Source organism: Massilia psychrophila, from assembly GCF_002760665.1.
Lineage (GTDB): Bacteria > Pseudomonadota > Gammaproteobacteria > Burkholderiales > Burkholderiaceae_D > JAFCUW01.
Genome location: NZ_PDOB01000021.1, coordinates 1 through 57,671, shown reverse-complemented (window position 1 = coordinate 57,671; position 57,671 = coordinate 1). Strand labels below are relative to the sequence as shown.

Here is a 57,671-nt window from a genome sequence, read left to right as displayed (position 1 = left end):
CTCGCGCACGTAATAACGGTCGGCGCGCGCCAGCAGCTTCCAGTCGACCCGGCGCCACTCGTCGCCGGGCGCGTAGGCCCGGTATTCGGAAAACTCGACCCCGGCGCCGCGCTCGCGGCCGGCATGGATGCCGTGGCCGAGACCGGCCAGCACGTAACGGATGACCAAGCTCAGGTCGGTGGTGCGCGCCAGCAGCGCGGGGGTCTCCAGCATCGCCTGCATCGTCAGTCGGGGCGGATCTCGGCGCGCAGCGCCAGCAGGATGTCGGCCACCGCGACGCCATCGGCTTCGGCTTCGAAATTGCGCAGCACGCGGTGCGCCAGCACCGGCAGCAGCATCGCACCGATGTCGTCGCGCGTGACCGCCAGGCGACCGTGCATCAGCGCGCGCGCCTTCGACGCCAGCACCAGCGCCTGGCCGGCGCGCGGACCGGCGCCCCAGCCGACATGCTTGACGACGCTGGCCACGCGGCTCGCTTGCGGCCGGGTGGCGCGCACCAGCCGAGTGGCGTAGCGCAGCAGGTGTTCGCCGATCTCGATGTCGCGCACCAGCAGTTGCAGGCGCAGCAGGCTGACCGCATCCATCGCCGGCGTCGCGCTTTGCAGGCCGGCGTGGGTGGTGCGCGCGACCATCGCCATTTCCTCGTCCTCGCTCGGGTAGCCGACGTCGATGCGCAGCAGGAAACGGTCGAGCTGCGCTTCGGGCAGCGGGTAGGTGCCGGCTTGCTCGATGGGGTTTTGCGTCGCCAGCACGAAAAACGGCTGCGGCAGCGCGTGGGTCTGGCCGGCGAAGGTGACGGCGCGCTCCTGCATCGCCTCCAGCAGCGCCGACTGGGTTTTGGGGGGCGCGCGGTTGATCTCGTCGGCCAGCAGCACCTGGGTGAACACCGGCCCGGGCTGGAAGCGGAACTCGCGCTGGCGGGTGGCGGTGTTTTCTTCGAGGATCTCGGTGCCGACGATATCGGACGGCATCAGGTCGGGCGTGAACTGGACGCGGCGAAACTGCATGTCGGTGGCCTGCGCCAGCGACTTGACGAGCAGCGTCTTGCCCAGGCCCGGCACGCCTTCGACCAGCGCGTGGCCGCCGGCCAACAGGCAAATGATGAGCGACTCGATCACCTGATCCTGGCCGATGATGACATTTGCCATACTGGCCTTGAGGGCCGCCACTTTCGCCGTCAGGACGGATATTTCCGCCTCGCTCCACGCTATTGCATCACGTTCCGACACGATTAAGCTCCCAGTGCATATTGAATGATATTGACCGCGAAGCGGGTGTTGTCGACCGCCAGGAAGCGCTTGTTGCGAAAGTCGTAGTCCCACTCGCAGCCGTAGTCCTTGTTCGAATACAGTACCCGCACCCGGCCGTTCATCTCGATCGCCTTCAGGTAGTCGTGCACCAGGTCGTCGCCCCAGCCATTGAGTTCGGCGCCGGTGTTCGGCGGGCCGTCGAAGGTGAAAAAGCTCGAGTACAGCGGATGGCTGTTGGGGATTTTTTTCAACGCCTTGGGGCCGAACATTTTCGCCAGCTCGGCCTCGAACGACTTGGCGAACAGGCCGTCGATGTCGTGGTTGCAGTCGTCGACGAAGACGAAACCGCCACCGCGCACGTAGCGCTCGAAGTTCCTGCGCTCGGCCACGGTGAACTGCACCAGCTTGTGGCCGGCCAGGTAGCAAAATGGCGCTTCCAGCATCTTCGGGTCGGACAGGGCGATCACCCGCTCGGCCGGATCGACCCGCAAGGTGGTGTACTCGACCAGCGAATTGAGCACGTTGCTCGGCATGCGGATGTCGACCTCCCAGTCGCCCGATTCATGCATCAGGCGCGTGAAATAAAAGTCGACCGGCCGCATGCGACGCTCCGTTAAAAAAGCTAAACCGCGTCGGACAGCGACGTGAAGTTGAAGTCGCGAATTTTCATCGGCGGGATCATCATCTGGTACTGCACCTCGTCGCCGCCGATGATCTGCGGTTTGCCCAGTTCATCGACGTTGTTGAGCATCGACACCGGGCTCTCGTTGAAGCGGAAGTTCTTAATCGGATGCTTGATCTTGCCGTTCTCGACGTAGAAGGTGCCGTCGCGCGTCAGCCCGGTCAGCAGCAGCGATTGCGGATCGACCTCGCGAATGTACCAGGTGCGGGTGACGACCACGCCCTTCTTCGTCGAGGCGATCAGTTCTTCCAGCGACTTGGTGCCACCCGACATGATCATGTTGCCGTGACGCGCGGTGGCGATCGCCTTCTGCTTCTGCGCCCAATAGCGTGAGTAGTCGAGCGAGACGATCTTGCCGTTCTTGACGACGTCGGTGCGCGCGCGCGGCAGCATCGACGTGGTGTCCCACGGCCGCACCGGCACGTCCTTGTCCCACGGGTCGGCCCATATGTTGACCTGCTCGTCGAACAGCTTCTCGCCAAGGCGGTTGCCGCCGCCCTTCTTCGACAGGAAGCTGCGCCCTTCGTCGGCGCGGCGGGCGTCGAAAGCGTTGAACATGCGCCCGATCAGCTCGGACGTGGCGGCCGGCTCCAGGATCACCGTGTAGCGGCCCGGTTCAAGCGCGCGGGCATCGACCGAACGCAGCGCTTTTTCAATGGCGATCGCCGACGCCTCGCGCGCATCGAACTTGCGCGCGTCGCTGGCCGAACGCGTCACCCAGCCCGAGCCGCGGCCGTCTTCGGTGCGCGCGGTGCAGGTGAAATCAAGGCTTGTCAATTGCTGGTGGCCGAACAGCCCGTTCGAATTGGCGATGGTCTGAAAGCCCGTGGTGTCGACGAAATAGCCGGCGGTGACGAGCTTGTTCTTGCGCCCGGCATTGATGCTATGCGACGCCACCTCGGCGCGGTAGTCGGGATCGATGGCGGCGGTGGGGCCGCTGAAGGTGTTCGATGGCTTGAACACGTGCTTGCCGACGGCAGGCATGAATTCGGGGTTTTCCGGCGCCAGGCGGGCTGCGTCCTCGGCCCGGCGCACCGCTTTTTCAAGCGACTTGTCGTCGAACTGGTTGATCGAGGCGGTGCCCTGGCGCTTGCCGAAGGCGACGCTGATGGTCATCTCGGTATTTTCCTGCAGGCCGGCGGTGGTGACGCTGTTTTGCGCGTAGCGGATGTTGCCCTTGCGGCTGCCGTTGATCACAATGCGGCATTCGTCGGCCTTGGAAAACCCTAGCACGCGCTCGCACATGCGCTTTGCTTCTTCCTGGTTCAGCTGTTTCATCCTGAAGTCTCCTTAACCGACCTTGCGAGCGGTGTTGATCACGTTGATGCCGTTGAAGCGGGTGGTGGCCGAGCCGTGCGACACCGCGCTGACCTGGCTCGGCTGCCCTTTGCCGTCGAAGAACGAGCCGCCCATGCGCCAGTCGCGATCGTCGCAGATGGCGCTGCAGGCGTTCCAGAATTCCTGCGTGTTGGACTGGTAGGCGACGTCTTCGAGCGGGCCGCCGATCTTGCCGTTCTTGATCTCGAAGTAGAGCTGGCCGCCAAACTGGAAGTTGTAGCGCTGCTGGTCGATCGAGTACGAGCCGCGGCCGAGGATGTAGATGCCCTTCTTGACGTCTTTTATCATCTCGTCGGGCGTGAGCTGCTCCTTGCCGGCGGCCAGCGACACGTTGGGCATGCGCTGGAACTGCACGCTGTTCCAGCTATCCGCGTACGAGCAGCCGTGCGACTCCTTTTCGCCGATGATGTGGGCCTGGTCGCGCGTGGCCTGGTAGTTCACCAGCATGCCGTCCTTGATGATGTCCCAGCGCCTGGCGGGCACGCCCTCGTCGTCGTAGCCGACGGCGCCGAGCGAACCGGGCGTGGTCTTGTCGGCGATGAAGTTGACGCGCTCGGCGCCGAATTTGAATTTTTTGGTCTGCCACTTGTCGAGCGTGGCGAAGCTGGTGCCGGCGTAATTGGCCTCATAGCCCATCACCCGGTCCAGTTCAGTCGGGTGGCCGACCGACTCGTGGATGGTCAAAAACAGGTGTTCGGGCGAGAGCACCAGATCGTACTTGCCCGGCTCGACCGATTTAGCCGACAGCTTTTCCCTGGCCTGGCGGCCGGCCGCGCGCGCATCCTCGACCAGGTCGACCGACTTCGTGTACAGCGTCGCCACGCCGCCGGCGGCCTGCACCTTATCCAGCGCGCGGGCGTCGAAATATTCGAACCCCATGCCGACCGGCGCGGCCAGGCTGTCGCGGGTGCGGAAGCGGTTTGTGGCCTTGTCGACCGCGGTCGCCGTCATCGGCGCCCACAGGCGGTGGATGTCCTGGTCGATGTAGGAGCCGTCGGTCGAGGCAAAATACTTTTGCTGGTTGACCTGGAACAGGCTGGCGGTCATGAAGCTGGCGCCGGCGTCGAGGCCGGCCTTGCTGGCGGCGATCAGCATCTCGGCCTTGTCCTTGACCGGCACGGCGCGCCAGTCGCGCTCCATCGGCGTGGCCCAGGCCACCTCGCCGACGCCCTTGAGGGGCGCCATCCGCAGCGGTTCAAGCTGCAGCTTCGCGTTGGCGCGGGCGATGGCGACGGCCTGGCGCGCGGCTTTGGCCACGCCGTCGGACGACATGTCGCTGGTGGCGGCAAAACCGTAGGCGCCGCCGGCCACCACCCGCACGCCGACGCCCGACGACTCGGTGTTGGCGATGTTCTCGACCCGCAGGTCGCGCGTGGTGATGAACTGGTTGAGGTAGCGGCCAATGCGCACGTCGCAGTAGCTGGCGCCGGCACGGGTGGCGGCGTTCAGGGCGGTGTCGGCCAGCGCCTTCTTGAACGACAGCGCCATCGGGTTGAGCAGTTCTTCGGCGGCGATGGCGTTGCCGAAGACCGGCACCAGCATGGCGCCAGAAGCAGCAGCAGCAGCAGCGCCGCTGCCGATTTTCAGGAAAGTACGTCGTTCCACTCGGTCTCCCGTTACACGTCGTCTTGATTACACCGCGTCCGACAGCGACGTAAAATTAAAGTCGCGCACCTTCATCGGCGGGATCAGCATCGCGTACTGCGACTCGCTGCCGGCGATAATCTGCGGCTTGCCGATTTCGTCGATGTTGTTAAGCAGCGTGACCGGGCTTTCGTTGAAACGGAAGTTCTTGATCGGGTGCTTGATCTTGCCGTTTTCGATATAAAAAGTGCCGTCGCGGGTGAGGCCCGTCAGCAGCACCGACTGCGGGTCGACCATGCGGATGTACCAGGTGCGCGTGACCAGCACGCCTTTCTTAGTATTGGCGATCAGTTCGGCGGTCGACTTGCCGGTGCCGGCCATGATGATGTTGCCGGGCGAGCCGATCGGGCGCGCCTTCATTTTTTGCGCCCAGAAGCGCGAATAATCGAGACTGGCGACGCGGCCGTCCTTGATGATTGCATTGCGCTCGCGCGGCAGCATGGTGCCGCTGTCCCACGGCAGCACGGCGACGTCCTTGTCCCACGGGTCGGACCAGATGTTGACCTGCTGGTCGAACAGCTTTTCGCCGAGCCGGTTGCCGCCGCCCTTTTTGGACAGGAAGCTGCGGCCCTCGTCGGCGTTGCGGGCGTCGAAGCCGGACAGCATGTAGCCGAGCAGGTCGGACGTTGCGGCCGGCTCGAGAATGACGGTGTAGCGGCCCGGCTCGAGCGCGCGGGCGTCGACCGAGCGCAAGGCTTTTTCGATCGCCACGTCGGATGCCTCAACCGGATCGAACAAGGCCGAATCGCCGGCCGAGCGCTTGACCCAGCCCGAACCGCGGCCGTCCGCGGTGCGCACGGTGCAGGTGTAGTCGAGCGAGGTGCGCTGCTGATGGCCGAACAGGCCGTTCGAATTGGCGATGGCCTCGAACGCGGTGGTGTCGGTAAAGAAGCCGGCGCACACCAGCTGGCGCTTGCGGCTCGCCTCGATGGCATAGGCGGCCGCGTCGGCGCGGTATTCGGGGTCGATGGCGGCGGTCTTGGCGCTGAAGGTGGCGCTCGGCTTGTAGGCCTGCTTGCCGAGCGCCGCCATGAACTCCGGGTTTTCCGGCGCCAGGCGGGCCAGGTCTTCAGCGCGCCGCACCACTTTTTCAAGTGACTTGTCGTCGAATTCGTTGATGGTCGCGGTACCCTGGCGCTTGCCGAAGGCCACCGTCACCGACAACTGCGCGTCCTCGACCAGGCCGGCGGTCGAGACGTTGTTGCGGGCGAAGCGGATGTTACCGGTACGGCTGCCGGTCAGCGTGACGGTGCACTCGTCGGCGCCGCTGATGGCCAGCACACGGTCGGTGACGCGGCGGCTTTCTTCCTGGGTCAGTATCTTCATGCGCTTAGCCGATCTTGCGGGCGGTGTTGATGACGTTGACGCCGTTGAAACGCGTCGTACTGGCGCCGTGCGAGACGGTGCTTGACTGCGACGGCTGTCCTTTGCCGTCGAAGAAGGAGCCGCCCATGCGCCAGTCGCTCTCGTCGCAGATGGCGCTGCAGGCGCTCCAGAATTCCTGCGTGTTCGACTGGTAGGCGACGTCTTCGAGCTGGGCGCCGATCTTGCCGTTGACGATTTCGTAGTACAGCTGGCCGCCGAACTGGAAGTTGTAGCGCTGCTGGTCGATCGAGAACGAGCCGTCGCCGACGATGTAGATGCCCTTCTTGACGTCCTTGATCATGTCGTCCGGCGTGAGCTTTTTGGTTCCCGCGGCAAGCGAGATGTTCGGCATGCGCTGGAACTGCACGCTGCTCCACGAATCGGCGTACGAGCAGCCGTGCGACTCCTTTTCGCCGATGATGTGGGCCTGGTCGCGCGTGGCCTGGTAGTTCACCAGCACGCCGTCTTTGATGATGTCCCAGCGCTTGCACTTGACGCCTTCGTCGTCGTAACCGACGGCGCCGAGCGAACCGGGCACAGTTTTGTCGGCGACGATGTTGACCATGCTTGATCCATACTTGAATTTTTTCGACTGCCATTTGTCGAGCGTGGCGAAGCTGGTGCCGGCAAAATTGGCCTCGAAGCCCATCACCCGGTCCAGTTCAGTCGGATGGCCGACCGACTCGTGGATCGTCAGCCACAAGTGCTCGGGCGAGAGCACCAGGTCGTATTTGCCCGGCGCGACCGACTTGGCGGTGAGCTTTTCTTTCGCTTGCCGCCCACACGCGCGCGCATCTTCGATCAGGTCGTAGGAACCCTTGTACAGCGTGCAGACGCCGCCGGCCGCCTGCACCTTGTCCTGCGCCCGGGCGTCGAGGTATTCGTAGCCCATGCCGACGGGCGAGGACAGGCCCTGGCGCGAACGGAACTTGTTGGTGGCCTTGTCGACGGCGGTGGCAAACACCGGCATCCACATGCGGTGCACGTCCTGGTCGATGTACGAACCGTCGGTCGAGGCGAAGTATTTTTGCTGGTTTACCTGGAACATCAGCGACTGCATGAAACTGGCGCCGCCATCCATGCCGGCCTTGTTAGCAGCGATCAAGAGCTCGGCTTTCTCCTTGATCGGCACGCCGCGCCAGTCCTTTTTGATCGGCGTCGCCCATGCCACTTCGCCGACGCCCTTGACCGGCGCCAGCTGCACCGGCTCGGCCTGCAGGCGCGAATTGGCGCGGGCGATGGCGACGGCCTGGCGCGCGGCGCCTGCAACAGCGTCCGGCGACATGTCCGAGGTGGCGGCAAAACCGTAGGCGCCGTTGCACACCACGCGCACGCCGACGCCGGCCGATTCGGTATTGGTGACGCTCTCGACGTTCAGGTCGCGCGTGGTGATGAACTGGTTCAGGTAGCGGCCGATGCGCACGTCGCAGTAGCTGGCGCCGGCCTGGGTGGCGGCGTTCAAAGCGACGTCGGCGAGTGTCTTCTTGAATTTCGCTTCGAGCGGGCTCAACAATTCTTCGGCGTTCACCGCGTGTCCCAGCACCGGCACCAGCATGGTGCCTAGGGCGAGGCCGCTAATATTGAGAAAGGCGCGTCGTTCCATGGTATCTCCTGACAAATTACTGACGGGGCAGCGTGGCCGTGCGATGGCGGCTACGCTGTTGCGGCGCAAGCTGAATCGGGTCAATTTAAGATGCCCGGCAGACGACATTGCTCAGTTATCTGCTGCACATTAACTTTCCGAACACTAACATTTATGAAACAGTCTGAAAAGAAAATTTTATGCGTTGCCGACATCGTCGATGCCGAAAGTGCCGGTGCGTGGCGGTCAGCGCGCAAACGACTGCTTGACCGGCGCGCAAGCTTGATCGATGATCGCCTCTGCGGCAACTGTTCAATATTTTATTTGCAGCACTTTTTGATTAGCCGATAAAAATTCCACCAATGGAGACTCAACCATGAAACGATTGATCCTGGCCTCCCTGCTGGCCGCTGGACTCGCCGGCGTGACCTGCGCCGCGCAGGCAGACGACGCCCTGAAGGCAGCAATGTCCGCCAGCCACCGTTCGACCGCCAACGTCGCCCGCGACGTCGCCCGTCATCCGTACGAGACGCTGACGTTCTTCGGCATCGCGCCGACCATGACCGTGGTCGAGCTGTCACCCGGCGCCGGCTGGTACACCGAGATTTTGGCGCCGTATCTGCGCGACAAGGGCTTGCTGATCGCCGCCGGCGCGACGATCAAGCCGGAGAACCGCTCTGCCACGATGTTCATGCAGAAGCTCAACGCGAACGCGGCGGCGTTCGACAAGGTGCGCATCGGCGTGTTCGAACCGCCTTTGACGTACGCGATCGCACCGGCCAACAGCGCCGACATGGTGCTGACGTTCCGCTATGTTCATAACTGGGTCGGCATGGGCGACGACAAGTTGCAGGCCTTGTTAAAAAATGTCTACACGGTGCTGAAACCGGGTGGCGTGTTCGGCGTCGTCGACCATCGGCTGCCGGCGTCGATGAAGCAGGATGCCAAGGCGTCGAGCGGCTACGTGCACGAGGCCTACGTCATCAAGATGGTCGAATCGGCCGGCTTCAAGCTGGCCGCCAAATCCGAGATCAACGCCAACCCGAAAGACAAGGCGAACCACAAGAGCGGCGTCTGGTCGCTGCCGCCGGTGCTGGCCGACAAGGAAGGCGACCGCAACGCCTACCTGGCAATTGGTGAAAGCGACCGCATGACGCTCAAGTTCGTCAAGCCGTAACCGCGGACTATCCGCAATCGACCGCGGGGTCAACCGCGAGGAAATCTTGACGGGTGTGCAACAGTGCTGCACACCCGCATTAACCCGTGTTTTTTTCTCAATTTATTTATTAAAAGAATAAACATTTGGTGGTATCTTGTCGATTCAAAATTTTGCAATCAAGCAACAAGGACTTTTTGTGGGTAAGTTTCGATTCGTCCGCGGCGCCCACTGGTTGTTGATGGCCGCGTTTTTGCTGGTGCTGGCGGCCTGCCAGCGCGACAACAGCAGCGCCGCCCCTGCAGCAGCGGCGCCGGCCATGCCGCTGACCACCATCACCGCGCTGATCTGGGCGCCCGACTGGCCCGACGAAATGGACAAGGTGGCGGCCGCCTTCACCCGCCTGAACCCGGACATCAAGGTCGACGTGCAGTTCATGATCGGCAATTCGGTCGAGGAAAACATCCGGCCGAAGCTTGCCTCGCGCAAGCTGCCCGACCTGATGTCGGTCAACCCGAATCCGTACGCGGCGGCGCTGGCCGAGCGCGGCGTGCTGGCCGACGTCGGCCACAGCGCCGCCTGGGCCAAACTGCTGCCGAGCCTCAAAGCCGATTGGATCACGCAGGACGGCAAGCGCTTCGGCATCGCCGGCGGGGTTGCCGCCACGGTCATGTACTACAACAAAACCATGTTTGCCAAAGCCGGCATCGAGCGCCTGCCGACCAATTTCAGCCAGTTCCTCGACGTTTGCGAACGCCTGAAAAAAGCCGGCTTCACGCCGATCGTGTGGAACGGCGGCTTTCCCAACGTCCTCGGCAACGGCCCGTTCAGCTTCGGCTTCGCCAACAACGTGGTGCCGCGCACGCCCGACTGGAAGGCGCGCATCGCCGCCGGCACCTTGAACCTGTCGAACGCCGCCGGCGCCGACATCTTCGCCAAGATAAAGCTGGTGGCGCAGCGCGGCTACGCGCAGCCGGGCTTCATGAGTACCGGCTACGACGAGGGCATCAACTTGTTCACCGAAGGCAAAGCGGCAATGGCCTTCCAGGGCACGTGGGCGGCTGGCCGGATGATGCACGGCCAGGGCTTCGAGACCGGCCTGTTCGTCCCTCCGTGGAACGACACCAACGCGGCGGCAGTGCCGGTGATCGGCAGCGAAACCGGCTTCGCGGTGTGCGAAACGCCGAACAAGGAGGCGGCGATCCGCTTCCTCGAATTCATCATGGGCCAGGGCTTTTTGATCCAGCAGGAGCGGCGCCAGAACATCGCGCCGTTCGTGCAGGCGAGCGGCGCGCCGGCGGGCGACCCGCAGATCGTCGCCTACCTCGACGCCGCCAACCGCGCGCCGGTCACCGGCAGCCCGTATTACTCGATGCTGCCGGCAAACACCATCGACATGCTGCACCCGTTGATGCAGGATGTCCTGTTCGGCAAAGTCACCCCGCAGCAGGCCGCGCACCGATTAGAGAGCTCGATCCGCGACGAAGCGAAGAAGAACCATCGATAGAACGCCAGATAGCACTCCCGATACAACCCTACAACGGCCACAAGCGCGCATGAACCGACTCGCCGACTACCTGTCACTGCACCTGCTGCGCAACACTGCGTTACGAAACGTCGCGCTGCGCCACCGGCTGGCCGGCGCGCTGCTGCTGCTGGCGCTGCTGCCGCTGGCCACGTCAAGCCTCATCGGCTACGCCGAATCGACCGCCGCGGTTCGCCAGCGCAGCGGCGCGCTGGCGACCGAAGTGGTCAAACTGGTGGCGAAAAACATCGGACTCGAGATGGCCAGGCTGGAGTCGGACAGCGAAGTTCTGGTGCTGTCGGACCGGATCCAGGACTTTCTAGGCGATTACGCCGGCACCGACGAGGCGAAGCGCGCGGCCTCGCGCCTGGCACTGCCGCGCGCGCTGCTCGAGCGCTACGGCTCGTTCGACTTCCTCAACCAGAAATACCTGCTCGACCGCGACAGCCGGATCATCGACGCCCAGGTCTTCGCCACCCTCGGCGATGGCGTGGCGCAGTTCGCCCGGCGCGCGCCGAACCATTTCGGGCGGCCGTACTGGGGCACCTACGACAACGCCGCCGGCCAGAAAAGCATGGTGCTGCTGCGGGCAATTTACAACAAGCCCGCCAACCAGCTGGTCGGCAGCCTGTTCCTCGGCGTACGCCCGAGCCATTTCGCCGCGACTTTCGACGACGTCAACCTCGGCGGCGGCAGCGCCGTGTTCGTGCTCGACGCCGACGCTGGCAAGGTCGTCATCGACCCGGCTGAACGCAGCGGCGGCGCCGCGCCGGCCGCCGCGCTGACGGCTGAACTGCGGCGCAGCCGTCAGCGCAGCGGCCTGGCCGGCTACAGCGACGCCCGGCAAGGCCAGCATCTGCTGGCCTATGCGCAGGTGCTTGACACCAGCTGGTTCGTGGTCGGCGTCATCCCGGCCAGCCAGCTGGCCACCGAGGCGCAGTCGGTGCGCGACAAGAACGTACTGATCGGCATGGCCGCCCTGCTGGTTTCGATCGCGCTCGCCCTGATCCTGGCGCGCTCGATCACAACGCCGCTGGCGTCGCTGGCGCAGGCGATGCGCGGAATTGGCAGCGGCAGTGGGGGCGGCAACGATGCCAGCGGCGTGACGCTTGACGGCAACGACGAACTGACCGCGCTGGCGCGCCAGTTCAACGACATGGCCGGCAGAATCGAACAGCACCAGCTGCGGCTCGAGCGGCGCGTCGGCGAGGGCAGCGGCGAGCTGGCGGCAGTCAAGGCCAGGCTGGCTGCGCGCAGCGTGACCGACGACCTGACCGGCATCGCCAACCGGCGCCGCTTCGACGAGGTGCTGGCGGGCGAACTTGCGCACGCCGCGCGCGCCGGCGTGCCGGTAGCGCTGTTGATGCTCGACGTCGACTTTTTCAGGCACTACAACGAAGCCTACGGTCACCGCCAAGGCGACGACTGCTTGCGCCGCATCGGCGCCCTGCTGCAGTCGCACGCGCGGCGCGCCAGCGACCTGGCGGCCCGCTCTGGCGGCGCACAGTTCGTGCTGATCGCGTTCGACACCGACAGCGCCGGCGCGCTGGCGCTGGGCGAGGCGATCCGCGCCGCGCTCGAAGCGCTGCGCCTGGTGCACGCGCGTTCGCCGCTCGGGCGCGTCACCGCCAGCATCGGCGTGGTGTCGGTGGTGCCGGACGATACATGGAGCTTTGCTGCGATGCTGCGCATGGCCGACCAGGCGATGGTGCGCGCCAAGGAGCGGGGCCGAAACCAGGTGGTCGGAGCGCGCGCCAAGGATACTGCCTGAGCCGTTGTGATTCTCCGTGCACTTCGCCGCTGCTGCCTGCGTGTATATTGCATCACCGCTTGCCGTTCGTGCGGCCTTAACTTGAAAAAAATCATGCCCATGTTGCGCTTCACCGCCGTCATTGTCCTTGCCACCGCCGCTGTTGCCGCCCAAGCCCGGGACGTCGTCCCTGCCGCCGCCGCGGCAATCGCGCCGAACATTGAAGCGGCCGTCGTCAAGATCTTCAGCACTTTACGCGGACCCGACCCGACCAAGCCGTGGAGCAAGGCCGCGCCGCAGGATGTCACCGGGTCGGGCGTGGTCATCGAAGGCAGGCGGATACTGACCAACGCCCACGTGGTCGGCTACGCCAGCCAGGTGCAGATTCAGGGCAGCCAGTCCGGCGACAAGCTGTCGGCGACGGTGGTGGCGGTGGGACGCGGGATCGACCTCGCCATCCTCAAGCTCGACGACGAGTCGTTCTTCGACACCCATCCGCCGGTGGCGCGCGCCAGCCTGCTGCCGGACGTGCGCGAGGCGGTGATGGCCTACGGCTACCCGACCGGCGGCAATTCGCTGTCGATCACCAAGGGCATCGTCTCGCGCATCGAGTTCGTTCCGTACGCCTTCGCCAGCTCCGGCCTGCGGATCCAGGTCGACGCGGCGATCAACCCCGGCAACAGCGGCGGGCCGGTGATCGCCGGCGACAAGATGGTGGGCCTGGCATTCGCCGGCGCGGCCAATGCGCAGAACATCGGCTACATCATCCCCAACGAGGAAGTCGATTTATTTCTCAAGGACGTCGCCGACGGCCGCTACGACGGCAAGCCGGCGATGTACGACGATGTCCAGACGCTCGAAAACCCGGCCCTGCGCGAATTCCTCAAGCTCGACAAGTCGGTCGAAGGCGTGGTGGTGCAGCACCCGTACCGTAGCGAGGCGGCCTATCCGCTCAAGGAATTCGACGTCATCACCCGCATCGGCGACTACCCGATCGACAACCAGGGCATGGTCAAACTGGGCAGCCTGCGGGTGCGCTTCCAGTACCGCGTGCAGCAACTGGCGCAAGGCGGCAAACTGGCGCTGACGATCGTGCGCGGGGGCAAGCCAATGGCGATCCAGCTGCCGGTCGGCAGCGGGCGCAAGATGCTGATCCCCGACCTGGCCGGCGGCTACCCGCCCTACTTCATCTACGGCCCGATCGTGTTTTCGCGCGCCAGCCCCGAGTTCATGTCCGGGATGGCCACCAACCCGGCCATCATGCAGGCACTGGCCTACAATGCCAGTCCCCTGATGACGCGCCGCGGCGAGCAGCCCGACGCACAGCGTGAAGAACTGGTGGTGGTGACGTCACCCTTCTTTCCGAACAAGCTGGTGACCGGCTACGGCAACCGCGTTGCCGCGGTGGTGTATTCGATCAACGAGGTGCCGGTGCGCAGCCTGCGCCACCTGGTGACGCTGCTGCGCGACCTGAAGGACGACCTGGTGGTGATCCACTTCGACCAGCGCGCCGGCGAAACGATGGTGTTGCCGCGCAAGGCCATGCTCGAGTCGACCGAAGCGGTGCTGGCCGATAACGGCATCCGCCAGCAAGGCTCGCAGGAAATGATGGATGTGTGGAACGGCAAGTCGGCAAAGTGATCGACTGAGCGGCCTGCGCGATATCTCTTTCTACCTGAGCGATAAAGGAAACTGGCGATGCCTTACTGGCGCTGGAATAAAACGGACCTGCCCTTGGTTCACTACTTTTCCTCAAAGCCATGAAGACGATGGCCTGCATGCCGTACCAATGGCCGGCCTTCGCCGCTGTCCTGTTGGCAAGCATGGCGGCACGGGCGGAATGCACTTTGCAAACGCTGACGCCCCATGGCAGCGAGGTGCGTGTGGAGGCCGCCGTGGTGCAACTGGGGGATGCCGACAATGCGGCCAGTCCGGCAGCGTGGCAGGGGCCGCTGGTGGCCGGCGCTTGCACGTTCGACCTGGGTATCATCGAGCCGCCGCTGTTGCTGGCGCAGGGCAAGCTGCTGTACGTGCCGAGCTACTCCGGCAGCCGGCGCACGCTGACCCTGGTGGACCTGAATACCTGTTCGGTGCGCTGGAAAAGCATGGCATTTTCAGGCCGTCTGACGATCGGCCCGCGCGCGTTGCAGCTCGGCGGGAAACGCATCGCGCTCGACGCGCGCTGCGTGCCCATCGGCGAAAAATAGCCGCCGCTGCAATAGACCTCACTGCGGCTTGGCCGCCTTCACCGGCGTAAACGTCAGGTCGGCAAAATCGTAGCTGAAGTCGGTCTCGGTGGAGACCGGTGCCATCTTCATCCGTTCGATGCTGCCGTCCGGGTTCAGCGAGAACGTCACGTAAGCGTCGGCATTAAAATTGCGCTCTTTCCAGCGCACGATAAAGGTGTCGTGCTGGAAGTGTTCGAGTTCGCCCGTCAGGTCGGGCGTCCTGGTAAAGCGCATCACCTGCTTGGCGCCGACCGTCTCGATGGTGGCCAATCCGTACCAGGCGTCCTGGTACTGGCCATTGTAGGCGGCCAGCGCCAGCGATGGCTGCGACCTGATTGCGCGCGTGGTAGCCGCGTTCTTGATGCGCGCCAGTTCCTTGGCGTGCGCTTCGTGCTCGGCGTCGCCGATCAAGCTGACCCAGTCGCTCGGCGCGGCGCCGAGGTACTGGTCGAGCAGGCGGTACTGCAGCGCCGTCAACGCGCCGCCGCTTTCGGCGTTGGTAAAAATGGCAATACCGAGCTTCGCTTCCGGCACCATCACCACGCGCGAATAAAACCCCTGCAACGCGCCGCCGTGCATTGCCAGCTTCATGCCCTTGTAGTCGCGCAGTTGAAAGCCGAGGCCGTAGGCGAAGAAATTCGGCCGGGTGGCGGCCAGCGCCGGCTTCGGCTCACTGATCTTGATCGGCGTTTGGGCGGTCCACATTTCGCGGCCTTGGGCGGCGCTGAACAGGCGGGTCTCGTTGCCGGCGCCGGCGAGCTTGCTCCCTTCGAGCTCGCCACCATTCAGCAGCACCGTCATCCAGCGCGCGATGTCTTCGGCATTGGTGTTGATGCCGACCGCACCGACGGCGTTCGCCGCCGGCACCGCCTTGACGACGGCGATCTTGTGGTCGATCTTGCTGTGCGAATGGGCGACGTTCGGGTTGCCTTCGTTTTCCAGCAGGCTGGTCGTCGTGGTCGTCATGCCAACCGGTTTCAAGATGCGCTCGCGCACCGTCTCACCCCACGACTTGCCGGACTTGCGGGCGATGATCTTGCCGGCCACGATGTACAGCAGGTTGTCGTAGGCGTAGCTGCCGCGAAAGCTGGTGGCGGGACGGATGTAGCGCAGCTTCTCGATGATTTCGTCGGTGCTGAAACTGGTGGTTGGCCACCACAGCAGGTCGCCCGCGCCCAGCCCCAGGCCACTGCGGTGGGTCAGCAGGTCGCGCACCGTCATTGCGTGGGTGACGTAGGCGTCGTACATCTGAAAGTCCGGCAGGTGCTTGGTGACCGGGTCGTCCCATGCCAGCTTGCCCTCGTCGACCAGCATCGCCAGCGCGGCGGCGGTAAAACCCTTCGAGTTGGAGGCGATTTCAAACAGGGTCTTGCCGTCGACCGGCGCCGGGTCGCCGAGCTTACGCACGCCGAAGCCGCGTGCGGCGATCACCTTGCCGTCCTTGACGACGGCAATCGCGATGCCGGGCACCTCGAACGTTTTCATCACGCGCGCGACGTCGGCTTCCAGGTTGAAAGCGGGCGCCGGCGCGCTGGCGGCGACGCCACTACTGACGCAAAAAGCGAGCAGGATCGATGCTGCAAAGCAGTTCATTGAATGCACTGGAAATCCTATTATTTATCGGTATTGATCATTTTTTTGTCGACGCTGGCCTGGGTCGCCGGGTGGTAGCGCTCGCGCGCTTGCTTGTAGACGCCCGCCGCCCAGGCCTTGTCGGCCGGATTTTTCATCAGCGCGGCGTACAACGGCACGACGAACTTTTGTCGTCCCACGTTCATCAAGAAAGCTTGCAGCGGCGCGCGGATTTCTTCATTGCCGGCATTGATGCTGGCGCGGTAGAAGCGGAACGCGACCTCGTTGTTGCCCGATTTTGCCAGCGCGAACCTGGCGTCGAGTTGCTTCAGTTGCGCGGCGCTGGCCTTGCCGTCGATATCGTTCAACAACTTCATCCATTCGGTGGCGGTCCACTGCCCAGGCTCCAGCTGTGCTGTGGCCAGCTCGCCTTTGAGCCAGGCGGCGCGCGTTTTGTCGAGCGCGGCGAGGCGCTTTGACACGGCATGGGTGGCGCTGGCCGGGATGCCCGGCCCGTACAGCCACTCGTCGAGCTCGGGCTCGCTCATCACCGCCGGGTGTTTCGCCAGCAGCTCGCGCCGCAGGTAGTCGACGAACTGGCCGGTGGTGACGCTCTGGAAGGCGTGCTGGTCGAACCAGCCGCGCAGGAACGGGTCGAACACGGCGCGCCCCGCGCGCTGCTCGAGGGTGCGCAGCAACCAGGCCCCTTTCGGATAAGCCAGCGCGTCGTCGGTATAGCTTGTGGCAGAGGTGTCGGCATCTTTGGTCAGCAAAGCCTGCTTGGCCGGTGCCACGGTGCCCAGCAGTTCGAGCGCTTCTTCCTGCTCGAGCTGCAGGTTCATGGTTGCCACTTCTTGGCCGTACAGCACTTCGAGGATGCGGGTGGTAACGTAGGTCGTAAAACCCTCGTTGAGCCACCAGTGCTTCCACGACGCGTTGGTGACCAGGTTGCCCGACCAGCTATGCGCCAGTTCGTGGGCGATCAAATCGACCAGGCTGCGGTCGCCGGCGATCATGGTCGGCGTCAAGAAAGTCAGGCGCGGGTTTTCCATGCCGCCGATCGGGAACGACGGCGGCAGCACCAGCATGTCGTAACGCCCCCAGCGATACGGGCCATACAGCGATTCGGCGGCGGCCACCATTTTCCCGGTATCGGCCAGTTCGTATTCGGCGGTCTTGATCCGTTTCGGCTCGGCGTAGACACCGGTGCGCGGCCCGAGCTTGCGGTAATCGAGTTCGCCGATGCCGATCGCCATCAGGTAGGACGGAATCGGCTGCGGCATGGTGAAGCGCCAACCGCCCTTGCCGCTGGCCTTCGGATCGTTATCGGCGCTCATCACCACGCGCAGGCCGGATGGCGCCTCGATGCGGGCGGTGTAGGTGAAGCGCACGGCCGGTGTATCCTGCAGCGGCACCCACGAGCGCGCGTTGATGGTCTGGGACTGGCTGAACATGAAAGGCCGCTTGCCCGACATGGTCTGGCGCGGCGTCAGCCACTGCAGCGCGGCGGCGGTCGGCGCGGTGCGATAATAAATCCGCACCTTGCCTGGCTGGCCGGCCAGCGCAGCGAGTGCGATATGCAGGGCCTGGCCTTTCTCGGCATCGAACTTGCCGAGCGTGTACGGCACCGTCTGCCAGTGGCCGCCGGCACCCTTTGCCTGCACCTTGGCGATGGTGAGTTCGCGCGTGTCGAGGTCGAGCGTGCGGGCCGCCTTGTCGATCCACTCGAGCGACAGTTCGGCGAAGCCCGACAGCGTCTTGCTGGTGAAATCGGCCTTCAGGTCGATGTGCAGCGCGCGCGTTTTGACCTGGTCGTAGTCCGCGTAGCTGAGCGGATCGAGTGCAAAGGCGGCCGCGCTCCAGGCGGTAAGGATGGCGGCGGCCGCCGCGCGCAGGATGGTCGAATTGTTCATCGTTCTTTCGGGTAGGATGACGAAGCCGGCGCACTGCCGGGCGCGTGCAGAATAGCACTTTCGCCGCGCCGGCGAAAGTATCCCGGCGGCGTCGCAGCAGTGCCGCAGCCGGCGTATCGACGCCAGTGGGCCAGAACTCGGGAGCGCGATGGTGGTGGCCGGGGCCGGGCCTGACTTTGCCGTATTTCAAACGGCAAATAACCGGATATCAGGCTCGGCCTGGTGCTATTGCTATTGCGACGTCAGGCTGACATCGTCGAGGATGAACGACGTCTTCACGGTCGAATCCTCGATACCTTCGAAATGGATGCGAACCGTCTGTCCTTTGTAGGCGGTCAGGTCGAAGCTCTTCTGGATGAAGGTAGTGCCCTTGTTCAGGTTCGAATAAGTTGCCAGCGTCGCTAGCACGGCGCCGGCGCTGCTGCGCACCTGCGCCGTGAGCGTATCGTCGGCGGTGGTGGTGCTTGTTTCGCTCGAATTGACCCGCAGCCAGAAACTGAGCGACACGCTGGTGGCCGTTGCGGGGATGGCAAGCTGCTGGTAGATGGTGTCGGTGTGCGCCGCGCCGTAGCCATCGAGCCAGGCCTTCCAGGTGCCGGCGCGCGCCGCCTCGGTGGCGTCCGACGTGATCACGCCGCTCGATGCGGTCCACGAGCCGGTTCCCGATTCGAAACCGCCGTTGACGATCAATTGCGTCGTGTTGTTGGCGACGCTGAAGCTGGCCGCGCTCGAGGTGCCGACATTACCGGCCGCATCGTAGGCTTTGGCGATTAAAGCGTGGCTGCCGTTGGCAAGCAGGGTCGAATTGAGCGTCATCGAATACGGCGCCGTCGTGTCGCTGCCGTTGAGGACGCCATCGACAACAAACTCGACCTTGGTAACGCCGACGTTGTCGCTGGCGGTAGCCGAGAGCGTGATGGTGCCGCTGGTGCCGCTCTCGCTGGCGCTGACGGCCGGCGCGGTGGCGTCGGTGCTGGCGTTGCTGGCGTTGCTGGCGTTGCTGATGCTGAAAGAAACTGCGCTCGACGAGGCGACGTTGCCGGCCGCGTCATACGCCTTGGCGACCAGACTGTGGCTGCCGTTGGCCAGTGTGCTTGAAGTGTGCGATAACGATTCGGAGCAACAACATGTTGCGGGACGATCATGACGATGCGATGACGACCATGCCAGCCGGCAATGCACGGAACGCCGGAGCAAGACAAATCAGTGTGGTGGAAAAGATGAAAATGTCAATATCTGAACAATTCGTGTCCGGATGTTAAAAAAAGTGCCGCACGGTTTATTTGGCCGGGCTCGACTGCGTCACCCATACCGGCGCCGACCACAGCATGTTGCCGTCTTCCTGAGTCAGGCGAACATAGTAGAAATGTTCGCCCGGCGCCGGCGTAATGGTGGTTTGTGCGCTGGTCGACAACACGCTCACGCTGCCATTGCGTCCTGGCACGCCTTCGAACATCGTCACCTGTGATACCGCCTTGCCGGCAACGTTGGCGAAATGCGCCACCAGCGCCAGCGGACCGCGGTTGACGAAGCGCTCGCCCATGATGTGGCCGTTGGCGGTGAGCACCAGTTGTGAGCCTTTGTCCATCGTCGCAAACACCCGGCGCGCCTTGAGCGCATCGATAAAGCCGGCGTTGCCGAGCGGCCGGCCGGCCGGCAACAGCACGCCGGTGCGGTTGGCCGACGACGCGCCCCAGTTGGCGCAGTGGTTGTCCTGATTGGTGCTGAACGCCACGTGGTAGCCGGCCTCGAGCGCCTTGTTGCAGGCAAGTTCGAAGTTGCTGCGGCGCGCTTCGGTTTCGCTGATGTTGGTCGAAAACGCATGCGTGTTGACCACTTCGCACAGCGCCATGGCCTGGTCGCCATCGGCGCTGTAGCCGAGCGGCACGCCGCCAACCACGAACTGGCCGCTGCGGGCCGGATGGTTAAACTGGCCGACCCAGCCGCGTTGGCGCATCAGCGCGTACAGCGCGGCGTAGTCGCTTTTCGGCGTAAAAGTGTCGGCCAGCAGCTGGCCGCTGGCATTGCGCTCCCAGCCCAGCAGCTCGGTGCTGTTAAAAATGTTCATGTGGCCGCCGTTGGCGATCACGCCCCATTCGAGGGCGTACACCGCCAGGAAGCCGGGATGGGCGGCGTTGTAATCGGACGCCGCGTTCAGGCCCCAGCGGAACAAAGCACTGGCGGCGGCCGGTTCGGCGTCCGCCCTGGTGCCGTCCGAGCCGTCATACATGTGGTTATGCTCGGACGTGACGAGGATGTCGAGGCCGCGTTTTTGCGCGAAGGTATAAGCGTCGGTCGGGCCATAGGCGCCGCTTTGCGGATTCTGGCTGCCGCTGCAGCTGGCCAGCTCGCCGCCGCCGTCGCTGTGCGAAGACTGACTATGGAGGTTGCCCAGATAGACGCTGTACGGCAGCGAGCCGGGTGCAGGAGCCACGCTGGCATCGCCTGACCTCGGCAAGGCGCGAAACGCCGGCACGACAGGCGCGGCGATGCGCCCGACCGCGATGTCCCACTGCTGTTCGATGACGTCGTCAGGTGCGGCCGGCCCACTCGCTGCGGCGCCAGGGGCCGCAGCGTCGCGCGACCAGGCCTGCATCCGCACGCGGTAGATGCCGGCCGGCGCCAGCGCGGCGGCGATGCGGCCATCCCAGCGCACGCCGACGCTGACCGGGTCGCGTACCAGTGCCTGCGTGCCGCCCCACTGGCGCACCACGCGCTCGTCCGGCGCGATCAGCTCGAGGCGCCAGGTCACCGATTGGGGCGCCGCCACCAGCGGATAGTCGAACACCAGGGTAAAGCTGCGGGCACCGTTGGCGTCGCCCTGGTACGGCGCGGCCAGCGTCGCGTCGAACTCGCTGTGGTCAGGAACCGACGCCGACGCCAGACCAGCGGTAACCGCCAGCAATAGGGTCAACAGCGTGGCCAACAGTGGCCGGCCGGTGTTGCGATGCATCTTTCCCATCTGGTCCTCACTTGCCAACGACGATCGATAGATCAATGATCGCAACTTGGCAATTGGACAATTTGATGCAAGGAATACAACAGGGTGGCTCTGACAATATTTAATTGATATTTGTTAACGTCGGGCTAGGAGGGATTTCCTGCTGCCAATTTGATAGCGCGACACCGCCTAAAAACGCACGTCGGCCCGGATCATTGGCGTCGACGCGCGCTGGCCGCGCCCGCCGGTGGTCACTGCGGTGTTGCCGAACTTGTTGTTCCAGAATTGGTATTCGAGGCCGATGCGAAACACGTTTTTCGGGCTGCCCATCGCCGCGCCTACGTCGTACATCAATTGCATGTCGATATTGGTTTCCGGTCCCGTCTGGTTGCCGACCTCGTCCCTGCCCTTGGCGGCGATCAGGTTGGCGTAACCCTCGAACTTGAAACCGTTGCCTATCGGTATACCCCAGTTGGCCGTCAGCATGGGATGCAGCTTGTAGGTAGTGCGTCCGCGCACATCGAGGATGGGCGGAAAGGCGCCGCTCGGCGCATTACTCTCGTGCAGCAGCAACAGGCTGGTCTGCAGCAAGCCGGGGGCTTTCCACGTCAGGGTCGGGCCAGCCACCAGCATCCGTTTGCGCGAGTTGTAGCCGACGTCGTTCTTGGTGTTCCAGTCGAAGCCGACTGTGGCGCCGACGGCGGACACCGGGCCGAACGACAGGCCGGCGCCGCGCAGCTTGCCGATGTCGAAGGTGTGGCGGTACAGCACGTAAGCTTCCTGGGCGCCACTGCGCTGGGTCAGCGAGCCCGGGTCGTTGCGGTCCGACTGCAACAGGTCGATATTGAAAAAATTGGTACCGTACTGGTAGCCGCTGGCATGGGTCAGTGCAACGATGTTCTTGCGGATGGGCAGTGGATTGAACGGCTCGCCGAAACGGTTGCCGATGCGCCAGCTAAGCGACGTGTCACTCCACTCGGCCGCCGTGGTAGAAGCGGACGAGCAGATCAGCACGACGGCAACGGCCAAAGATGACTTTGTTAGCATGGTCATTCTTTGACGCGAAAACCGCCGCCGCGTTCATGTCTTTTTTAGCTTGGTACCGCATTCCCCCGCAGTACCGTCAGTTCCACCGCGTGATGGAAGCCGTCGTCGGCCAGGGTGATGGCGTTGCCGCCGACCGCCTGGCCGTCGAGCACCAACGTGCCCGCCGTTACCGTTACCTTTACCGTGATCGCGTAGCTGGCCGAGCGATACCGGTAATGCAGCCTGAAACCGTCCCATTCGGCCGGCAGGTGGGGCGCGATGGTCAGCTGGTCGCCGGCCAGGTTCAAGCCGAGCAACGATTCGACGATCAGCCGGTACATCCAGCCGGACGAGCCGGTGTACCAGCTCCAGCCGCCGCGCCCGATGTGCGGCGACACCGCGTAGACGTCGGCCGCCACCACATAGGGCTCGACCTTGTAGAGCGCGCTGCCGGCCGGGGTGGCGCTGTGATTGACCGGATTGATCATGCGCAGCAATTCCCAGGCCTTGTCGCCGTCGCCCATCTTGGCGAAAGCCATTGCGGTCCAGATCGCGGCGTGGGTGTACTGGCCGCCGTTCTCGCGCACGCCCGGCACGTAGCCGCGGATATAGCCGGGATTGAGCACGCCCTTGTCGAACGGCGGATCGAGCAGCTGCACCAGGCCAAAGTCGCGCCGCACCAGGCGAGCGTCGACCGCCGCCATCGCGCTGGCGGTGCGGGCCGGGTCGGCCGCGCCGGAGAGCACGCCCCAGCTTTGCGAAATCGAATCGATCTGGCATTCATCGTTGGTCATTGAACCGAGCGGGGTGCCGTCGTCGAAGTAGGCGCGGCGGTACCACTTGCCGTCCCACCCGTTCGCTTCGACGTTGGCAGCCAGCCGCTTTGCCTCGCTGCGGCAGGTCGCGGCGAACGCCGGGTCGTGGTGCAGCTCGGCCACCTCGGCAAATTTCATCAGCACGTCGTACAGGAACCAGGCCAGCCACACGCTTTCGCCACGGCCTTCGTTGCCGACCCGGTCCATGCCGTCGTTCCAGTCGCAGGTGCCGATCAAGGGCAGGCCGTGCTGGCCGAAGCGCAGGCCGCGCTTGATCGCCCGCACGCAATGCTCATACAGGTCGGCGCTCTGTTGCGAGTGGCCCGGCATGTCGTAATAAGACTCCTCTTCCTGCGTCAGCAGGCGCCCTTCGAGGAACGGCGCCTGTTCAAGCAGCACGCTGGCGTCGCCCGTGCTCGAGACGTAGCGGTGGGTCGCCAGCGGCAGCCACAGGTAGTCGTCCGAGCAGTGGGTGCGCACCCCGCGGTCCGACGGCGGATGCCACCAGTGCTGGACGTCGCCTTCGACGAACTGGTGGGCCGCGCACAGCAGCAGGTGCTCGCGCAGGATCTGCGGCTGGGTGTGGATCATCGCCATCGCGTCCTGCAGCTGGTCGCGAAAGCCGAACGCGCCGCCCGACTGGTAGTAACCGCTGCGCGCCCACATGCGGCAGGCAATGGTCTGGTACATCAGCCAGCCGTTGGCCAGCACGTCGAGCGCCGGGTCGGGCGTCTCGATGCGCACCGCGCCGAGCGTGGCGTCCCAGTGCTGGCGCACCAGGTCGAACGCCGCCTGCGCCGCTTCGCTGCCCTTGTAGCGCTGCACCATGCCGCTGGCGTCGGCATCGCGCCGCCCGCCGACGCCGAGCATGAACACCAGCTGGCGTTCCTGGCCCGGTTGCAGTTCGATGGCGACCTGGATCGCCGCGCACGGATCGAGGCCGGCGCCGATTTTGCCCGACAGGCGGGCGCGATTCATCGCCGCCGGACTGGCGAGGTTGCGGTTGCGGCCGACGAATTCGTTGCGGTCGGACGTGAACGTCCGGTTCTGCGCCTCGACCTGGAAGAAGCCGACGCGCCCGGCGAACTCGGTGTTGTAGGCGTTACGGGCAAACAGGGCGCCGGACTGCTGGTCGAGTTCGGTAACGACATGCATCGACGATTTCGGGCGCAAATCGCCCAGCACCCATTCGACGTAGCCGGTGACCGACAGCTTGCGCGGCACCGTGCTGTCGTTGCGCAGCTTGATCACCGAATACTTGATCGACGCGTCGAGCGCGACGAAGGTGGTCAGCTCGCTGTGGACGGCTTCCTCGGCATGCTCGAACACGCTGTAGCCGAAGCCATGGCGGGTGGTGTACAGGCCGTTGGCGCGCACCGGCAGCGCAGTCGGCGACCAGAAGCGGCCGGTCGCCTCGTCGCGGATATAAAAAGCTTCGCCGCCGCGGTCCGACACCGGGTCGTTGTCCCACGGCGTGAGGCGAAATTCGTGCGCGTTCTCGCTCCAGGTGTACGCCTGGCCGGACTCCGACACCACCGAGCCGAAGCTCGGGTTGGCCAGCACGTTGGCCCACGGCGCCGGCGTGCGGTTGCTGCCATCGGTGCGGATTACGTATTCGCGGCCGTCGGCGGAAAAGCCGCCGGTGCCGTTGTCGAGGATCAGCGCCGGGACCTTTGTGGCAGCGGCGCCAGAGGTGGAAGCCGAACCCTCAAGCCGCGCATACGGCTCGCTGCGCGGTTCGAACACGCCGGCCGGCAGCTTTGGCGTGAGCGGCATGGCGCGCTTGATCTGGTCGGCCAGGCTGCCGCGCGCATCCGAGAGGACGGCGCGCGCCACCGATTGCATCAGCACCCGGTCTTCCGGCGCAATCTGGTCGAGCAGGCGCACGAAGATGCCGCCCGGGCGGTCGATCGCCTGGGCGTCGATGCTCGATGCGATAAGCCCCATGATCTGGTCGTGCAGCGTCTGGCGGTAGCCCGAGGTGTCCTCGTACCAGATGACCAGGTCGACCACCAGTCCCTTCAGGCGCCAATAGGCGTGCGCCTGCACCATCTGGCGCGCCAGGTCGATGTTCTGCGGGTCCTTGATCTGCATCAGCACGATCGGCAGGTCGCCCGATATCGCGTACGCCCACAGGCCCGACTGGCCGCGGTGGTTGCGGATCAGCACCGCGGCGTCGGCGCGCAGCGCGGCGTTCGGGTAGATGACGGAACTGGCCAGCTGGCTGTAGAGCTGGGCGTCGGACTCGGTCGCATTGAGCTGGCGCAGCACCACCTGGCTGTGGGTCCACGCCAGTTCGAACACGCGGTCGGCCAAATGGCGGTCCTGGTACTTGTCGATCAGGTGCAGCGCCGCTTCGCGCGTCTCGGTCATGCCGGTGACGGCGTCGAGTACCACCACCTGGTCCGGTGCGAGCGTGAGCTTGTAGCGGATCGCCACGATCGGGTCGAGCACCGAGCCTTCGCCACCGGCCAAAGGCGCCGCCTCTAACAGCGCGCGCGGCGCCACCGTGCTGTTGGCGCGGCCGATGAAGTCGGGGCGGCTGGTCTCGAAACTGACGCCCACGAGCACGCCGTCGTGCACCGTCATCAGGTTCAGCAGCCACGGCATCTGCTCGTCCTTCGTGCGAGGGCGGCGGGTGCACAGGATCGCGTTCTCGGCGCGCAAAATTTCGGTCTGCACGAACAGTTTCGAAAACGCCGGGTGGGCCGCGTCGGCGGCGGCCGGCGCCATCACGACTTCAGCGTAGCTGGTGAACTCGATGGTGCGCGTCACCTGCGACTTGTTGGTGATGCGGGTGCGGCGCATTTCGATATCGTCTTCGGGCGAGACGACGATCTCGGTGTACAGGTCGATACCGCGGTCGTGGCGGCGGAATTCGGCCCGCCCTTCGGAAAAGATGACTTCGTATTTCTTCGACTCGACCAGGGTCGGCTGGAACGTGGTCGACCAGAAGGCGCCGCTGTCGACGTCGCGCACGTAACAGAAATTGCCCCAGTTGTCGGCGGTGGCGTCTTCGCGCCAGCGCGTCACGGCCAGGTCTTTCCAGCGGCTGTAGCTGCCGCCGGCGGCGGTGACCATCACGTGGTAGCGCCCGTTCGACAACAGCTGCACTTCCGGCTGCACGGTGGCGGCGGTGGTGATTGCGCGCATCGGCATCGATGCTGGCGTCATTGACGCGCCCATGTCGGCGGCCAGGTCGGCGGTGTGCGAATGGAAGGCGCCGGCTTTTGGCACGCGTTCCTGCAGCACCAGCATGGTGGCCTGAAACAGCGGATCGGACTCGAAGCGGCGCTGCATCGGCCGGTCGTGCAGCAGGTACGACAGGGCCAATAAACCCATGCCCTGGTGGTGGGCCATGAACGAGCGGATCACGGCAAAATCCTGGCCGCGCGGCAGGCGCGAGGCGGTGTAGTCGATCGCTTCGTAGAAGCCGTACATGCCCATGAAGCCCAGGGCGGCCATGCGCTGCAGGTTCTCGCTCGCCGCTTCGGCGTCGACCATCAGGCCGAGCATGGTGGCGTACGGCGCGACCACCAGGTCGTCGGCCAGGCCGCGCTTCATGCCGGTGCCGGGTACGCCGAAGGCGCGGTACTGGTAGTTCAGGTTGGCGTCGACGGTGTTGTAGCCGGATTCGGAAATCCCCCACGGCACCCCGCGCTGGCGCGAATAATCGATTTGCGCCTTGATGATGGCGCGGTAGGTCTGGTCGAGCAGGGTGTCGCGGTAGGTCGGCATGACAAGCAGCGGCATCAGGTACTCGAACATCGAGCCGGACCACGACAGCAGCAACTGCTGGCCGCCCACCACGCACAGCTGGCGGCCGAGCGCAAACCAGTGCTCCTGCGGAAACTGGCCCTGAGCGATGCCGACAAAGGAAGCGAGCCGGATTTCCGAGGCCAGCAAGTCGTAGCAGCTGGCGTCGAGGCGGCAGTCGGACGCGTTGTAGCCGATCGCCATCAGGTTGGTGGTGGTGTTGTAGAGGAAGCTGAAGTCCATGTCGGCGAACTGGCGCGCGCGCGATGCCAGGCCGGCGATGTTGTCGAGCCGGCGCTGCGCCTCGGCGCTGCCCTGGCCGACCATGTGCGTCAAAGCGTGCTGGCGCGCGCGCTCGCTCGGCGCCAGGTCGCTGCCCGCACTGGCGATCGAACTGAAGCCGGCCAGCTCGCGCAAGGTCGGAATGCGGGTCAGGCTCGAGTCGACCAGGTGCTCCTGCCCCGCCTTCATCCACGGCGCCAGTGCGAACAGCTCGTCGCGGGCGTGGCCGCTGTGGGCGGCCAGCTTTTCGGCCCAGCCGTGCAGATCCGGCCCGGCGGCCGCGAGGATGGCGTCGGCATCAACGCATAGCGTGTCGAGAACGTGGGCTAGGCCAGGCAAGGTGTGCGCCGCGCGCCGCGCTTCGGCCAGGTGGTGCTGCATCGCGGCGATGGCGGCGGTGGCACCATTGTCCGGCGCGGCATCAAGCGCCTGTTCGGCCACCACCTGCAGCGTGACGCCAATGCCGTCCAGGGTGCGGGGACCTGCGATCGGCTGGTCGGCCAGCGCCGACAGGCCGGGCGCCAAGGTCAGCAGGTGGCCGGCCAGGTTGCCGCTGTCGACCGACGACACGTACATCGGCAGCAGCGGCGCCAGCGAAACCGTATCGTACCAATTATAAAAATGGCCCTGGTGGCGCTCCATCCGGTCCATCGTCTCGAAGGTGGCGGCGGTGCGCGCGAGCACCTGGCCAAGCGAGGCGAAGCCGAAGTCCCAGGCGGTCAGGTTGGCCAGCAGCGACATGCCCATGTTGGTGGGCGAAGTGCGGTGGGCCACGACCATGACCGGATGCTCCTGCATGTTGTCGGGCGGCAGCCAGTTGTCGCCGGGGCCGACAAAGTCCTCGAAAAAGCCCCAGGTCTTGCGCGCCAGCGAATGCAGGAACAGCACGTCGGTGTCGCTCAGTTCGGCGCTCCTGGTTTCCATCGGCAGGCTGATCCACCAGGCGATGACGGGCGCCATGAACCACAGCAGCAGCACCGGGGCGGCGGCGAACAGCGCGCCCGGGTTGGCAAACGCCAGCGTCAAAGCGGCGCCGACGGCCAGCGCCGGCGAGAACCACATGCGCCGCCAGTTGGTCCCCATGTCGGTCGACGAGCGCGCCAGGCTCGATGGCCGCCATTCGAGCAGGTTGCGGCGCGTGACGAGCATGCGCCAGCCAGTGCGCGCGATAGCGTCGACGCTGAACCAGGCTTCGTACGGCAGGAAGGCGACCTGCAGCGCGACATGGCCGAACATGATCTTCAGGCTCGACAGGCCGCCGGCCATATGCTGGCGCCAGCGCACGTCGTGCGGCTTTTCGATCAGGCCGACCAGCGCGCTGATAAACGTCGGCACGAAGAACACCGATAAAATCGCGGCGCTCCAGAACCACGGCGACGGCAGCCGTGCCCAGCACAGCAGCAGCAGCGCCGTCAGCACCGGCGCCACCACGCTGCGGCGCAGGTTGTCGAACAGCTTCCAGCGCGACAGCGCCGACAGCGGATTCGGTTCGCGCGTGCCGCCAAAGGCCGGCACGCGCAGGCGCAGCCAGCCGGCCAGCTGCCAGTCGCCGCGGATCCAGCGGTGGCGCCGGCTGACGTCGTCGCTGTAGCACGACGGGTAGGTTTCGTAGAGCTGGGCATCGGACAGCAGGCCGGCGCGCAGGTAGCAGCCTTCCAGCAGGTCGTGACTGAGGACCTGGTTGTCCGGCAGCCGATTGCCGAGCAGGCGCTCGAAGGTGTCGACGTCGTAGATGCCTTTGCCGACGAACGAACCCTCGTAGAACACGTCCTGGTAGACGTCGGAGACGGTGCGGGTGTACGGGTCGATGCCCGGCTCGCCGCCGCACAATCGCTCGTAGCGCGACGCCGTTTCGCTCGGCAGCGCGGCGCTCACGCGCGGCTGCAGGATGCCGTAGCCTTCGATCACGCGACGCCCGCCGGCATCGAGCTGCGGGTGGTTCAGCGGGTGGGCCATGGTGGCGACGAACTGGCGCGCCGCATCGCGCGGCAGCAGCGTGTCGGTGTCGAGCGTGATGACGTAACGGATGTTCAGCAGGCCGCCGGTATCGCCCTCCACCACCGAAAACCTGTCGCGCGCGCCGCCGCGCAGGAAGGCGTTGAGGTCGGCCAGCTTGCCGCGCTTGCGCTCGACGCCGATCCAGGCGCGCTCGCCTTCGCTCCAGACGCGCGGGCGGTGCAGCAGCAGGAACGGACCTGCCAGGTATTTGGCGTTGAGCTGCGCAATCGTCGCGCGCGCCAGTGCCAGCAATTCGGCGTCTTCCGGCATGCTTTCGTTGGGGGCGTCGGCAAAGTCGGTCAGCAGGCAAAAGCGCAATGCCGGGTCGCGGTTGGCGAGATAGCGCACTTCGAGCGCTTCGCACAGCGGGGCGACGTTATCAATGGTAAACAGCATCGAGGGCACCACCACCATGGTGCGGGCGTCGTCCGGGATGCCTTCCCTGAAATCCATACGCGGCAGCGGGTGCGGCACGGTCAGCTGGGTGGCCATGAAATTGACCAGCGCCAGCGCCAGCTGGCTCGAGCCGATCGCCGCCATCACGCCAAGCAGCACCAGCAGCGCGCCATCGAGGCCGTTGTGCCAGGAGTGCAGCATGACGCTGACAGTAAACAGCGCCGTAAACACGGCGATCGCGCCGAGGTAGGTGGCGAGCGGCGCGGCGCGGCCGATCTTGCTCAGCGCCGAGCCGAGCGGATTGCGCACCGCCAGTTTCGTCTCGAGCGCCGGGAGGCCCGAGCCGACCAGGTAATAGCCGATGTGGCGGGTACGCAAATCGAGCCCGCCCCGGGCCGGCTCGCGGTTGGCCTGCGCCAGTTCCAACGCCTGTTCGGCGACCTGCACTTCGGTGTAATCGCAGCGCTTGGCAAGCTGCTCGACGACATGGCGGTAGTTGTCGCGCGTGGCGAAATCCATCTTGCCGTAGATGTCGTCGGGGTCGCGGCGCAAAGTCTGCTCGACAGCACTCAGGGTTTCGACGAACTCGCGCCAGTCCATGGTGCCGAGAAAGCGCAGGCTGCCGATGCAGTTGCTGATGGTGACCTGGTCGGCCGCCTGCTGGCCGATCTCGGCCTGGATCTGTTGTTCGATGGTCAGGCCGTCGTCGGCCAGCCGGGTGGTGACCCATTGCAGCGCAAGTGTCAGCGCCGAGCTTTGACCCTGCAGCCGGCGCGCCAGTTCGGCGACGAAGCCGCTGCTCATCGGCTGGGGCGAACGCGCCATGTCGGCCACCAGCAAGATCAGGTCGCTCGGATTCTTCTCAGCCGTCTCGCTCATCTGGTCGGCCCAGGTGTTGGCGTTGTCGCGCTGCTTGCGGTTGTCGTAGACGCGCGCGGCAACCCGGCGCAGGTTCTCGATCAGCGCGATGCGCAGCATGATCGGGATCGCCCACAGCTCACCGATCTTGAGCGGCGCTTCGTCCTGGTAGGCCACGACGAAGCGCGCCAGGCTTTCCGGGTCGACCCGGCCATCGCCGTGCGAAATGATTTCGAGGGCGATCTGATAGACCCGCGGATTGCCTTCGGCGTCTTCGTTGGCCAGGCGCGGCAACTCGTTGCTGTAGTTTTTCGGCAAGTGCCGGCGTGCCGTGCGGATCTGCTCTTCGATCAAATAAAAATTATCCAGCAGCCAGTCCGAGGCCGGCGTGATCTGGCGCCCGGCCTTGATGGCGGCGGTCAGTTCGGCGCAGGTGGCGGCGATGACGTCATCATTTTCGGTAAGGCGATCGAGCAGCCGGTCAGGGCCGCCGCGGCGGCTCAGCTGGTGGCGCGCGGCCAGGTGCTTGCCATGAGCCGCCATCTGGGCGGCACTGAACAGTTCAGAGCGCAGCGGTAATTCTTCATCGGCACTGGGGCTGCCATCGCGGTCGGTGCGCACGGCGTCCTGCCATGCGTTCAGCTTTTCCAACGGAGTGGTTTTTTCTTGATTCAACGGTGACCTCGCAGTAGGCGTGGACTGCCAAACCGCTCAAGGCGGGCGGATTGCGACCGGGTCGGTTCAAAGCGTGAAAGCATGATCGAACGGCTGTTTCAATGTTAATGCCGCCACCTTGGGCTGACTGTGCGCAAACGTACATAAAGCGGTGCCGCGAAGGCGGGCTCCAGGGTTGCGACCAAGGGTCTGCTATCGCGCCTGCGTAAAACGATTGACACGTTTCTTATTGATTTATAACCAATTTGTCCTAACATAAATGCGATGAACCGAGCCGCGTTCCAAGGAGCTGTCCAGCAGCAAACCCTGGCGCGTACATCACAAGCGAGGAGAAAGCCATGCATATCGCAAAAGAAAATGTCCCGGCAAAAATTGCCATACCGGGCGCGACTGCCCGGCAACAGGTCGATTTCGGGGACGCAACAGGATATGGCAAGATAAGCGGCGAGTATTTTTCGCTTCCCGCAGGAATGGATATCTCTCCGCTGTTGCTAGGATTGGAAGGAAACTTGTGCCAGTCGCCGCATTGGGGCTTCGTGCTCAAAGGGATGCTCACCATTACCTACGGCGACGGTACGCAAGAAGTGACGCAGACGAACGACCTGTTTTATTGGCCGCCGGGACACACGGTCAAGGTTGAAGAAGAAGCAGAAGTAATTTTGTTCAGCCCCCAGCATGAACATACTCGTGTTCTGGACCACATGATTGACAAGATGAACAGCTAAATCGGTACCGCAAATCGCTGTGCCGAATCCTGCCCGCTTCGATTGCTTAATTGCCAGCGAAGCCATCTTCAATGCGGATGCCGAACCGGCGCCGACGCGTCACGCCTGCCGTACCGAAGACGACGCCAGGGCAAGCCTGGCGCCAGGCGCTCGCGCGAGTCGGTTACCTGCGCGTGGGCGCGGAACACGCGCCATGGTCCAGCGCGGCCATCAACGCGGTGCAAGTTTTCGGCGGCGGCAATTGCCGCCGGCTTATTTTGTTATGCATAAAGAAACCCGAGGGGAAAACAAAAAGATGTGGCGGATGACATATTGTTGGTTAATATGTTGCTGTTTTGCGAAATAAAATACGTGCTGAGTTTTCTCATTTTTTGATATATGAAGTATATTTATACGATGAATAGCACAAAAGTAGTATGAATTTACTTGATAAATTTGACTATGCCATCCTGGCCATCCTGGCCACCTCGCAGGCCGACGCCACGCTGTCGATCGCCAGCTTGAGCGACGTTGTCGGGCTCTCCAGCACGCCTTGCTGGAAGCGGGTCAAGCGGCTGGAGGAAGAATAAGAAACTGATCGCCACCGCGTTGCACCTGACGGGCGTGTCGTCGGCGTTTTCGATGGAGCAGATCAAATACTCGACGGCGCTGCCGCTCGAACTGATCGCGCGCAAACTGCCAACCTGATCGAACAATCATCAACCAGGAGATTTTCCACATGCCGAGCAATCAAAACCTCATGCCGCTGGCGCTGTCGGCGCTGCTGCTGTGCGCGCCCGCGGTCGCCGACGAGCAGGTCGTCAAAATCGGGCTTTCCGGTCCGCTGTCCGGCGCCAATGCCTTCGCCGGCAAGGACAACGAGAACGGCGCCCGGCTGGCGATCGAAGAACTGAACAGTAAAAAACGCCCGGCCGTCGGCGGCAAGACGATCCGCTTCGAGCTGATGTCCGAAGACGACCAGGGCGACCCGAAAGCGGGCGTCAGCGTAGCGCAGAAATTCGTCGACGCCGGCGTCGGCTTCGTGCTCGGACCGTACAACTCGGGCGTGGCGATTCCCGCCTCGCGCATCTACAACGACGCCGGCGTCGTCATGTCGACGGTCGGCACCAATCCGCAGATCACCAAAAACGGTTACCGCAGCGTGTTTCGCATCGTCGCCAGCGACACCCAGGTCGGTTCCTCGGTGGCCAACTACGCGGCAAAACAGCTGAAGGTCAAAACCGTCGGCGTGATCGACGACCGCACCGCCTTCGGCCAGGGCATTGCCACCGAATTCATCCGCCAGGCCAAGGCCTCGGGCCTGACCATCGCCGGGCATGAATTCACGACCGACAAATCGACCGATTTCAGCGCCATCCTGACGGCCCTGAAGGCGAAGAAGGTCGACGCCATTTTCTTCGGTGGCTATGCGCCGCAGGCGGCGCCCATGGCACGCCAGATGAAGTCGCTCGGCCTGAACGCCAGGCTGCTCGGCGGCGATACCTTGTGCAGCCCGGAGATGGGTAAGCTCGGTGGTGACGCGGTAGGCGAGAACGTGCTGTGCGCGCAGGCCGGCGCAATGCTCGACAAGCAGGCCCTGGGGCCCGCCTTCCAGGCCCGCTACAAGGCCCGTTTCAAGCGCAATCCCGACGTCTACGCGGCGCCGTTCTACGACCAGGCGATGTTCATCGCGCAAGCCATCGGCGCGGCCAATTCGGTCGATCCCTCGGTGGTGGCAGTGGCCATGCACAGCATGAGCCACAAGGGCGTGGTCGGCACTTACGCCTACGACCAGGCCGGCAACCTGAAGACCTCGTCGGTGACGATCTACACGTTTAAAAACGGCCAACCGGCGCCGCTGGCCAGCTACTAAAACCTGTTTTAAAACAAGGCAATACAACGATGAGACAGATTTTCCCGATTGATACCGTCAGCGCAATCAGCGCAATCAGCGCCGCCATCCTGATCGCCTTCGCGCCCGCCGCCGCCGCCGCTCCGGCTACAGCGGCCGTCGCGGCCGTTGCTAACGCCGCCGACGCCAGCAAGGCCGGCAAGCAGCTCGACGTGCTGGCCAACCAGTACTACGACGCGCTCGCCAGATTCGAGCCGGTCAGCGCGACCGAGAGCGGCGACGGCCGCTTCGACGACCAGATCGGCATGTCGATCGCTCCGCAAGTGCGCGCGCGCCAGTTCGCGCTGTACCACGGTTACCAGCAGCGGCTGCGCGCGATCGCGCGCGCGTCGTTGACCGCGAAAGGGCAAATCAACTACGACATCCTCGCCTATGAGCTGGCGTCCCAGCTCAGTGTCGAGAAATTCCCCGAGCACCTGCTGCCGATCAACCAGATGGACAGCATGCCGGTGACGCTGGCCAACTACGCCGGCGGCCAGGCCGCCCAGTCGCTCACCACCGTCAAAGGCTACAAGGCCTACCTGAACCGGTTGAACCAGCTACCGGCGTGGATCGACCAGGCGATTGCCAACATGCGCGAAGGGATGAAGCAAGGGATCACCGGGCCGAAGGCGGCGATGGTGTCAAGCCTGCCGCAATTCCAGAAACTGGTCAGCGCGACGCCGGAAGCGAGCATTTTCTATACGCCGATCACCAACCTGCCCGCTGCGTTTTCCGCCGCCGACAAGAAAAAACTCACCGCGGCCTACCGCGCCAGCATCGCTACCGGGCTGTCGCCGGCGCTGGCGCGGCTGGCGGCGTTTCTCGACAAGGAATACATCCCGGCGGCGCGCACCAGCACCGGCTGGAGTGCGCTGCCGGGCGGAATGGACTGGTACCTGGCGCGCGTCGCCAGCCAGACCACGACCACCATGACGCCGGAAGAAATCCACGCGACCGGACTGACCGAAGTGGCGCGCATCCAGCGCGAGTTCGGCATCGTCGGGCCGAAAATGGGTTACACGGGACCTGCCAGTGGCTTGCCGAACTGGGTCGCGGCGCAGGACAAGTTCCGCCCGTTCACCACCGAAAAGCAGGTGATCGACGTCTACCGCGACCTCGACGCGACGCTGCGCACCAAGCTGCCGGCATTGTTCGCGCTCACCCCGAAAGCCCCGCTCGACCTGCGGCTGGAACCGGAACTGAGCCGCGCCACCGCATCCGACCATTACACGGCGCCGGCGGCGGACGGCTCGCGGCCGGGCGTCTTCTGGTCAGTGGTGAACGATCCGAAACAGTACGGCAGCACCGGCATGGTGACGCTGTTTTTGCATGAAGGGCAACCGGGACACCACTTCCACATCGCGCTGCTGCAGGAATTGAATTTGCCGAACTTCCGCAAGTTCGGCGGCAACAACGCCTTCACCGAAGGCTGGGCGCTGTACGCCGAGACGCTCGGCAAGGAGATGGGCCTGTTCGACAAGCCGGAGGATTATTTCGGCCACCTGAACGACGAAATGCTGCGCGCGGTGCGGCTGGTGGTCGACACCGGCATGCACGCGAAGGGATGGACGCGCGAGCAGTCGATCCAGTACATGAAAGATACGCTCGGCTACACCGATGTCGCCAAGAGCGAGACCGAGCGCTACATGGTGTGGCCGGGACAGGCGCTGGGCTACAAAATCGGCGCGCTGAAAATCGCCCAACTGCGCGCGCGGGCAACCGCGGCGCTCGGCAGCAAGTTCAATTTGCCGGCGTTTCACCAGGTGGTGCTGGGCGACGGCACGCTGCCGTTGTCGCTGCTGGAGGCGAAGGTGGATCGCTGGATTGGGGAGCGTAAATAGCCGCGTCGTCCCCGCGTGCGCGAGGATGACGGCTATCAGGGTAGCGTACTAACTTACCGCGCCAGCATGAACACCGGATACCGGCGCCACTCCGGTTCCCGATAGCGCTGGCAGTTCGCAAAAATAAAATCGAGCACCGCGGCCTGGTCCGATACCAGCGCCGGGTTGGCGATCTTCCAGGCGTCGAAGCCGGCCTTCAGTTCCGGTTCACCTTGCAGCAGCTCGAGCGCGTGGTCTTCGAACACGTAATCCGAATACGCTTCTTTTTTCTCCAGCACGCTGTTGAAAAACCCCCAGCGGAAAAAACTGTCGTGACCTTGCGGCTCGAGCATCTCGACGGCGTAGCGGGCGTTGTCCTGCTCGAGAGCGACGACGTAGTCGCCGGCGCGCACGCCAATCCGGCCGTGGCGCCGCTCCAGTTGCACCTCGTCGTGGAACATGTGGCCCTCGTAGGCGTTGGCGCGCGAACCCACCGATTGAATGTGGTAATAGTCGACGTCCATCACTTCGTCGGCCGCCAGGCGCGTCATCCGCACGCCGTTCCATTCAAGCCGCTCGACGACTTCGCGCCACGCCTGCGGCACCACGTAGGCGCCTGGTGCTGCGACCGTCACATCGGCCGGGAAGCTGTTGAAGTAAGCGATGTCGCGCTCCCACGGCGCGCTGCGGTCGTACGACAGGCGCGTGTAGTCGCCGAGCAGGCTTGCGCTGTACTTGGCGGCGTAGCCCTTGAAGCGAAAGCGCGCACTCTTCGATGCGTCCATCGACCAGTGCACCGGCCATTCGCGGCGCGTTTTTCCCGCGTCCCTGGCGGCGCGGCGCAGTGCCTGGATTTGGCCGGCGTGCGCCACCGTAAACGCCAGCGCGGTGTCGACCAGCGCGCGCATCGACTCGTAGCGGTCGGCGTAGGGTTTCAACATGTGGGTCTCGGGCATGAAGCCGATGGTGTGATGCAGCGCGGCGTAGCCGGTCGAAAAGCGTGGTGTTTCGAGAAATTCGGCGATGCCGTGATCCGGGCTGTCCTTGACCGGATTGACGTACGGACAGGTCGGCCAGCCGCGCGCGGCCATGCTGCTAAACAGCGCCGGCAGCATGGTGCCGCGTAAAAATTCGCCGAGTTCGCCGCCAAGCTTGTCGGCCTGGGTGTGGATTAAGGTCATGGTGTACGGATAGTCGGCGCCGTTCGACGTGTGGGTGTCGACCATGACGTCCGGGTCCCAGGCGGTGAACAGCTGGTTGAAGACGCGCGCGGTGAGCGTGTCGCACTTGACGAAGTCGCGGTTCAGGTCGAGATGGCGGCTGTTGCCGCGAAAGCCGAACTGCTCGGGGCCGTCCTGGTTCACCCGCGAGGTATTCGCGCGATTGAGGCTGCCGTCGACGTTGTACAGCGGGACGAACAGGAAGACGGTGTCGCCCAGCGCGGCCAGGCGCTGCGGATCGACGCAGAAGTCGCGCACCAGCGCCATGCAGGCGTCGATGCCTTCCGGCTCGCCCGGATGGATGCCGTTGTTGTTGAAGAAGACCGGGCGCCCCGCGCCCTTCAGTTGGGCGCGCTCGAACACGCCGTCGCTCGTCACCACGCCGGCATGGATCGGCACGCCGGCGTCGGAGGTGCCGACCTGGCTAAAGCCAAGCACGTGCGGGAAGCGCCGCGCCAGCGCCTGGTACCAGGCGATGCATTCGGCCCAGGTGGTGGTCTGGTTCCTGTTGCCCATTTCGTAAGGAGTGCGAAGGTCGCTGAAGTCGTTCTGCATGGCGTATGAATGAGGTAGTGGGAGTCGCTACGATACAGCAGTTGGCGCATGCAGCCACCGCTGACGCCGATGACGATGACGATGACGATGACGACGACGACGATCATGTCCGACACGCTGGTGTTTCGCTAGAGAATGCGGTAAGGCAACACAGCGGACAGGTACAATGGCCGCTCGTCTCGCTTCCCGCATGACGGGCAGCCCTCCCTTCACATTTTCGTACCAGGAACCCATGCAAAAGATGCTTTCCTCTGCCATTGGCAGCGCCTTCGCCACCAGCGTCGCGTTCGCCATGCCGGCACATGCCGCACCCATTCCAGCGACCGCGCCGACCGCACTTACCGTCAAGGAAGCGCCGTTGCGCGCTCACCTGCAGTTTCTTTCCAGCGACATGCTGGAAGGGCGCGGCACCGGCCAGCGCGGCGGCGACCTGGCGGTGGCCTACCTCGAATCGCAGGCGATGGCGGCGGGATTAAAACCGGGCAACGGCAACAGTTACCGCCAGAGCGTCAAGATCGCCGGCATCAAGGCCTCTCCCCAGGCCAGCAGCGTTGTGCTGGAAGCGGGCGGCAAGGCGCAGGCGCTGACGTTCGGCAAGGACTGGGTATGGGCGCCGGGCGACGCCACCGCGATACACGCGATGGACGCCGAACTGGTGTTCGTCGGCTACGGCATTACGGCACCCGAGCAGGGCTGGGACGACTACAAGGGCATTGACTGCAAGGGCAAAGTGCTGGTAATGATGGTCAACGACCCGATGCCCACAAGCCTTGAACCGGACCGTTTCGGCGGCAAGGGCCTGACCTATTACGGCCGCTGGACCTATAAATTCGAAGAAGCCGCCCGCCACGGCGCCGCCGGCGTGTTGCTGATCCACACCGACGCCTCGGCGTCCTACGGCTGGAGCGTGGTGCAGAACAGCTGGCTGGCCGAACGCTTTCAACTGGCCAGTGGCAAGGGCGGTAGCGCGATGCAAGGCTGGATGACGGAGTCGAGCGCGCGCGGCCTGTTCAAGGCGGCCGGGCACGACCTCGACGCCTTGCGCACGGCAGCCGAAAATAAAAATTTCAAGCCGGTGGCGATCAACGCCAAGGTCAAGGGCGAGACGCGCGCCGAGGTGCGCCTGATCGACCAGTTCAACGTGGCCGGCATCGTGCCGGGCACCGATCCGAAGCTCAAGGACGAGGTCGTTATTTACAGCGCGCATTGGGATCACCTGGGCAAGCAAGGCAAGGATGGCGACAGCGGCGACAGCGGCGACACCATCTACAACGGCGCCGTCGACAACGCCACCGGCTCGGCGGGTTTGTTGGCGATGGCGCTCGAGGCGTCGAAGTCGCCGGCCAAACGCAGCCAGATGTTCCTGTGGGTGGCGGCCGAAGAACAAGGCCTGCTGGGCAGCGCGGCCTACGCGGCCAGCCCCCTGTGGCCAGCCAACAAGACCGCCGCCAACCTGAACCTCGACAGCCTGAACTGGGTTGGCGCCACGCGCGACATCGGCACCCAGGGCAGCGAGCGCACCGAGCTTGGCGCCATGGCCGAAGCGGCGGCGAAATCGATGGGCCTGAAAGTGGCGATGCCGAAACCGGACCTGTCCGGCGGATACTTCCGCAGCGACCATTTCAGCTTCGCCAAATCGGGCATCCCGGCGTTTTCGATTGCCGGGGGCCGCGATTACATCGTCGATGCCGCGGCATCGACCGCCAAGGCCGAGACGTACGGCGAGCAGCGCTACCACCAGGTGTCGGACGAGTACGATGCGGCCTGGAACCTGGCGGGCATGGTGCAGCAGGCGCAATTTACCTTGAACCTCGGCCGCATGATCGCCAATACGCCAAAGATGCCGGCGTGGAAAGCTGGCGATGCGTTCGGCAAGGTGCGCTCTGGCGGGCTGTAAGCGGACTGCGCATGACAGCCAAGTCTTAAGTACCCGCCAAAAAATAAATGTGCATTTTGGCGTCCATAACCGCCGCGCTGCTGTGTTGGCCGCTGCTTGCAGTGCTCGCACTGCGGCGCACCGACCGCCTTGCATCGCATCCGGTTCTGTTTGCCAAAACCTCACATTTATTTCTCGACGAGTACTTAGGACCGGCGTGCCTCGGCTAACTGCTTGCGCCTGAACTCGCCCTGCCGCTCGAACATCCAGCCCGGATATTCGGACGGCAGCCGGCTGCAGCCGTCGATTTGTTCGAGCTCGGCCGCGCTCAACGTCACCTGGGTGGCGGCGATGTTGTCGGCAAGCTGCTCGGGCCGCTTGGCGCCGACGATGACGCTGGTCACCTGCGGCTGGTGCAGCAGCCAGGCCAGCGCCACCTGCGCCACCGACACGCCTTTTGCTTCAGCCATCGGGCGCATGACGTCGATGCAATCCCAGGCGCGCTCCTTGTCGACCGGCGGAAAGTCGAAGGCGACGCGGCGGCTGCCTTCCTCGGCCTGTTGTTCATTTTGTTCGCGGCCGTACTTGCCGCTGAGCAGACCGCCCGCGAGCGGACTCCACACCATCAAGGAGAGTCCTTCGCTGCGCAGCATCGGAATCAGCTCGCGTTCGAGATCGCGCCCGGCCACGCTGTAATACGCCTGCAGGCAATCGAAGCGCGCCAGGCCCAGGCGTTCGGAAATGCCGAGTGCCTTGGCGATCTGCCACGCCGCCCAGTTCGACACGCCGATGTGGCGCACGTGGCCATGCCGCACAATTTGGTCGAGCGCGCGCAGGGTCTCTTCGATCGGGGTGGCCGGGTCGAAACCGTGCAACTGGTACAGGTCGATATGGTCGAGTTGCAGCCGCTTCAGGCTGGCCTTGACGCCGTCCAGGATGTGGCTGCGCGAAGCACCGCGGGCGTTCGGCCCCTTGCCGGTCTCGCCGAACACCTTGGTGGCGACCAGCACCTCGTCGCGCGGGATGTTCAGATTTTTGAGGGCCTGGCCGGTGATTTGCTCCGCCATGCCGTCGGCGTAGACGTCGGCCGTATCGATGAAATTGATGCCGGCGTCGATCGACTGCCCGATCAACCGTTCGGCATCGCCCTGCTGCAGGTCGCCGATCTTGCCCCACATGCCTTCCGAGCCGCCGAAGGTCATGGTGCCAAGGCACAGCTCTGAAACGAACAGTCCGGTATGGCCGAGCGGGTGATAGCGCATGTCTGGAACTCCCATCGAAATGAAAGCCAGGCAACGATGCCCGGCAATTCGTCAGCATAGCGCCGTCGGTGCGAATGTGCAGGGTGCAATGGGCAGTTGTGCGGAGCAATTACCAGCCGTCCTCGCGACTGAGGGGACCCCATTAGCTTGCCCCATCCGTAACGATTTTTTGCTTCGTTAAACGCTATCAGGTCTTATCGTCATGGGGTCCCCGCGTTCGCGAGGACGACGGGCTGGAGCTACCTTAAAAATCCATCAGCACGCCCAAACCCAACGACTTCTGCGCATAGTTGTAGTCAATCAAACTTTGCCCGTAGCCCGAAAACAGTTGCGCATAACCCTTCAAATTGACCGCCAGCGGAAAAGCAAATCCTGCCTGCACGGCGCCGTTGCCGGTATCGAAATTGCGCCGCAGCATTGCCGAGTATTCGAACCCCTTGTCGCGGTAGGTGATGCGCACGTCGCCATTGCCGAGAAAATCGGTGATGTCCGCGTTGTCGTTGTTCGACTTGGCATTGTCGAGCCGCTTCCAGATACGGGCGGTGACGCCCAGGTTGCCGCTTTCCAGGCCCATCTGGCCGTAGAACCGGTTCCAGCTGCGCGACAGCGTTGCCGACTGGCCGTTCGACTGGTGGATGAAGCCGATCGATGCGAAGCGCAGGTTGACCGGACCTAACTGCTTGTTGATCGGCAGCACCGCCATGACTTCAGGCTGATAGTTCGTCTCGCGAAATGGGCTCGATTCCGAGCGCGCATACGCCTGCCAGAAACTCTTCTGCGTGTAGCCGGCCCAGATGTCGATCGGCGTATTGGCGACGCCTTCCAGCAATTTCGCCTTGAAGCTGAGTTGATAGGTCAGCTCGGCATGCTTCGACTTGTAGCCCGCCGGCAGCAGGGCGCGAAACGGGCGGTCATTGGTGGCGTTGCTCTGGTTGGCCAGCAGCAGGTAATTGTCGGACAGCTGATGCACGGCGTAGCGGCCGCGCTTGGCGGCATCGTTCAGTTCCCACTCCTGCGACATGCGCGAAATCGGCGTGTCGGGCGTCATTACCCTGGCTGCCGGCTTGGGCGCGATGGCCAGGACGTCGACCGGCGCGGCCGCCGCCACGCTGCCGGTGCCGGTCGACACGACTGCCGGCGCGCTCGTGTCGGCCTTTTCCGCCTGCTTGGACAGTGCGTCGAAGCAGCCGAGCCGCGCGCTGGAGTCGCCGAGGACGGCGCAGCGCAATAAATGCTGTTCAGTCTCGCCGGCCTGTACCGGCGCAATCGCCATCAACATCATCGATACTACTACTGTGTGTTCGAATTTCATGAAACGAAAGCCCTTTTGCCTGATGGAAGCGAGCGAGTATATCGGCATATGGGTAGAACACGCTAGAAGCAGTCCACTACAGCGCGGGCATAAAGACGCAGCGTCAAGGCCGGTGGCCGATGCCCATCGCTTCGAGCTCGGCGACGCTCTGTTGCACTTCGCCGATGATCCAGTCGCGAAATTCCCGCACGTCGCTGCGCGGTATTGGCGACTCGTCGATCAGCCAGTAAGCGTAATCGCTGTTACCGAAGCTGCTGTCGGCAAGAGCGGCAAGTGCGACCAGGCGCCCGTCCTTTAACATGGGCAGTATCAGCGCCACCCGTCCCAGCGCAATGCCATGCCCTTCGATTGCAGCCTGGATCACCTGGTCGTACTGGTTGAGGTGCAAATACGCTTTCGGTTTTGCCTGCGGCATGCCGGTGGCGAGCAGCCAGTCAGACCATTGCAGCCAGGGCCGGGCCATTTCGTCGAACTCGAGCAGGACTTCGTCCAGCAGTGCATGAGGATTATTAAAGGCGCGGGCGGCCACTTTCTGGCTTGCCACCGGCAGCACTTTTTCACCGAACAGCCGGATGGCCCCAACCGGCACCTCGCTTTGTCGCGCGTAACGGATCGCCAGGTCGACGCTGTCGTGTTTCAGGTTGACCACGCGGTTATTTGCCGACACCCGCACGTCGATATTCGGATGAAGCGCCTGAAAAGCGCCCAGCCGCGGCAGTATCCACAGCGCCGCCGCACTGATTGCCGCGGTAATCGTCACCGGGCGCAAGCGCTCGCCTTGGCGCAGTGATTGGCTGTATTCGGACAAGCGCTCCAACCACGGCAAAGCTAATTCGAACAGCCGTGCTCCCTCGGCAGTAAGGGCAATGGAGCGGTGTTTTCGGATCAGCAGCGGCGTACCGAGATGCTCTTCCAGGCTTTGCACCTGGCGGCTCACGGCCGACTGCGTCAGGCACAAGTCGTTTGCCGCCAGCGTAATACTCATCCGACGCGCGACAGCAACGAAGCCGCGAATGGCGTCCAGCGGCGGCAAGTTCAGAAGCATCGCATTGGGTGTATTTTTTATAGGATTATCCTGAACAAGAAATGGCGGGCACGACTCATTCGCCAAACGCATGCAAAGCATGCATGGATTGCGTTTGCGCCGACCTGATAACGCTATAAGATTCAAGCATGAACCATCTTACAACATCGACATCAATATCAACATGAGCAGTCCCTTGAAATCCTCGTTAGGCCTTGTCCCCGGCCCGCAATCGTTCGCCAGCCGCCGGCCGTTCTTGACGGCGCTCGCCTTGTCCCTGGGCGCGGCAATTTCGCTCGGGCTATCGCGGTTTTCCTACGCCTTGCTGTTGCCGCCGATGCGCGATGACCTAGGCTGGACTTACTTTTTATCGGGCGCCATAAATACCGGCAACGCCCTCGGTTACTTTATCGGCGCGCTGATCACCCCTGCCCTGATGCGGCGCGCCGGCGCGCAGAGCGCCCTGGTCGGCGGCGCGGTACTGGCGGGCGTATTCATGATGTTGTCCGGCCTGACCGTCAATACGGAACTGCTGATCCTGCAGCGCGTGCTGGCCGGCATCGCCAGCGCCTTTATTTTCATTTCCGGTGGCGTCCTGGCCGCGCGGCTCAGCTTGCTGCATCCGGACCGGGCCGGCCTGTTGATCGGCATTTATTATGGCGGCACCGGCGTTGGCATCGTGGTGTCGGCATTGCTGGTGCCTTTCGCGCTGGCTGCCGCCCATGCCCAAGGCGCGGCGCATGCGTGGCAATGGGCGTGGGTCGCGCTGGGCGCCGTATGCCTGGTGGCGACGCTGGCAATGGCGCTGCCGGCTAAGCACGTCGACGGCGCCCCGTCGGCACCGAACCCGCACGGCAATTTTCGCGTGAAACCTTTCGTGTTCGGCCTGGCCGGCTACTTCATGTTCGGCGTCGGCTACATTGGTTACATGACGTTCGTGATCGCCCTGCTTAAGGAGCAAGGCATGAGCGGCGCCACCATTACCTGGTTCTACTCGTTGCTGGGCGTGGCCGTGATGGCGTCGTCGCGGATCTGGGCGCGCATGCTGGACCGTTTTAAAGGCGGCCAGTCGATGGCAATTTTGAATGGCGTACTCGGCGTGGCGACCCTCTTGCCGGCGCTGACCGCGGCGGCGCCGCTCATATTCGCATCAGGCGTGCTGTTCGGCGCGATTTTCCTGTCGGTGGTGGCGTCCACCACTGCGCTGGTGCGCCACAACTTGCCGACCCACGCATGGTCGTCCGGCATCAGCGCTTTTACGACCGTATTCGCGCTCGGCCAGATCGTCGGCCCTTCCGTGATCGGCTGGATCGCCGACGGGCCCGGCGGTTTGCAGCGCGGGTTGATCTATTCGGCGCTGGCGCTGTTTATCGGGGCGCTACTGGCATCGCGTCAGCCGGCGCTGGCGTATGCGAGTTCAAGGGGCAACGCGGCGCTGTAGACCTTTCGCGCCCGCGCAGATCATGAAAAACGGCACCGGGATTGCTTCCGGTGCCGTTTTCGTTTGGACGGCTGCAGCGTCACTTACGTCAATTCAAACTCCGACGGGTTCAAGCCCAGTTCCTTGACGATCTTGCTTGCCACGGCCTGCTCACTCGCATCGAAATTGCCGTCCGAAGAAGCAACCGCGATGACCATCCGCACCAGCAGCCGGGCGGCGCCCTCGTTCGATTTCATCTTGTGCAGCGCCTGGAACGCCTTCGCTTCGCCGATATGCTTGTCGAACTCGAGCTGGCCAACATACTCCTGGAACGCCTTGATCACGTCGCTGGTCGTAAACACCGACAAAGCGTCATTGCTTTCGATGAATTTGGTCATCTTCTGCTTTTCTTCAGCGCTGACGCTGCCATCGGCCATGGCAACCAGGGCGCAGCCGGCCATGGCCGCATTGAGGAAGTCCTTGTTCTTGTATTTCAGCGCTTCCGTCTTCAGTTCGCTGGCTTTGCTTTTCAGCCGCGACAAGAAAGTATCGAAACCCATTGTTAATCTCCAATCAGGATGTAAGTCGAACACCGATTTTACGCTTTTACTGACCGTCTATTACACACGCGCCGGTGAACCCCTTGCGGCGTGCTAAAAAAAGCACTGTCGTTACCCAGCAGCGGGCACTTAAAGCGCCACGTCAAAGGAAAATGACCGTACGCTGCAGTGGAAAAAAACCCGACGATATGGCTGAAGCCACGGCGTCGTCAAGCACCCCCAACCGGCGGCAACAGGCCATGATCCAGCCCGGCGACGTCGACTCTGAAATGCTGGAGACCTGGATGCGATCCGACCAGCTCGATCCTGCGCAGCTTGCGCACGGCGTGGTTAGCAAGCCTGAAGCGGCAAGACGCGGCCGGTTTGCACCGCGCCTGGCGCATCGGCACAACTTGAAAAGCTTTCTGATGACGCTGTATGTATCGCTTGGCGAAAGCAAGGGTGCAGCTCAGCGCGAGCGTTTGCTGCCGTATGTCAGACGAGAACTCAAGCTTAAATAGCGCCTTCGGCGCAGGCGATGCTCTGGTAACACCCAGCAGTACGTTTGCGTTTTACGCAGACAAAAAAACGGCACCGGGATCTCTCCTCGGTGCCGTTTTCGTGTGGACAACTAACTAATTAAGCGTCGTCACCCTGATGTGCCGCAGCAGCCGTGCTGTCTTCCATCGCCTGCAGCTCGGAAGCCATATTGGCCTTCTCTTGCTGCAGCAACGCCGCACGCTCTTCCACTTCCCACGCTTCTTTTTCCTTCTTGGCGCGGTGGAATGCGAGGCCGGTACCGCCAGGAATCAGGCGGCCGACAATCACGTTCTCTTTCAGACCGCGCAAACCGTCGCGCTTGCCCATGATTGCCGCTTCCGTCAACACGCGGGTGGTTTCCTGGAACGATGCGGCCGAAATAAACGAGTCGGTCGACAGCGATGCCTTGGTGATACCCAGCAGGACGTTTTCGTACGTCGCCGGAATCTTGCCGGCGGCGCTGACGCGGTCGTTTTCGTCCAGCAGTTCCGAACGCTCGACCTGTTCGCCGACGATGTAGTTGGCGTCCCCTGCTTCGACGATCTGAACCCGGCGCAGCATCTGGCGCACGATCACTTCGATGTGCTTGTCGTTGATCTTCACGCCTTGCAGACGATATACGTCCTGCACTTCGTCGACGATGTAACGGGCCAGCGCTTCGATACCGAGCAAGCGCAAGATGTCTTGTGGATCGGCCGGGCCGTCGACAATCATCTCGCCCTTGTTCACTACCTGGCCGTCGTGTACCAGCACTTGCTTGTCCTTGGTGATCAGGAACTCGTGCTTGTTGCCGTCCATGTCCGTGATTTCCAGACGCTGCTTGCCCTTGGTCTCTTTACCGAAGGCGACCGTACCGGTGACTTCCGCCAGCATGCCGGCGTCTTTCGGCGAACGCGCTTCGAACAGCTCGGCCACCCGTGGCAGACCACCGGTGATGTCGCGCGTCTTCTGCGATTCGGTTGGGATACGTGCCAGCACTTCGCCGACCGATACCGACTGGCCGTCCTTGACCATGATCAGCGCGCCAACCTGGAAGCCGATCGCCACCGAGTGCTCGGTGCCGGCGATCTTGACTTCTTCGTTGTTCTCGTTGAGCAGTTTCACTTGCGGACGCAACGTTTTCGTCAGCGAACCACGACGCTTCGCGTCGATCGCCACCAACGTCGACAGGCCAGTGACGTCATCGACCTGGCGAGCGACGGTGACGCCCTCTTCCACGTTCTCGAAGCGGACCATACCGGCGTACTCGGTAATGATCGGACGGGTCAGCGGATCCCAGGTTGCCAAAGCCGTGCCGGCCTTGATGACCAGGCCATCCTTGACGATCAAGGTGGCGCCGTACGGCACCTTGTGACGCTCGCGCTCACGGCCATGGTCGTCCGTGATCAGCACTTCGCCGGAACGGGAAATGACGATCTGGGCGCCCTTGCCGTTGGTGACGTAACGCATGGTCGCGGTGAAACGGATGGTACCGTTCGACTTCGCTTCCACCGACGACGCCACTGCCGCGCGTGATGCCGCACCACCGATGTGGAACGTACGCATGGTCAGCTGGGTACCCGGCTCACCGATCGACTGCGCAGCGATCACGCCGACGGCTTCACCGGCGTTGACCATGCTGCCGCGGCCGAGATCGCGGCCGTAGCACATTGCGCACAGGCCGAAGCGAGTGTCGCAAGTGAGTGGCGTACGGACCTTGACTTCGTCGATCGACAGACGCTCGATCTCTTCGACCATGTCTTCGTCGAGCAGCGAGCCCGCTTCGTACAAGGTTTCCTGGGTTTCAGGATTGACGATGTCGTGCACGTTGACGCGGCCGAGGATACGGTCGCGCAGCGCTTCGATCACTTCACCGCCTTCGACCAGCGCCTTCATCAGCGCGCCGTTGGTGGTGCCGCAATCGTCAGCGATGACGACCAAGTCCTGCGTCACGTCGACCAGGCGGCGTGTCAGGTAACCCGAGTTCGCCGTTTTCAACGCGGTGTCGGCCAAGCCTTTACGCGCGCCGTGGGTCGAAATGAAGTACTGAAGCACGTTCAGGCCTTCGCGGAAGTTCGCGGTAATTGGCGTCTCGATGATCGAGCCGTCAGGCTTGGCCATCAGGCCTCGCATACCGGCCAGCTGGCGAATCTGGGCGGCGGAACCGCGCGCGCCGGAGTCGGCCATCATGTAAATCGCGTTGAACGATTCCTGCGTCGACTTGGTGCCGTCGCGCTTGATGACGTCTTCGACTTTCAGCTGGTCCATCATGGCCTTGCCGACTTCGTCCGAGGTCTTGCCCCAGATGTCGACGACCTTGTTGTAACGCTCGCCGGAAGTGACCAGGCCGGACGAATACTGCTGTTCGATCTGCTTGACTTCCTGCTCGGCAGCTGCAATCAGGGTGACCTTCTGCGGCGGTACCAGCATGTCGTCGACGGCGATCGAGATACCGGCGCGCGTGGCGAGACGGAAACCGGACTGCATCAGCTTGTCGGCGAACACGACGGTGGCACGCAGGCCGCACTTGCGGAACGACGTGTTGATCAGCTTCGAAATCTCTTTTTTCTTCAGGGCCTTGTTGAGTACCGAGAACGGCAGGCCATGCGGCAGGATTTCGGACAGGATCGCGCGGCCGACGGTGGTCTCGTAGCGCGTGACGGTGCGCTCGAACTCTTCGGTCTCGAGGTTTTTCGGGTTCTCGACGATACGTACCGTGATACGGGTCGTCAGTTCCACTTCCTTGTTGTCGTAGGCGCGGATCACTTCGGATACGTCAGTGAACAGCATGCCTTCGTTCTTGGCATTGATCGCTTCGCGCGTTGCGTAATACAGACCCAGCACGATGTCCTGCGACGGCACGATCGACGGCTCGCCGTTCGACGGGAACAAGATGTTGTTCGACGCCAGCATCAGCGTGCGCGCTTCCATCTGTGCTTCGATCGACAGCGGGACGTGGACAGCCATCTGGTCGCCGTCGAAGTCGGCGTTGAACGCGGCGCAGACGAGCGGGTGCAGCTGGATGGCCTTGCCTTCGATCAGGACCGGCTCGAACGCCTGGATACCGAGGCGGTGCAGCGTCGGCGCACGGTTGAGCATGATCGGGTGTTCACGGATCACGTCTTCCAGGATGTCCCAGACCACCGGCTCCTGGATCTCGACCAGTTTTTTCGCCGCCTTGATCGTGGTTGCCAGGCCCATCAGTTCGAGCTTGTTGAAGATGAATGGCTTGAACAGTTCCAGCGCCATCAGTTTCGGCAAGCCGCACTGGTGCAGTTTGAGCTGAGGACCGACGACGATGACGGAACGGCCCGAATAGTCGACGCGCTTGCCCAGCAAGTTCTGACGGAAACGGCCGCCCTTGCCCTTGATCATTTCTGCCAGGGACTTAAGTGGACGCTTGTTGGCGCCGGTCATCGCTTTGCCGCGACGGCCGTTGTCCAGCAGCGAGTCGACCGCTTCTTGCAGCATGCGCTTTTCGTTACGCGTAATGATTTCCGGCGCGCGCAGTTCCATCAGGCGCTTGAGGCGGTTATTACGGTTGATGACGCGGCGATACAGGTCGTTCAGGTCGGAGGTCGCAAAGCGGCCGCCGTCCAGCGGCACCAATGGACGCAGTTCCGGCGGCAGCACCGGCAGCACTTCCATGATCATCCAGTCCGGCTTGATGCCCGAACGCTGGAACGCCTCGAGCACTTTGAGGCGCTTGGCGTATTTCTTGATCTTCGCTTCGGACTTCGATTCCTTCAGCTCGACGCGCAGCGCTTCGGCATCGCGGTGGATGTCGATCGAACGCAGCAACTCACGGATGCCTTCGGCGCCCATGAATGCCGTGAAGTCGTCGCCGTACTCTTCGTACTTGGCGGCGTAATCGTCTTCCGACATGATCTGGCACTTTTTCAGCGGCGTCATGCCCGGATCGGTGACGACGTATGCCTCAAAATAGAGCACGCGTTCGATATCGCGCAGCGTCATGTCGAGCACCATGCCCAGGCGCGACGGCAGCGATTTGAGGAACCAGATGTGCGCGGTAGGCGAGGCCAGTTCGATGTGGCCCATGCGCTCGCGGCGCACCTTGGCCAGCGTGACTTCGACGCCGCATTTTTCGCAGATCACGCCGCGGTGTTTCAGGCGCTTGTACTTGCCGCACAGGCACTCGTAGTCCTTGATAGGACCAAAAATCTTGGCACAAAACAGGCCGTCGCGCTCAGGCTTGAAGGTACGATAGTTGATGGTTTCCGGCTTTTTGACTTCACCGTAGGACCACGAACGGATTTTTTCAGGCGACGCCAGACCGATCTTGATCGCGTCGAACGTCTCGTTTTGCTGAACTTGCTTGAATAGATCGAGCAGTGCTTTCATGTATCACTCCAGGTGATTGAATTTCTAAATTCTGTTGCTACCGCTACGCCGTCGTCCCCGCGGAAGCGGGAACCCCATTTCGCTGAATTGCCACGAAAATGGGCCCCCGCGTTAGCGAGGGCGACGTGAGCTTAGTTCCGTTCCAGGTCGATATCGATACCCAGCGAACGGATTTCCTTGACCAGCACGTTGAACGATTCCGGCATACCGGCTTCGATCACATGGTCGCCTTTGACCAGGTTCTCGTAGACCTTGGTACGGCCGTTGACGTCGTCCGACTTGACGGTCAACATTTCTTGCAGCACGTACGAGGCGCCGTACGCTTCCAGCGCCCACACTTCCATCTCACCGAAGCGCTGGCCGCCGAACTGGGCTTTACCGCCCAGTGGCTGCTGCGTCACCAGCGAGTACGGGCCGGTCGAACGGGCGTGCATCTTGTCGTCGACCAGGTGGTGCAATTTCAGCATGTGCATGTAGCCGACGGTAACCTTGCGCTCGAACGACTCGCCGGTACGGCCGTCGTACATCGTGACCTGGTTTTTCGACGGCGTCATGCCAAGCTTCTTGGCGATGTCGTCAGGATAGGCCAGGTCGAGCATGCGGCGAATCTCGGACTCGTGGGCGCCGTCGAACACGGGCGTCGCAAACGGCACACCGTTTTTCAGGTTGCCTGCCAGCGACATGATTTCGTCGTCGCTGAAGTTGTCCAGGTCTTCCGTCTTGCCGGTCTCGTTGTAGATCGTGTTCAAGAAGGTGCGCATTTCCATGACCTTCGCTTGCGACTTCAGCATTTCGCCGATGCGCAGGCCAAGGCCGCGGGCTGCCCAGCCCAGGTGGGTTTCAAGAATCTGGCCCACGTTCATCCGTGACGGCACGCCCAGCGGGTTGAGTACCACGTCGGCCGGGGTACCGTCCGCCATGTACGGCATGTCTTCGACTGGCACGATCCGGGAAACCACACCCTTGTTACCGTGACGGCCGGCCATCTTGTCGCCCGACTGCAGGCGGCGCTTGACGGCCAGGTAGACCTTGACCATCTTTTGCACGCCTGGCTGCAGCTCGTCGCCTTGGGTCAGCTTCTTGCGCTTCTCTTCGAAGGCCAGGTCGAACTGGTGGCGCTTCTCGGCGATCGATTCCTTGATCGCTTCGAGGGCGGTAGCGGCGTCGTCTTCGCTCGGACGGATGTCGAACCAGTGGTAACGGTCGAGGTCATCGAGGTAATCCTTGGTGATCGCCGCGCCCTTGGACAGCTTTTTAGGGCCGCCATTGACGACTTTACCGATCAGCATCTTTTCCAGACGCTGGAAGGCGTCGCCTTCGACGATCCGCATCTGGTCGTTCAGGTCGAGACGGAAGCGCTTGAGTTCATCATCGATGATCTGCTGGGCGCGCTTGTCGCGGACGATGCCTTCGCGGGTAAACACTTGGACGTCGATGACGGTGCCGATCATGCCCGATGGCACGCGCAGCGAGGTGTCTTTGACGTCCGAAGCCTTCTCGCCGAAAATCGCGCGCAGCAGCTTTTCTTCCGGGGTCAGCTGGGTTTCGCCTTTTGGCGTCACTTTACCGACCAAGGTGTCGCCAGCCTGCACTTCGGCGCCGATGTAGACAATACCCGACTCATCGAGACGAGCCAGCTGGTTTTCGGCCAGGTTCGAGATGTCGCGGGTGATTTCTTCCGCGCCGAGCTTGGTGTCGCGCGCGACAACCGACAACTCTTCGATGTGAATCGAGGTGTAGCGGTCGTCCTTGACGACGTTTTCCGAGATCAGGATCGAGTCCTCGAAGTTCAAACCGTTCCATGGCATGAACGCGACCAGCATGTTCTGACCCAGGGCCAGTTCGCCCAGGTCGGTCGATGCGCCGTCGGCGATCACGTCGCGCTTGTCCACGCGGTCGCCAACCTGCACGATCGGACGCTGGTTGATGTTGGTGTTCTGGTTCGAACGGGTGTACTTGATCAGGTTGTAGATGTCGACACCGACTTCGCCGGCGGTTGCCTCGTCGTCGTTGACGCGAATCACCACACGGCCTGCATCGATGTAGTCCACCACGCCGCCACGCAACGCTTGCACGGTGGTGCCCGAGTCGACCGCGACAGTGCGCTCGATACCGGTACCGACGAACGCTTTTTCAGGGCGCAGGCAAGGCACTGCCTGGCGCTGCATGTTTGCACCCATCAATGCGCGGTTGGCGTCATCGTGCTCGAGGAACGGGATCAGCGATGCCGCCACCGACACGATCTGACCCGGCGCCACGTCCATGTACTGGATGCGCTCCGGCGACACCAAGATGGTCTCGCCGGCTTCACGGGCCGATACCAGTTCGTCCGACAGCGTGCCTTCGGTCGAGATGGTCGCGTTCGCCTGGGCGATGATGTAGCGGCCTTCTTCGATCGCCGACAGGTAGTCGATCTTGTCGGTGACCATGCTGTTTTCGACCTTGCGGTACGGCGTCTCGAGGAAGCCGTACTCGTTCAGGCGGGCAAACAGTGCCAGCGAGTTGATCAGGCCGATGTTCGGGCCCTCAGGGGTTTCGATCGGGCACACGCGGCCGTAGTGGGTCGGGTGCACGTCGCGCACCTCGAAGCCAGCACGCTCGCGCGTCAGACCGCCGGGTCCCAGCGCCGATACGCGGCGCTTGTGGGTAATTTCCGACAGCGGGTTGGTCTGGTCCATAAACTGCGACAACTGCGACGAACCGAAGAACTCGCGGATTGCGGCCGAGATCGGCTTGCTGTTGATCAGGTCGTGCGGCATCAGGTTGTCCGCTTCGGCTTGACCCAAGCGTTCCTTGACGGCGCGCTCGACGCGCACCAGGCCGGCGCGGAACTGGTTTTCGGCCAGTTCGCCGACGCAACGTACGCGGCGGTTACCGAGGTGATCGATATCGTCGACTTCGCCGCGGCCATTGCGCAGTTCCACCAAGATCTTGATCACGGCCAGCACGTCTTCGTTCGAGAGTGTCATCATGCCGGTCAGTTCATCGCGGCCGATGCGGCGGTTGAACTTCATGCGGCCAACGGCCGACAGGTCGTAGCGTTCAGGGCTGTAGAACAAGCCGTTGAACAGCGCTTCGACCGAGTCTTCGGTTGGCGGCTCGCCAGGACGCATCATGCGGTAGATCGCCACTTTCGACGCCATCTGATCGGCGGTGTCGTCGATACGCAGGGTTTGCGAGATGTAGCCGCCCTGATCCAGGTCGTTGGTATACAAGGTCTGGATTTCGGTGATGTCGGCGTCGCGCAAGCGGCCCATCAGCTCTTCGGTCAGCTCGTCGTTGGCGGAGGCCACGACTTCGCCGGTGTCCGGGTCGACGATGTTTTTCGCCAGTACGCGGCCGAGCAGGTAGTCTTCAGGCACGGAGATGTGCTTGATGCCAGCCGCTTCGATGTCGCGCACGTGCTTGCTGTTGATGCGCTTGTCCTTCAGCACCAACGCCTTGCCGGCCTTGTCGACGATGTCAAAACGGGCCACTTCGCCACGCAGGCGCTCGGCGACAAATTCCATCTCGGCGCCTTCGGAGCGCAGGTTGAAATTGTCAAACACGAAGAAGTTTGCCAGGATTTGCTCGTGCGACATGCCGATGGCCTTGAGCAGGATCGTCACTGGCATCTTGCGGCGGCGGTCGACGCGGAAGAACAGGATGTCTTTCGGGTCGAACTCGAAGTCAAGCCATGAACCGCGGTAAGGAATGATCCGTGCGGAGAACAGCAGCTTACCCGACGAGTGCGTCTTGCCGCGGTCGTGTTCGAAGAACACGCCCGGCGAACGGTGCAACTGAGACACGATGACGCGCTCGGTGCCGTTGATGACGAACGAGCCGGTGGTGGTCATGAGCGGCAATTCGCCCATGTACACTTCCTGCTCTTTCATTTCCTTGACCACAGGCTTGGTCGGCGATTCCTTGTCCAGGATCACCAGGCGAACCTTGGCGCGCAGCGGCGACGCGAACGTCAGGCCGCGCTGTTGGCATTCCTTGACGTCAAAGGCAGGATCGCCCAGGACGTACGACAGGAACTCGAGGCGCGCAAAACCATTGTGCGACACGATCGGGAAAATCGAAGTGAAAGCCGACTGCAGGCCATCATTCTTGCGGGTCGACGGAATGGTATCCGCTTGCAAAAAGTTCTCGTAGGATTCAAGCTGGGTAGCCAGAAGGAAAGGAACGTTGTGAACGTTGGCGCGCTTCGCGAATGACTTGCGAATGCGTTTCTTCTCAGTAAATGAGTAGTGCATGGACACTCCGTGAGTGACAAAAGGATGAGAATTCAGGAATTTCCAGGGGTCTTGGCCTGGAAAGGCCTCAAGTCTCGAACTTTGTGTCAGGTGAAAAAAATAATAAAGCTAACAGCCAAGGTACTACCTTACTACATATACGACAGGGACGACAAAAGAGCCAAAGCCGCCTTCCCTTCCTTTCGGAGGGAACCGCAAGCTTTGACTCTGGCGCGGTACAGCCGCCGGGTGCTGCTATTACTTGATTTCAGCTTTCGCGCCAGCGGCTTCGAGCTTGGCTTTGCCAGCTTCTGCGTCCGCTTTCGTGATTGCTTCTTTAACCGTCTTCGGTGCGCCGTCGACCAGGTCTTTAGCTTCTTTCAAGCCCAGGCCGGTGATTTCGCGAACTGCTTTGATGACGCTGACTTTGTTCGCGCCGAAATCCGACAGGATCAGGTTGAATTCGGTCTGCTCTTCAACAACAGCTGCTGCCGCGCCGGCCGCTGGGCCCGACGACATTGCTGCTGCGGAAACGCCAAACTTCTCTTCGAATGCCTTGACCAGGTCGTTCAGGTCCATTACGGACATTTCGCTAACTGCTGCCAGGATGTCGTCTTTGCTGATTGCCATTTGAAACTCCTAATTGGTTTGAATAGATTGATTACTTGAGAAAAAAGTGCGGCGCTTACGCTGCAGCTGGGGCTTCTTCTGCAACAGCTTCTTCAGCTGGAGCGGCGCCTTCGCCTTTTTTCGCTGCCAAGGCAGCCAGACCACGTGCAAAGCCCGATACCGGAGCCAGCATCACACCCAACAACTGGGCGATGAGGACGTCACGGCTAGGAATGCTTGCCAACGCTGCAACAGCCGCTTTATCGAGCGACTTGCCTGCGTAATTGCCGGCTTTGATGACCAGTTTGTCGTTGGTTTTAGCGAAGTCGTTGATGACTCGCGCTGCTGCAACTGCATCTTCCGAGATCGAGTAGATCAACGGACCGGTCATGGCGTCAGCCAGGCTTGCAAACGGCGTACCTTCGACGGAGCGACGAGCGAGCGTATTTTTCAACACACGCAGGTACACGCCTTGGGCACGCGCTTTGGCACGAAGTTGCGTCAAGTGACCAACCTGGATGCCACGATATTCGGCCACGACGATCGTTTGCGCAGAAGCTACTTTTGCGGAAACTTCAGCGACGACGGCCTTTTTGTCATTCAGATTGAGACCCACGGTCAACCTCCTTAAATGATGCTTGGCAAATGCCTTGCATCGGTTCGAACAACGGCGTCCGAAGTTAAGAAGTACAAAGAGCGGAATAAATTCCTGCAACATGGACTACAAAACTTGCTCGGGTGCACCATCTGCGTTGGGTATGCAGGCAAACCTGCACGATGCTTTAACCTCCGGCTCAACGTCTGCTTTCGGCCCAACGGTCTTTGATTGTCCGGCCGGGAAATCCCGACCAGCCCAAAGTAATGCCCTCTGCCTAGCTGTAACTAAGCAAAAGGACTTGATTCTTGAAACTTAAGCAGCCAGCGAGCCCTGGTCGACGCGAACGCCGGCGCCCATCGTCGACGACAGCGATACCTTGCGCAGGTAAACACCTTTCGACGTCGTTGGCTTGGCCTTGTTCAGCGCATCGATCAACGCAACCAGGTTCGACTTCAGGTCGGCGTCGGCGAACGACTTGCGCCCGATCGTGGCGTGGATGATGCCGCCCTTGTCGGTACGGTATTGAACCTGGCCGGCCTTGGCGTTCTTCACGGCCGTAGCGACGTCGGCGGTAACGGTGCCGACTTTCGGGTTAGGCATCAGGCCGCGCGGCCCCAGGATCTGGCCCAGGGTACCGACGATACGCATCGTGTCTGGCGACGCGATGACGATATCGAAAGGCATGTTGCCGGCTTTAACCATCTCAGCCAGGTCTTCCATGCCGACGATGTCGGCGCCGGCGGCTTTCGCCTGCTCGGCTTTTTCGCCAGTGGCGAACACAGCGACGCGAACGGTCTTGCCGGTGCCGGCTGGCAGCACGACGGAACCGCGCACGACCTGATCCGATTTCTTCGGGTCCACACCCAGCTGCACCGAGACGTCGATTGACTCGTTGAACTTGGCGGTTGCGAATTCCTTGACCAGGGCCACTGCATTATCGAAGCCGTACGACTTGTTGCGATCGACCTTGGCTTTGATTGCTTTAACGCGCTTAGACAGTTTTGCCATGATTAAACACCTTCCACCGTGATGCCCATCGAACGCGCGGAACCGGCGATGATGCGAACGGCAGCATCCATGTCGGCAGCGGTCAGATCAGGCTGTTTTGTTTTTGCGATTTCTTCAGCTTGGGCGCGCGTCAGCGAACCGACTTTGTCGGTATGCGGCTTCGGTGAACCCTTGGTGATGCCGGCGGCTTTCTTGATCAGGTACGTCGCAGGCGGCGTCTTCATCACGAAGGTGAACGACTTGTCGGCGAACGCGGTAATCACTACCGGGATTGGCATGCCTGGCTCGACGCCCTGGGTCTGGGCGTTGAACGCCTTGCAGAATTCCATGATGTTCAAGCCGCGCTGACCGAGCGCAGGGCCGATCGGTGGGGATGGGTTTGCTTTACCAGCTGGCACTTGCAGCTTGATAAAACCAATGATTTTCTTTGCCATGATGGCTCCTATCTTTGATTGAGTAGTAGCGCCCCGCCGGAATTACAATGGCGAGGCTCCTCTTACCGGGTTCCGCCTGACTTTGGCGCCGCCCCGGTTACGCGGCTATTTATATTTTTCGGTATCGAGGCAACGCACCTGCGGCGCACTGCATTGACACCAAGTTGTTACACTTTCTCGACCTGGCCGAACTCGAGTTCGACCGGGGTTGCGCGGCCGAAGATGGTGACGGAGACGCGGACCTTGGATTTCTCGTAGTTGACTTCTTCGACGTTGCCGTTGAAGTCGGTGAACGGACCATCCTTGATGCGCACCTGCTCGCCCACTTCATACAGCACCTTCGGGCGCGGCTTTTCGACGCCCTCTTGCATCTGCTGCATGATCTTGTCGATCTCGCGCGCCGGGATCGGCGTCGGCTTGTTCGACTTGCCGCCGATGAAACCGGTGACCTTCGAGGTGTTCTTGACCAGGTGCCACGTCTCGTCGGTCATTTCCATCTCGACCAGCACATAGCCCGGAAAGAAACGCCGCTCGCTGACCGACTTGACGCCGTTCTTGACTTCGACCACTTCTTCAACCGGGACCAGGATACGGCCGAATTGCTCTTGCATGCCGGCGCGTTCGACGCGCTCGGTCAATGCACGCATGACGCTTTTTTCCATGCCCGAATACGCATGGACGACGTACCAGCGCTTGCTACTAACCGGAACGCTCAGCGGTGCGTCAGCATCTTGCACAGGGATTGGCTCACCCTGCACGTCATCTTGCATTTCGCTCATTATTATTTCCAGCTCAGTATCAAGTCGTACAACAGAAATTGAAGAATCTGGTCAGTACCCCACAGAAACAACGCCATTACCAGCACGAAGGCGAACACGATGCCGGTAATCTGGGTAGCTTCCTTGCGGGTAGGCCAAACCACTTTCTTGGTCTCGCGAACGGCTTCTTTGGCAAAGTTCAGGAAATCGCGACCGGCAGCGGATGCCCACAAAAGCAGGACGGCAAAAACCAAACCAGCCACGAGTGCGCCTGCGCACATCAAAGCTGGTTTATTTTGGCTTTTCAGGTAAAAGAACCCGACCACCCCGGCAATCGCGACAACTGCTGCCAGGACTACCTTAAACTTGTCGTTCGACGTGCTGACGGTTTGCACGGTTTGATTAGACATACTTTTTAACTTTCGGTGCCCTGCACCAGAACGGTGGCAGGGACGGAGGGCATCGAACCCCCAACCTTCGGTTTTGGAGACCGACGCTCTGCCAATTGAGCTACGTCCCTACGTAAAACTTCAGTGGAGTCGGCTATTGTACCACCGGGCACACGCCCGCGGCAAACAACCGACTTCCTTACCGGAGATCACCAGAATCTCCGGCCCGAACGACAGGCCCGCCGGGCCTGCCACTCAGTTATTATTTGCCAGCGACTTCGCTCAGGATCTTTGCAACCACGCCGGCGCCGACGGTACGACCGCCTTCACGGATAGCGAAACGCAGGCCTTCTTCCATCGCGATCGGGTTGATCAGCTTGACGGTGATCGACACGTTGT

General features: G+C 62.8%; 39 protein-coding genes, 1 tRNA gene and 1 pseudogene (1 of these 41 running past the window's edge). 13 read left to right on the top strand and 28 right to left on the bottom strand.

Going from position 1 to position 57,671, the window contains the following annotated elements; all coding sequences use genetic code 11:
* The 7 genes in view from CR103_RS13765 to CR103_RS13735 are tightly spaced (at most 27 nt apart) and all read right to left on the bottom strand, a layout consistent with a single transcriptional unit that may run on beyond the window.
* A protein-coding gene (locus tag CR103_RS13765; RefSeq protein WP_099916569.1) for a DUF58 domain-containing protein crosses the window boundary here: on the bottom strand, positions 1–213 show its 5' portion. Its footprint begins 672 nt before the window's first position; only the first 213 of its 885 coding nucleotides appear in the window; it begins with the start codon at positions 211–213; the stop codon falls past the left edge of the window.
* 11 nt (positions 214–224) lie between these two features.
* Positions 225–1,229, bottom strand: a complete 1,005-nt coding sequence (locus CR103_RS13760; protein ID WP_180279394.1) for an AAA family ATPase — start codon at positions 1,227–1,229, stop codon at positions 225–227.
* A gap of 2 nt (positions 1,230–1,231) precedes the next feature.
* Positions 1,232–1,852 carry a DUF4159 domain-containing protein gene (locus CR103_RS13755; RefSeq protein WP_099916549.1) on the bottom strand — a complete coding sequence of 207 codons (621 nt, stop codon included), beginning with the start codon at positions 1,850–1,852 and terminating at the stop codon, positions 1,232–1,234.
* 20 nt (positions 1,853–1,872) lie between these two features.
* Positions 1,873–3,210, bottom strand: a complete 1,338-nt coding sequence (locus tag CR103_RS13750; protein ID WP_099916548.1) for a TldD/PmbA family protein — start codon at positions 3,208–3,210, stop codon at positions 1,873–1,875.
* A 12-nt stretch (positions 3,211–3,222) separates the two neighbouring features.
* The gene (locus CR103_RS13745) at positions 3,223–4,875 is read right to left on the bottom strand and encodes a TldD/PmbA family protein (protein ID WP_099916547.1); all 1,653 of its coding nucleotides are present in this window, start codon (positions 4,873–4,875) and stop codon (positions 3,223–3,225) included.
* 27 nt (positions 4,876–4,902) lie between these two features.
* Positions 4,903–6,240 carry a TldD/PmbA family protein gene (locus CR103_RS13740; RefSeq protein ID WP_099916546.1) on the bottom strand — a complete coding sequence of 446 codons (1,338 nt, stop codon included), beginning with the start codon at positions 6,238–6,240 and terminating at the stop codon, positions 4,903–4,905.
* A 4-nt stretch (positions 6,241–6,244) separates the two neighbouring features.
* A complete protein-coding gene (locus CR103_RS13735) occupies positions 6,245–7,882 on the bottom strand; it encodes a TldD/PmbA family protein (protein WP_099916545.1) in 1,638 nt (545 codons plus the stop codon).
* A 153-nt stretch (positions 7,883–8,035) separates the two neighbouring features.
* Between CR103_RS13735 and CR103_RS23025 the strand changes: the two genes are divergently transcribed.
* The 6 genes from CR103_RS23025 to CR103_RS13710 all read left to right on the top strand — a co-directional run bounded on the left by CR103_RS23025 (position 8,036) and on the right by CR103_RS13710 (position 14,499).
* Positions 8,036–8,212: a hypothetical protein gene (locus CR103_RS23025; RefSeq protein WP_188827391.1), complete on the top strand. Its 177-nt coding sequence runs from the start codon at positions 8,036–8,038 to the stop codon at positions 8,210–8,212.
* Positions 8,213–8,237: 25 nt separating this feature from the next.
* Positions 8,238–9,038: a class I SAM-dependent methyltransferase gene (locus CR103_RS13730; RefSeq protein WP_099916544.1), complete on the top strand. Its 801-nt coding sequence runs from the start codon at positions 8,238–8,240 to the stop codon at positions 9,036–9,038.
* 178 nt (positions 9,039–9,216) lie between these two features.
* Complete coding sequence (locus CR103_RS13725; RefSeq protein WP_307719708.1) at positions 9,217–10,524, top strand: ABC transporter substrate-binding protein; 1,308 nt, start codon at positions 9,217–9,219, stop codon at positions 10,522–10,524.
* 49 nt (positions 10,525–10,573) lie between these two features.
* Positions 10,574–12,313: a sensor domain-containing diguanylate cyclase gene (locus tag CR103_RS13720; protein WP_099916543.1), complete on the top strand. Its 1,740-nt coding sequence runs from the start codon at positions 10,574–10,576 to the stop codon at positions 12,311–12,313.
* 93 nt (positions 12,314–12,406) lie between these two features.
* Entirely contained in the window at positions 12,407–13,933 is a 1,527-nt protein-coding gene (locus CR103_RS13715; protein WP_099916566.1) for a S1C family serine protease, read from the top strand.
* A gap of 119 nt (positions 13,934–14,052) precedes the next feature.
* Positions 14,053–14,499, top strand: coding sequence for a hypothetical protein (locus tag CR103_RS13710; protein ID WP_099916542.1), 447 nt, complete (start codon positions 14,053–14,055; stop codon positions 14,497–14,499).
* Positions 14,500–14,517: 18 nt separating this feature from the next.
* Here the strand turns inward: CR103_RS13710 and CR103_RS13705 are convergent, their stop codons facing one another.
* From CR103_RS13705 to CR103_RS13680, 6 genes are all read right to left on the bottom strand, one after another.
* The gene (locus CR103_RS13705) at positions 14,518–16,113 is read right to left on the bottom strand and encodes a serine hydrolase (RefSeq protein WP_099916541.1); all 1,596 of its coding nucleotides are present in this window, start codon (positions 16,111–16,113) and stop codon (positions 14,518–14,520) included.
* Between the two features lie 20 nt (positions 16,114–16,133).
* The gene (locus CR103_RS13700) at positions 16,134–18,005 is read right to left on the bottom strand and encodes a M1 family metallopeptidase (RefSeq protein ID WP_099916540.1); all 1,872 of its coding nucleotides are present in this window, start codon (positions 18,003–18,005) and stop codon (positions 16,134–16,136) included.
* 231 nt (positions 18,006–18,236) lie between these two features.
* Positions 18,237–19,202 (bottom strand): Ig-like domain-containing protein, encoded by a 966-nt coding sequence (locus CR103_RS22110; RefSeq protein WP_143752607.1) that lies wholly within the window; start codon positions 19,200–19,202, stop codon positions 18,237–18,239.
* 82 nt (positions 19,203–19,284) lie between these two features.
* Positions 19,285–20,967, bottom strand: a complete 1,683-nt coding sequence (locus CR103_RS13690) for a CehA/McbA family metallohydrolase (RefSeq protein WP_229443056.1) — start codon at positions 20,965–20,967, stop codon at positions 19,285–19,287.
* Positions 20,968–21,135: 168 nt separating this feature from the next.
* The gene (locus tag CR103_RS13685) at positions 21,136–21,999 is read right to left on the bottom strand and encodes an outer envelope protein (RefSeq protein ID WP_099916539.1); all 864 of its coding nucleotides are present in this window, start codon (positions 21,997–21,999) and stop codon (positions 21,136–21,138) included.
* A 38-nt stretch (positions 22,000–22,037) separates the two neighbouring features.
* Positions 22,038–30,719, bottom strand: coding sequence for a glycoside hydrolase family 94 protein (locus tag CR103_RS13680; protein ID WP_441293459.1), 8,682 nt, complete (start codon positions 30,717–30,719; stop codon positions 22,038–22,040).
* A 371-nt stretch (positions 30,720–31,090) separates the two neighbouring features.
* Between CR103_RS13680 and CR103_RS13675 the strand changes: the two genes are divergently transcribed.
* The 4 genes and pseudogenes from CR103_RS13675 to CR103_RS13660 all read left to right on the top strand — a co-directional run bounded on the left by CR103_RS13675 (position 31,091) and on the right by CR103_RS13660 (position 35,191).
* On the top strand, positions 31,091–31,477 hold the full coding sequence (locus CR103_RS13675) for a cupin domain-containing protein (protein WP_099916538.1): 387 nt from the start codon (positions 31,091–31,093) through the stop codon (positions 31,475–31,477).
* Positions 31,478–31,893: 416 nt separating this feature from the next.
* Positions 31,894–32,043: pseudogene (locus tag CR103_RS24140) on the top strand (Lrp/AsnC family transcriptional regulator); the annotation flags it as partial.
* Positions 32,044–32,195: 152 nt separating this feature from the next.
* Complete coding sequence (locus CR103_RS13665; RefSeq protein ID WP_099916537.1) at positions 32,196–33,329, top strand: branched-chain amino acid ABC transporter substrate-binding protein; 1,134 nt, start codon at positions 32,196–32,198, stop codon at positions 33,327–33,329.
* Positions 33,330–33,358: 29 nt separating this feature from the next.
* The gene (locus tag CR103_RS13660; protein ID WP_099916536.1) at positions 33,359–35,191 is read left to right on the top strand and encodes a DUF885 domain-containing protein; all 1,833 of its coding nucleotides are present in this window, start codon (positions 33,359–33,361) and stop codon (positions 35,189–35,191) included.
* 53 nt (positions 35,192–35,244) lie between these two features.
* On the opposite strand, the gene CR103_RS13655 is transcribed toward CR103_RS13660, so the two are convergent.
* Positions 35,245–36,945 (bottom strand): M14 family zinc carboxypeptidase, encoded by a 1,701-nt coding sequence (locus tag CR103_RS13655; RefSeq protein WP_099916535.1) that lies wholly within the window; start codon positions 36,943–36,945, stop codon positions 35,245–35,247.
* Positions 36,946–37,177: 232 nt separating this feature from the next.
* Between CR103_RS13655 and CR103_RS13650 the strand changes: the two genes are divergently transcribed.
* Positions 37,178–38,842: a M28 family peptidase gene (locus CR103_RS13650; protein ID WP_099916534.1), complete on the top strand. Its 1,665-nt coding sequence runs from the start codon at positions 37,178–37,180 to the stop codon at positions 38,840–38,842.
* Between the two features lie 185 nt (positions 38,843–39,027).
* Here CR103_RS13650 and CR103_RS13645 read toward each other — a convergent pair whose 3' ends face one another.
* The 3 genes from CR103_RS13645 to CR103_RS13635 form a co-directional block, all read right to left on the bottom strand.
* On the bottom strand, positions 39,028–40,083 hold the full coding sequence (locus CR103_RS13645; protein ID WP_099916533.1) for an aldo/keto reductase: 1,056 nt from the start codon (positions 40,081–40,083) through the stop codon (positions 39,028–39,030).
* A 244-nt stretch (positions 40,084–40,327) separates the two neighbouring features.
* Positions 40,328–41,395, bottom strand: a complete 1,068-nt coding sequence (locus CR103_RS13640; protein ID WP_229443055.1) for a phospholipase A — start codon at positions 41,393–41,395, stop codon at positions 40,328–40,330.
* Between the two features lie 103 nt (positions 41,396–41,498).
* Positions 41,499–42,440: a LysR substrate-binding domain-containing protein gene (locus CR103_RS13635; RefSeq protein ID WP_099916532.1), complete on the bottom strand. Its 942-nt coding sequence runs from the start codon at positions 42,438–42,440 to the stop codon at positions 41,499–41,501.
* 163 nt (positions 42,441–42,603) lie between these two features.
* Here CR103_RS13635 and CR103_RS13630 point away from each other — a divergent pair, with 163 nt between their 5' ends.
* A complete protein-coding gene (locus tag CR103_RS13630; protein ID WP_099916531.1) occupies positions 42,604–43,860 on the top strand; it encodes a YbfB/YjiJ family MFS transporter in 1,257 nt (418 codons plus the stop codon).
* An 83-nt stretch (positions 43,861–43,943) separates the two neighbouring features.
* Here the strand turns inward: CR103_RS13630 and CR103_RS13625 are convergent, their stop codons facing one another.
* Complete coding sequence (locus CR103_RS13625) at positions 43,944–44,399, bottom strand: tellurite resistance TerB family protein (protein ID WP_099916530.1); 456 nt, start codon at positions 44,397–44,399, stop codon at positions 43,944–43,946.
* Between the two features lie 152 nt (positions 44,400–44,551).
* Here CR103_RS13625 and CR103_RS13620 point away from each other — a divergent pair, with 152 nt between their 5' ends.
* Positions 44,552–44,899 carry a hypothetical protein gene (locus CR103_RS13620; protein WP_218968486.1) on the top strand — a complete coding sequence of 116 codons (348 nt, stop codon included), beginning with the start codon at positions 44,552–44,554 and terminating at the stop codon, positions 44,897–44,899.
* A gap of 118 nt (positions 44,900–45,017) precedes the next feature.
* Here the strand turns inward: CR103_RS13620 and rpoC are convergent, their stop codons facing one another.
* From rpoC to CR103_RS13570, 10 genes are all read right to left on the bottom strand, one after another.
* On the bottom strand, positions 45,018–49,259 hold the full coding sequence (rpoC, locus tag CR103_RS13615) for a DNA-directed RNA polymerase subunit beta' (protein ID WP_099916528.1): 4,242 nt from the start codon (positions 49,257–49,259) through the stop codon (positions 45,018–45,020).
* A gap of 131 nt (positions 49,260–49,390) precedes the next feature.
* The gene (rpoB, locus tag CR103_RS13610) at positions 49,391–53,497 is read right to left on the bottom strand and encodes a DNA-directed RNA polymerase subunit beta (RefSeq protein WP_099916527.1); all 4,107 of its coding nucleotides are present in this window, start codon (positions 53,495–53,497) and stop codon (positions 49,391–49,393) included.
* Between the two features lie 237 nt (positions 53,498–53,734).
* A complete protein-coding gene (gene rplL, locus CR103_RS13605) occupies positions 53,735–54,106 on the bottom strand; it encodes a 50S ribosomal protein L7/L12 (protein ID WP_099916526.1) in 372 nt (123 codons plus the stop codon).
* Positions 54,107–54,161: 55 nt separating this feature from the next.
* Positions 54,162–54,701: a 50S ribosomal protein L10 gene (rplJ, locus tag CR103_RS13600; protein WP_099916562.1), complete on the bottom strand. Its 540-nt coding sequence runs from the start codon at positions 54,699–54,701 to the stop codon at positions 54,162–54,164.
* Positions 54,702–54,995: 294 nt separating this feature from the next.
* The gene (gene rplA / locus CR103_RS13595) at positions 54,996–55,691 is read right to left on the bottom strand and encodes a 50S ribosomal protein L1 (protein ID WP_099916525.1); all 696 of its coding nucleotides are present in this window, start codon (positions 55,689–55,691) and stop codon (positions 54,996–54,998) included.
* 2 nt (positions 55,692–55,693) lie between these two features.
* Positions 55,694–56,125, bottom strand: coding sequence for a 50S ribosomal protein L11 (gene rplK, locus CR103_RS13590; RefSeq protein WP_099916524.1), 432 nt, complete (start codon positions 56,123–56,125; stop codon positions 55,694–55,696).
* Between the two features lie 167 nt (positions 56,126–56,292).
* Positions 56,293–56,895 (bottom strand): transcription termination/antitermination protein NusG, encoded by a 603-nt coding sequence (gene nusG, locus CR103_RS13585; RefSeq protein WP_370659444.1) that lies wholly within the window; start codon positions 56,893–56,895, stop codon positions 56,293–56,295.
* Positions 56,896–56,906: 11 nt separating this feature from the next.
* A complete protein-coding gene (gene secE, locus CR103_RS13580) occupies positions 56,907–57,293 on the bottom strand; it encodes a preprotein translocase subunit SecE (RefSeq protein WP_099916522.1) in 387 nt (128 codons plus the stop codon).
* Between the two features lie 34 nt (positions 57,294–57,327).
* A tRNA-Trp gene (locus tag CR103_RS13575) sits at positions 57,328–57,403 on the bottom strand.
* Between the two features lie 131 nt (positions 57,404–57,534).
* A partial coding sequence (locus CR103_RS13570) for an EF-Tu C-terminal domain-related protein (RefSeq protein WP_502510952.1) occupies positions 57,535–57,671 on the bottom strand: 137 nt, incomplete at its 5' end.

Coding starts and splice junctions, on each gene's coding strand:
- CR103_RS13705 (WP_099916541.1), bottom strand. CDS start 16,113: ATGAACTGCTTTGCAGCATCGATCCTGCTCGCTTTTTGCGTCAGTAGT.
- CR103_RS13700 (WP_099916540.1), bottom strand. CDS start 18,005: ATGAACAATTCGACCATCCTGCGCGCGGCGGCCGCCGCCATCCTTACC.
- CR103_RS13715 (WP_099916566.1), top strand. CDS start 12,407: ATGCCCATGTTGCGCTTCACCGCCGTCATTGTCCTTGCCACCGCCGCT.
- rplL (WP_099916526.1), bottom strand. CDS start 54,106: ATGGCAATCAGCAAAGACGACATCCTGGCAGCAGTTAGCGAAATGTCC.
- CR103_RS13675 (WP_099916538.1), top strand. CDS start 31,091: ATGCATATCGCAAAAGAAAATGTCCCGGCAAAAATTGCCATACCGGGC.
- rplA (WP_099916525.1), bottom strand. CDS start 55,691: ATGGCAAAACTGTCTAAGCGCGTTAAAGCAATCAAAGCCAAGGTCGAT.
- CR103_RS13665 (WP_099916537.1), top strand. CDS start 32,196: ATGCCGAGCAATCAAAACCTCATGCCGCTGGCGCTGTCGGCGCTGCTG.
- CR103_RS13645 (WP_099916533.1), bottom strand. CDS start 40,083: ATGCGCTATCACCCGCTCGGCCATACCGGACTGTTCGTTTCAGAGCTG.
- CR103_RS13660 (WP_099916536.1), top strand. CDS start 33,359: ATGAGACAGATTTTCCCGATTGATACCGTCAGCGCAATCAGCGCAATC.
- CR103_RS13655 (WP_099916535.1), bottom strand. CDS start 36,945: ATGCAGAACGACTTCAGCGACCTTCGCACTCCTTACGAAATGGGCAAC.
- CR103_RS13710 (WP_099916542.1), top strand. CDS start 14,053: ATGAAGACGATGGCCTGCATGCCGTACCAATGGCCGGCCTTCGCCGCT.
- CR103_RS13650 (WP_099916534.1), top strand. CDS start 37,178: ATGCAAAAGATGCTTTCCTCTGCCATTGGCAGCGCCTTCGCCACCAGC.
- rpoB (WP_099916527.1), bottom strand. CDS start 53,497: ATGCACTACTCATTTACTGAGAAGAAACGCATTCGCAAGTCATTCGCG.
- CR103_RS13750 (WP_099916548.1), bottom strand. CDS start 3,210: ATGAAACAGCTGAACCAGGAAGAAGCAAAGCGCATGTGCGAGCGCGTG.
- CR103_RS13690 (WP_229443056.1), bottom strand. CDS start 20,967: ATGGGAAAGATGCATCGCAACACCGGCCGGCCACTGTTGGCCACGCTG.
- CR103_RS13640 (WP_229443055.1), bottom strand. CDS start 41,395: ATGAAATTCGAACACACAGTAGTAGTATCGATGATGTTGATGGCGATT.
- CR103_RS13685 (WP_099916539.1), bottom strand. CDS start 21,999: ATGACCATGCTAACAAAGTCATCTTTGGCCGTTGCCGTCGTGCTGATC.
- CR103_RS13735 (WP_099916545.1), bottom strand. CDS start 7,882: ATGGAACGACGCGCCTTTCTCAATATTAGCGGCCTCGCCCTAGGCACC.
- CR103_RS13620 (WP_218968486.1), top strand. CDS start 44,552: ATGACCGTACGCTGCAGTGGAAAAAAACCCGACGATATGGCTGAAGCC.
- CR103_RS13755 (WP_099916549.1), bottom strand. CDS start 1,852: ATGCGGCCGGTCGACTTTTATTTCACGCGCCTGATGCATGAATCGGGC.
- rpoC (WP_099916528.1), bottom strand. CDS start 49,259: ATGAAAGCACTGCTCGATCTATTCAAGCAAGTTCAGCAAAACGAGACG.
- CR103_RS13635 (WP_099916532.1), bottom strand. CDS start 42,440: ATGCTTCTGAACTTGCCGCCGCTGGACGCCATTCGCGGCTTCGTTGCT.
- CR103_RS13625 (WP_099916530.1), bottom strand. CDS start 44,399: ATGGGTTTCGATACTTTCTTGTCGCGGCTGAAAAGCAAAGCCAGCGAA.
- CR103_RS23025 (WP_188827391.1), top strand. CDS start 8,036: ATGAAACAGTCTGAAAAGAAAATTTTATGCGTTGCCGACATCGTCGAT.
- CR103_RS13630 (WP_099916531.1), top strand. CDS start 42,604: ATGAGCAGTCCCTTGAAATCCTCGTTAGGCCTTGTCCCCGGCCCGCAA.
- CR103_RS13720 (WP_099916543.1), top strand. CDS start 10,574: ATGAACCGACTCGCCGACTACCTGTCACTGCACCTGCTGCGCAACACT.
- nusG (WP_370659444.1), bottom strand. CDS start 56,895: ATGCAAGATGACGTGCAGGGTGAGCCAATCCCTGTGCAAGATGCTGAC.
- CR103_RS13740 (WP_099916546.1), bottom strand. CDS start 6,240: ATGAAGATACTGACCCAGGAAGAAAGCCGCCGCGTCACCGACCGTGTG.
- secE (WP_099916522.1), bottom strand. CDS start 57,293: ATGTCTAATCAAACCGTGCAAACCGTCAGCACGTCGAACGACAAGTTT.
- CR103_RS13730 (WP_099916544.1), top strand. CDS start 8,238: ATGAAACGATTGATCCTGGCCTCCCTGCTGGCCGCTGGACTCGCCGGC.
- rplK (WP_099916524.1), bottom strand. CDS start 56,125: ATGGCAAAGAAAATCATTGGTTTTATCAAGCTGCAAGTGCCAGCTGGT.